The sequence below is a fragment of the Streptomyces dryopteridis genome, assembly GCF_049606955.1.
In the GTDB taxonomy this organism is placed as follows: domain Bacteria; phylum Actinomycetota; class Actinomycetes; order Streptomycetales; family Streptomycetaceae; genus Streptomyces.
On sequence record NZ_CP187113.1, the window covers coordinates 4,019,153 to 4,076,823 of the forward strand.

At 74.5% G+C, this 57,671-nt stretch carries 43 protein-coding genes and 1 tRNA gene (2 of these 44 running past the window's edge); 17 read left to right on the plus strand and 27 right to left on the minus strand.

Annotation, left to right across the window (positions count from 1 at the left end; translation table 11 throughout):
• A protein-coding gene (locus tag ACN20G_RS17235; RefSeq protein ID WP_424213677.1) for an AAA domain-containing protein crosses the window boundary here: on the plus strand, positions 1-76 show its 3' portion. Its footprint begins 1,268 nt before the window's first position; 76 of the gene's 1,344 nt are visible here — the last part of the coding sequence; its start codon lies off the left edge, out of view; the stop codon is at positions 74-76.
• On the opposite strand, the gene ACN20G_RS17240 is transcribed toward ACN20G_RS17235, so the two are convergent.
• The 8 genes from ACN20G_RS17240 to ACN20G_RS17275 form a co-directional block, all read right to left on the minus strand.
• Complete coding sequence (locus tag ACN20G_RS17240) at positions 73-1,359, minus strand: MFS transporter (RefSeq protein ID WP_424213678.1); 1,287 nt, start codon at positions 1,357-1,359, stop codon at positions 73-75. The genes ACN20G_RS17235 and ACN20G_RS17240 overlap by 4 nt on opposite strands.
• Positions 1,360-1,518: 159 nt before the next feature.
• Positions 1,519-2,352, minus strand: a complete 834-nt coding sequence (locus tag ACN20G_RS17245; RefSeq protein WP_424213679.1) for a carbohydrate ABC transporter permease — start codon at positions 2,350-2,352, stop codon at positions 1,519-1,521.
• Entirely contained in the window at positions 2,349-3,323 is a 975-nt protein-coding gene (locus ACN20G_RS17250) for a carbohydrate ABC transporter permease (RefSeq protein ID WP_424215552.1), read from the minus strand. The genes ACN20G_RS17245 and ACN20G_RS17250 overlap by 4 nt, the downstream gene beginning before the upstream one ends.
• Before the next feature lie 5 nt (positions 3,324-3,328).
• On the minus strand, positions 3,329-4,630 hold the full coding sequence (locus ACN20G_RS17255) for an ABC transporter substrate-binding protein (RefSeq protein WP_424213680.1): 1,302 nt from the start codon (positions 4,628-4,630) through the stop codon (positions 3,329-3,331).
• A 144-nt stretch (positions 4,631-4,774) separates the two neighbouring features.
• A tRNA-His gene (locus ACN20G_RS17260) sits at positions 4,775-4,847 on the minus strand.
• A 107-nt stretch (positions 4,848-4,954) separates the two neighbouring features.
• Positions 4,955-5,557, minus strand: a complete 603-nt coding sequence (orn, locus tag ACN20G_RS17265) for an oligoribonuclease (protein WP_424213681.1) — start codon at positions 5,555-5,557, stop codon at positions 4,955-4,957.
• A 97-nt stretch (positions 5,558-5,654) separates the two neighbouring features.
• Positions 5,655-6,821 (minus strand): helix-turn-helix domain-containing protein, encoded by a 1,167-nt coding sequence (locus ACN20G_RS17270; protein WP_424213682.1) that lies wholly within the window; start codon positions 6,819-6,821, stop codon positions 5,655-5,657.
• A gap of 375 nt (positions 6,822-7,196) precedes the next feature.
• Positions 7,197-7,355 (minus strand): hypothetical protein, encoded by a 159-nt coding sequence (locus ACN20G_RS17275; protein WP_424213683.1) that lies wholly within the window; start codon positions 7,353-7,355, stop codon positions 7,197-7,199.
• 589 nt (positions 7,356-7,944) lie between these two features.
• On the opposite strand from ACN20G_RS17275, the gene ACN20G_RS17280 reads away from it, so the two are divergent.
• Entirely contained in the window at positions 7,945-8,478 is a 534-nt protein-coding gene (locus tag ACN20G_RS17280) for a universal stress protein (RefSeq protein ID WP_424213684.1), read from the plus strand.
• A gap of 97 nt (positions 8,479-8,575) precedes the next feature.
• Positions 8,576-9,148: a GPR1/FUN34/YaaH family transporter gene (locus ACN20G_RS17285; protein ID WP_424213685.1), complete on the plus strand. Its 573-nt coding sequence runs from the start codon at positions 8,576-8,578 to the stop codon at positions 9,146-9,148.
• A 99-nt stretch (positions 9,149-9,247) separates the two neighbouring features.
• Here the strand turns inward: ACN20G_RS17285 and glmS are convergent, their stop codons facing one another.
• Positions 9,248-11,065: a glutamine--fructose-6-phosphate transaminase (isomerizing) gene (gene glmS, locus ACN20G_RS17290; protein ID WP_424213686.1), complete on the minus strand. Its 1,818-nt coding sequence runs from the start codon at positions 11,063-11,065 to the stop codon at positions 9,248-9,250.
• Positions 11,066-11,126: 61 nt separating this feature from the next.
• Positions 11,127-11,402 carry a hypothetical protein gene (locus ACN20G_RS17295; RefSeq protein ID WP_424213687.1) on the minus strand — a complete coding sequence of 92 codons (276 nt, stop codon included), beginning with the start codon at positions 11,400-11,402 and terminating at the stop codon, positions 11,127-11,129.
• Between the two features lie 186 nt (positions 11,403-11,588).
• Here ACN20G_RS17295 and ACN20G_RS17300 point away from each other — a divergent pair, with 186 nt between their 5' ends.
• Complete coding sequence (locus ACN20G_RS17300) at positions 11,589-13,193, plus strand: family 20 glycosylhydrolase (protein WP_424213688.1); 1,605 nt, start codon at positions 11,589-11,591, stop codon at positions 13,191-13,193.
• A 278-nt stretch (positions 13,194-13,471) separates the two neighbouring features.
• On the opposite strand, the gene ACN20G_RS17305 is transcribed toward ACN20G_RS17300, so the two are convergent.
• The 6 genes from ACN20G_RS17305 to ACN20G_RS17330 form a co-directional block, all read right to left on the minus strand.
• Positions 13,472-14,410 carry a siderophore-interacting protein gene (locus tag ACN20G_RS17305; RefSeq protein WP_424213689.1) on the minus strand — a complete coding sequence of 313 codons (939 nt, stop codon included), beginning with the start codon at positions 14,408-14,410 and terminating at the stop codon, positions 13,472-13,474.
• A 164-nt stretch (positions 14,411-14,574) separates the two neighbouring features.
• Positions 14,575-15,615: an ABC transporter substrate-binding protein gene (locus ACN20G_RS17310; protein WP_424213690.1), complete on the minus strand. Its 1,041-nt coding sequence runs from the start codon at positions 15,613-15,615 to the stop codon at positions 14,575-14,577.
• Between the two features lie 132 nt (positions 15,616-15,747).
• Positions 15,748-16,908, minus strand: a complete 1,161-nt coding sequence (locus ACN20G_RS17315) for an acyl-CoA dehydrogenase family protein (RefSeq protein WP_424213691.1) — start codon at positions 16,906-16,908, stop codon at positions 15,748-15,750.
• A gap of 8 nt (positions 16,909-16,916) precedes the next feature.
• Complete coding sequence (locus tag ACN20G_RS17320) at positions 16,917-17,921, minus strand: hydroxymethylglutaryl-CoA lyase (RefSeq protein WP_424213692.1); 1,005 nt, start codon at positions 17,919-17,921, stop codon at positions 16,917-16,919.
• Positions 17,918-20,029, minus strand: coding sequence for a biotin carboxylase N-terminal domain-containing protein (locus ACN20G_RS17325; RefSeq protein ID WP_424213693.1), 2,112 nt, complete (start codon positions 20,027-20,029; stop codon positions 17,918-17,920). Before ACN20G_RS17325 ends, ACN20G_RS17320 begins: the two co-directional genes overlap by 4 nt.
• A 65-nt stretch (positions 20,030-20,094) precedes the next feature.
• Positions 20,095-21,711 carry a carboxyl transferase domain-containing protein gene (locus ACN20G_RS17330; RefSeq protein WP_424213694.1) on the minus strand — a complete coding sequence of 539 codons (1,617 nt, stop codon included), beginning with the start codon at positions 21,709-21,711 and terminating at the stop codon, positions 20,095-20,097.
• A 92-nt stretch (positions 21,712-21,803) separates the two neighbouring features.
• Here ACN20G_RS17330 and ACN20G_RS17335 point away from each other — a divergent pair, with 92 nt between their 5' ends.
• Both ACN20G_RS17335 and ACN20G_RS17340 read left to right on the plus strand, forming a co-directional pair.
• Complete coding sequence (locus tag ACN20G_RS17335) at positions 21,804-22,439, plus strand: TetR/AcrR family transcriptional regulator (RefSeq protein WP_424213695.1); 636 nt, start codon at positions 21,804-21,806, stop codon at positions 22,437-22,439.
• 200 nt (positions 22,440-22,639) lie between these two features.
• The gene (locus ACN20G_RS17340; protein WP_424213696.1) at positions 22,640-23,488 is read left to right on the plus strand and encodes a phosphatase; all 849 of its coding nucleotides are present in this window, start codon (positions 22,640-22,642) and stop codon (positions 23,486-23,488) included.
• Positions 23,489-23,492: 4 nt separating this feature from the next.
• Here ACN20G_RS17340 and ACN20G_RS17345 read toward each other — a convergent pair whose 3' ends face one another.
• The 3 genes from ACN20G_RS17345 to ACN20G_RS17355 all read right to left on the minus strand — a co-directional run bounded on the left by ACN20G_RS17345 (position 23,493) and on the right by ACN20G_RS17355 (position 27,633).
• A complete protein-coding gene (locus tag ACN20G_RS17345; protein ID WP_424215553.1) occupies positions 23,493-24,356 on the minus strand; it encodes an acyl-CoA thioesterase in 864 nt (287 codons plus the stop codon).
• A 164-nt stretch (positions 24,357-24,520) separates the two neighbouring features.
• A complete protein-coding gene (locus tag ACN20G_RS17350) occupies positions 24,521-25,678 on the minus strand; it encodes an acyl-CoA dehydrogenase family protein (RefSeq protein WP_424213697.1) in 1,158 nt (385 codons plus the stop codon).
• 137 nt (positions 25,679-25,815) lie between these two features.
• Positions 25,816-27,633: a PucR family transcriptional regulator ligand-binding domain-containing protein gene (locus tag ACN20G_RS17355; protein ID WP_424215554.1), complete on the minus strand. Its 1,818-nt coding sequence runs from the start codon at positions 27,631-27,633 to the stop codon at positions 25,816-25,818.
• Between the two features lie 140 nt (positions 27,634-27,773).
• Between ACN20G_RS17355 and speB the strand changes: the two genes are divergently transcribed.
• The 6 genes from speB to ACN20G_RS17385 all read left to right on the plus strand — a co-directional run bounded on the left by speB (position 27,774) and on the right by ACN20G_RS17385 (position 38,488).
• Positions 27,774-28,739 carry an agmatinase gene (gene speB / locus ACN20G_RS17360; protein ID WP_424213698.1) on the plus strand — a complete coding sequence of 322 codons (966 nt, stop codon included), beginning with the start codon at positions 27,774-27,776 and terminating at the stop codon, positions 28,737-28,739.
• A 51-nt stretch (positions 28,740-28,790) separates the two neighbouring features.
• Positions 28,791-30,578, plus strand: coding sequence for a thiamine pyrophosphate-dependent enzyme (locus tag ACN20G_RS17365; protein ID WP_424213699.1), 1,788 nt, complete (start codon positions 28,791-28,793; stop codon positions 30,576-30,578).
• Between the two features lie 1,398 nt (positions 30,579-31,976).
• Positions 31,977-32,432, plus strand: a complete 456-nt coding sequence (locus ACN20G_RS17370) for a GntR family transcriptional regulator (protein ID WP_424213700.1) — start codon at positions 31,977-31,979, stop codon at positions 32,430-32,432.
• Between the two features lie 211 nt (positions 32,433-32,643).
• A complete protein-coding gene (locus tag ACN20G_RS17375; protein ID WP_424213701.1) occupies positions 32,644-36,465 on the plus strand; it encodes an ABC transporter ATP-binding protein in 3,822 nt (1,273 codons plus the stop codon).
• A gap of 135 nt (positions 36,466-36,600) precedes the next feature.
• Positions 36,601-36,966 (plus strand): hypothetical protein, encoded by a 366-nt coding sequence (locus tag ACN20G_RS17380; protein ID WP_424213702.1) that lies wholly within the window; start codon positions 36,601-36,603, stop codon positions 36,964-36,966.
• Between the two features lie 85 nt (positions 36,967-37,051).
• The gene (locus ACN20G_RS17385) at positions 37,052-38,488 is read left to right on the plus strand and encodes a S28 family serine protease (protein WP_424213703.1); all 1,437 of its coding nucleotides are present in this window, start codon (positions 37,052-37,054) and stop codon (positions 38,486-38,488) included.
• Positions 38,489-38,570: 82 nt separating this feature from the next.
• On the opposite strand, the gene ACN20G_RS17390 is transcribed toward ACN20G_RS17385, so the two are convergent.
• Positions 38,571-40,451, minus strand: coding sequence for a glycoside hydrolase family 3 protein (locus ACN20G_RS17390; protein ID WP_424213704.1), 1,881 nt, complete (start codon positions 40,449-40,451; stop codon positions 38,571-38,573).
• Between the two features lie 62 nt (positions 40,452-40,513).
• Positions 40,514-41,428, minus strand: coding sequence for a LysR substrate-binding domain-containing protein (locus ACN20G_RS17395; RefSeq protein WP_424213705.1), 915 nt, complete (start codon positions 41,426-41,428; stop codon positions 40,514-40,516).
• 96 nt (positions 41,429-41,524) lie between these two features.
• Between ACN20G_RS17395 and ACN20G_RS17400 the strand changes: the two genes are divergently transcribed.
• On the plus strand, positions 41,525-42,502 hold the full coding sequence (locus ACN20G_RS17400) for an EamA family transporter (protein WP_424213706.1): 978 nt from the start codon (positions 41,525-41,527) through the stop codon (positions 42,500-42,502).
• 37 nt (positions 42,503-42,539) lie between these two features.
• Here ACN20G_RS17400 and ACN20G_RS17405 read toward each other — a convergent pair whose 3' ends face one another.
• Entirely contained in the window at positions 42,540-43,070 is a 531-nt protein-coding gene (locus ACN20G_RS17405; protein WP_424213707.1) for a DUF937 domain-containing protein, read from the minus strand.
• Between the two features lie 356 nt (positions 43,071-43,426).
• On the opposite strand from ACN20G_RS17405, the gene ACN20G_RS17410 reads away from it, so the two are divergent.
• Together ACN20G_RS17410 and ACN20G_RS17415 are read left to right on the plus strand one after the other, a co-directional pair.
• Positions 43,427-45,655 (plus strand): ATP-dependent RecD-like DNA helicase, encoded by a 2,229-nt coding sequence (locus ACN20G_RS17410; protein WP_424213708.1) that lies wholly within the window; start codon positions 43,427-43,429, stop codon positions 45,653-45,655.
• A 167-nt stretch (positions 45,656-45,822) separates the two neighbouring features.
• On the plus strand, positions 45,823-47,112 hold the full coding sequence (locus tag ACN20G_RS17415) for a citrate synthase (protein ID WP_424213709.1): 1,290 nt from the start codon (positions 45,823-45,825) through the stop codon (positions 47,110-47,112).
• Positions 47,113-47,532: 420 nt separating this feature from the next.
• On the opposite strand, the gene ACN20G_RS17420 is transcribed toward ACN20G_RS17415, so the two are convergent.
• Positions 47,533-49,938, minus strand: a complete 2,406-nt coding sequence (locus ACN20G_RS17420) for a heavy metal translocating P-type ATPase (protein ID WP_424213710.1) — start codon at positions 49,936-49,938, stop codon at positions 47,533-47,535.
• 160 nt (positions 49,939-50,098) lie between these two features.
• Positions 50,099-50,332, minus strand: coding sequence for a heavy-metal-associated domain-containing protein (locus ACN20G_RS17425; protein WP_424213711.1), 234 nt, complete (start codon positions 50,330-50,332; stop codon positions 50,099-50,101).
• A gap of 248 nt (positions 50,333-50,580) precedes the next feature.
• Between ACN20G_RS17425 and ACN20G_RS17430 the strand changes: the two genes are divergently transcribed.
• Positions 50,581-51,801 carry a cation:proton antiporter gene (locus tag ACN20G_RS17430; RefSeq protein ID WP_424213712.1) on the plus strand — a complete coding sequence of 407 codons (1,221 nt, stop codon included), beginning with the start codon at positions 50,581-50,583 and terminating at the stop codon, positions 51,799-51,801.
• A gap of 48 nt (positions 51,802-51,849) precedes the next feature.
• Here ACN20G_RS17430 and ACN20G_RS17435 read toward each other — a convergent pair whose 3' ends face one another.
• Positions 51,850-52,044 (minus strand): helix-turn-helix transcriptional regulator, encoded by a 195-nt coding sequence (locus ACN20G_RS17435; protein ID WP_424213713.1) that lies wholly within the window; start codon positions 52,042-52,044, stop codon positions 51,850-51,852.
• A 595-nt stretch (positions 52,045-52,639) separates the two neighbouring features.
• Here ACN20G_RS17435 and ACN20G_RS17440 point away from each other — a divergent pair.
• Complete coding sequence (locus ACN20G_RS17440; RefSeq protein ID WP_424213714.1) at positions 52,640-54,139, plus strand: CoA-acylating methylmalonate-semialdehyde dehydrogenase; 1,500 nt, start codon at positions 52,640-52,642, stop codon at positions 54,137-54,139.
• A 217-nt stretch (positions 54,140-54,356) separates the two neighbouring features.
• Here ACN20G_RS17440 and ACN20G_RS17445 read toward each other — a convergent pair whose 3' ends face one another.
• Together ACN20G_RS17445 and ACN20G_RS17450 are read right to left on the minus strand one after the other, a co-directional pair.
• Complete coding sequence (locus ACN20G_RS17445; protein WP_424213715.1) at positions 54,357-55,466, minus strand: WxL protein peptidoglycan domain-containing protein; 1,110 nt, start codon at positions 55,464-55,466, stop codon at positions 54,357-54,359.
• 1,443 nt (positions 55,467-56,909) lie between these two features.
• Positions 56,910-57,671, minus strand: partial view of a S8 family serine peptidase gene (locus tag ACN20G_RS17450; protein ID WP_424213716.1) — the final stretch only. It continues 1,287 nt past the right edge of the window; only the last 762 of its 2,049 coding nucleotides appear in the window; its start codon lies off the right edge, out of view; it ends in the stop codon at positions 56,910-56,912.

The following is a 57,671-nucleotide window of genomic DNA, read 5'->3' on the forward strand; positions in this document are numbered from 1 at the left end:
CGTCGCGTTCCCCGACGGCTGGGAGGCCAACCACGAGGTCCTGGCCACCCTCACCGCCCACCGGGTGACCGTCTAAGCCGAGGCCGGCTCCGGGGCGTCCCGGTCGACGTGCGCGGGCGCGTCGGCCGGGCGCGGGGCGAGACGGGGGCCCCGGGCCAGGGCCACGGCCAGCACCGCCGAGGCCACCACCGCCGAACACGAGACCACGAACGCCGCCCGGGGCCCGAACGCCGCCGCCAACGGCCCCGACAACGCCGCCGCGCCCGCCTGCCCCAGGATCAACCCGCTGCCGATCATCGTCATCGCCTCACCCATCCGAGGACCCGGACCCACCCGCTCCACCAACCCGAACAGGGTGATCAGGTGCGGGGCCACGGCGATCCCGAGACCGGCCACCGCCCACGCCGCCCCCACCAGCCCCGACACCCACAACAACGGCAGCGTCAACACCGCCTGCGCCACGATCGACACCCGCAGCCGCACCGCCAGATCCGCGCGCCCCGGCCGGGCCACCGTCACGAACCCGGCGATCGAACTCGTCACCGCCATCGCCGCCCACACCAGCCCCGCCGCACCCGGCTCGCCCAGCGAGTCCGCCAGCGCGTTCACCCCCGTGTTCGCGCTGCTCCACGCCGCACCCTGGAGCGCGGCCATCACGCACAACAACACCAGCGCCCCCGACCACAACCGCGGCCGCGCCCCGACCCCGGCCCCCGCGACGGGCACGGCCGGCAGGGTCGGGCCCGGAGCCGTCGGATGCAGGGCGAACAACGTCCCGAAGACCAGGATCAGCCCCGCCGCCAACACCAAGGCCCCCGCCGGATGCACGAACAGCGCCAACACCCCCGCCAGCGCCGGCCCCACCATGAAACTGACCTCGTCCAAGGTGGTGTCGAAGGACATCGCCGCCCCCAACGCCCGCCGGCCCCCCGGCCGCCGCTCCGCCAGGACCACCCACCGGGCCCGCGCCAACGGACCCACCTGCGGCACCGTCAACCCCGCCACCACCGCGAGCAGCACCCGCGCCCAGGCCGGCAGCCCGCCCAGCACCGAGGCCACCAGCGCGACCAGCACCAGCCCGTTCGCCGCGCACGCCGCCAACAACACCGGCCGGTGCCCGCGCCGGTCCGCGAACCGGCCGATCACCGGACCGCCCATCGCCTGACCGAGCCAGAGCGCCGCGGCGATCGCCCCGGCCTCCCCGATCCCGTCCCGCGAGTTCACCAACATCAACGTGCCGATCGGACACAACGCGGCGGGCAACCGCGCCATGAAACCGATCACCGGCAGCGCGGGCCCACCGAGCGCGAACACCCCGCGAAAGCCCCCGGGCAGGACGCCGGACACGGATCCGGACATGAGGCAGCCTCCATCCGCACGCCGACCCACCCGTTTCTCCGGCGCGCTCGAAAGCCCGTTGCCGGGGACCGTAACCCCCCGAACCCCACCCCGTACACCCCCTTTCCCCACCTTTCCGGCAGGTCACGGGGGCGCGCGGGGGCACGGGACCCCGCCGGCTCACCCCTTCACCGCGCCCTGCATCACCCCGCCCACGATCCGCCGCCCGAACACCGCGAACACCACCAACAGCGGCGCCGTCCCCAGCAGGGAACCGGCCATGATCACCCCTTGGTCCGGCACGTACCCCCGCCCCAGACCCGTCAACGCCACCTGCACCGTCGGCGACCCGATCTGCGTCAGCGCCAGCATCGGCCACAGGAAGTCGTTCCACGTGGCCACGAACGTCAACAACCCCAGCACCGTCATCGCCGGCCGCGCCACCGGGAACACCACGTGCCACACCAGCCGCCACGTCCCGCACCCGTCCACCCGGGCCGCCTCCACCAACTCGTCCGGCAACGCCCGCACCAGGTACTGCCGCACGAAGAACACCCCGAACGCCGACACCAGCCCCGGCAACACCACCGCCCACAACCGATCCGTCCACGACAACCGCGCCACCGCCAGGTACAGCGGCACCACGCACGCCTGCTGCGGGATCAACATCGTCCCCACCAACACCGCGAACAGGGCCCGCGAACCCCGGAACCGCAGCTTGGCGAACGCGAACCCCGCCAACGTCGAGAACAGCACCGTCCCCGCCGCCACCGAACCCGCCACCACCACCGAGTTCCCCAGCGCCGCCCCCAGCCGCGCCTCCCCCCACGCCGTCCGCAGGTTCGCCGACAGGTGCCCGCCCGGCAACAACGGCGGCGCCGCCGCCAACCGCCCGCCCGTGTGCGAGGCCGCCACCACCGTCCACAGCAACGGGAACAGCGCCACCACCGAGGCCACCGTCAACGCCGCGTACGTCCCCCACCCCGCCCGCACCACCCGCGCCGACCCGCTCACGCCGCCACCCCGACCCGCCCACGCGCCCGCGCCCGGGCACGCGCCCGCTCGCGCGCCCGCACCACCCGACCCACCAGCGCCACCGACCCCGCCGCACCCGCCGCCACCGCCACCATCGCCCACGCGATCGCCGCCGCCCGCCCCAGGTGCAGGTTCACCCACCCCTGCTCGTACAGGTACAGACCCAGGGTCTGCACCTGGTGCTCCGCCCCACCCGAGGCCCCCGACCCGCCCGCGAACAACAAGGGCTCACCGAACACCTGCGTCGCCCCGATCGCCGACACCACGCACGTGAACAGGATCGTCGGCCGCAACGCCGGCAGCGTCACGTGCGCGAACTGACGCCACGCCCCCGCCCCGTCCAACGCCGCCGCCTCGTACCGCTCCGCCGGCACCGCCTGCGCCGCCGCCAGGTACAGCAGCGCGTTGTACCCCGTCCACCGCCACACGATGATCGAGGACACCGCCACCCGCGCCGCCAACGGCTGGTTCTGCCAGTCCGGCCCCGTCACCCCCACCCACCCCAGCGCCGCGTTCACCGGCCCCCGGTCCGCCCCGAACAACAACGCGAACACCAGCGTCGCCGCCGCCACGCTCGTCGCGTACGGCGCCAACAACGCCACCCGGAACAACCCGCCCGCCCCGCCCCGCACCCCCCGCCGCAGCAACTCCGCCAACCACAAAGCCAACGCCAACTGCGGCACCGTCGACAGCACCCCGATCACCACCGTCGTCCACAGCGCGCCGAGGAAGAACTCGTCCGTCGCCAACCGCCGCAGGTTCCGCGCCCCCACCCACTCCATCACCGCCGGATCCGTCAGCTCCACCCGGTGCAGGGCCGTCACCCCCGTCCACACCAGCGGCCCCAACCCGAACAACAGGAACACCACCAGGAACGGCGCCAACAACAGGTACGCCGACCGATCCGGCCGCGCCGGCGCCGGCGGCTCCACCGGGCGGGCCGGCCTCACCGCGCTCACCGGTCCAACGCGTTGTCGATGGCCCGCACGGCCGCCCGCCAGCCCGTCTCCGCCGTCGCCCCGCGCCGCTCCACCCGCAGCATCCCCACGTCCGCCAGACTCTTCGCGATCAACAGGTCCTTCGCCCCCACCGGCTGCACCGGCACCCCCTCCGCCGCCGCCCCGAAGATCCGCCCGATCGGCGCGTCGGAGAACCACGGGTGCCGCGCCCCCGCCACCTCCGGCCGCCGCAACGCCGGCCGCGAGCTCGGGAAGCTGCCCCGCGCCGCGAACAACCGGGCCTGCTGCGCCGGCGCCGTCAACCACACCGCCAACCGCGCGGCCTCCGCCCGGTGCGCCCCCGCCCTCGGCACCACCAGGAAGGACCCGCCCCAGTTCCCCGGCCGGGGCGCCGCCGCCACGTCCCACCGGCCCTTCCCGGCCGGCCCCGTCTTGTCCGCGATGTAGCCGAGCATCCACGCCGGACAGGACACCGTCGCGAACCGCGCCCGCGCGAACCCCCGGTCCCAGGCCGGCGTGAACTGCTGCAAGCGCGCCGTCAGCCCCTCCCGCGAGAACCGCGCCGCCAGGTCGAAGGCCGCCCGCACCCGGGGATCACTGGCGTGCACCGGCCGCCCCGCCCCGTCGTGGAACCGGATCGGAGCGCTCCCGTGCACCGCCGCCATCACCCCCGCCGCCGAATCCGTGAACGCCGTGCCCGCCCGCCGCCCCGCCGCGTCCCGGTACCGCCGCCCCACCGCCAGGTACGCCTCCCAGCCGCCCGCCCACAGCGCCCCCACCGCCTCCCGGTCCGTCGGCAGCCCGGCCGCCGCGAACAGGTCCCGCCGGTAGCAGACCGCCTGCGGCCCGGTGTCCGTGCCCAGCGCCACCAGCGCCCCCGTCGCCGTCCGCCCCTGCGCCGCCTTCCACGGCAGCCAGTGCCCCGGGTCCACCCCCGGCACCCGCCCCAGGTCCACCAGCCGGTCCGCCTGCGTCGCGGTCACCTCCGCGATGTTGCTGACCTCCACCGCCTGCACGTCCGCGAGCCCGCCGCCGGTCGACAGCCGGGTCAGCAGCTGCGGGTAGTAGTTCTCGTTGCGCTCCACGGAGCTCTGCCGGATCCGCACCCCCGGCCGCAGCCGCTCGTACTCCGCGTACAGCCCGGCCTCCTTCATCCCGAAGGCCCCGAACACCCCCACCGTCAACACCACCGGCCCGTCCCCGGACCGGGCGTCACGGGCGCACCCGGCGGCCGGCGCGAGCAGCGCCGCGCACAGCAGGGCGCCGAGCACGAGGGAGGAGCGGGGGCGACGGCGCACGCGCTCCACCCTGCGGGTGCCCCGGCCCCGGCCCGGCGGGACGCGCCCGGCCCGCGCCGCACGTGCCCCGGAGGGCCTAACGGGGGTCCGGGCACACGAAGAAGGCCCGGTCCGCGTGAAGCGGAACGGGCCTTCTCGAATCAGGGTGAGTGACGGGACTTGAACCCGCGGCCCCCTGGACCACAACCAGGTGCTCTGCCAGCTGAGCTACACCCACCATGTGCGCGACCCGTCGGAATTCCTTCCGACCGGCCGAGGAAAAGGGTACAGGGTCCGGGAGGGTGCTCGCACACCACCCGGACCCCGCGTGCGGACGGGTCGCGGTCAGGCCCCCGGGACCACGTGCTTGGCGGCGATGCTCTTCGCCGTGTCGGAGTCCGGGCCCGGTTGCGGCACGAACACGGCCTCGCGGTAGTAGCGCAGCTCCGCGATGGACTCGCGGATGTCGGCGAGGGCCCGGTGGTTGCCGTTCTTGGGCGGGCTGTTGAAGTAGGCGCGCGGGTACCAGCGGCGGGCCAGCTCCTTCACGGAGGACACGTCCACGATCCGGTAGTGCAGGTGTCCCTCCAGTGCCGGCATGTCCCGCAGCAGGAAGCCGCGGTCGGTGCCGACGGTGTTCCCGCACAGCGGGGCCTTGCGCGGCTCGGCCACGTGCTCGCGCACGTAGGCCAGGACCTGCGCCTCGGCGTCGGCGAGGGTGGTCCCGCCGGCCAGTTCGTCGAGGAGCCCTGAGGAGGTGTGCATCTGACGCACCACCTCGGGCATGGTCTCCAGGGCGCGGTCGGGCGGGCGGATCACGATGTCCACGCCGTCGCCGAGCACGTTGAGCTCCGAGTCGGTGACCAGTGCGGCCACCTCGATGAGTGCGTCGTCCGTCAGCGAGAGCCCGGTCATCTCGCAGTCGATCCACACCATGCGATCGTTCATGTGTCCCACCTTATGCGCAGGTCCCCCCGGATCGGTCGGGACCGATCCGGGGGGACCCGGAGCACGGGCGCCCGCGCGGGGCGCGCGCCCGGTGGGCTCACGCGTGTTCGCGCAGAACCCGCCCGCTGGTGTACAGCTCCGGCACGACGGGCCCGGAGGCCGCCAGGGCCGCCGCCGCCCGCTGCGGCTGGCCGATCCGCTGGTGCGGGACGGGCACCTCGGAGCCCGGCACGTCGCCGCCCTGGGGCCGGCGGGCCCGGTAGGCGGAGCGGTAGGCGGCCGGGGAGGACCCGAGCTGCCGGCGGAAGTGGCCGCGCAGGGCGACCGGGGAGCGGAACCCGCAGCGACCGGCGACCTCGTCCACCGAGTAGTCCGAGGTCTCCAGCAGGCGCTGGGCCTGGAGCACCCGCTGGGTGATGAGCCACTGGAGCGGCGCGCTGCCGGTCAGGGACCGGAAGCGGCGGTCGAAGGTGCGGCGGCTCATGTAGGCGCGGGCGGCCAGGGTCTCCACGTCGAACTGCTCGTGGAGGTGTTCCAGGGCCCAGGCGACGACCTCGGCGAGCGGGTCGGCGCCGATCTCCTCGGGCAGCGACCGGTCGAGGTACCGCTCCTGGCCGCCGGTGCGGCGGGGCGGGACGACGAGTCGGCGGGCCAGGGCCCCGGCCGCCTCGCTGCCGTGGTCGGTGCGGACGATGTGGAGGCACAGGTCGATGCCGGCCGCGGTGCCCGCGGAGGTCAGCACGTCGCCGTCGTCCACGAACAGTTCGCGCGGGTCCACGTGGACGGACGGGTAGCGCTTGGCGAGCGTCGGCGCGTACATCCAGTGGGTGGTGGCGGGCCGGCCGTCGAGCAGTCCGGCGGCGGCGAGCACGAAGGCGCCGGTGCACAACCCGACGATCCGCGCGCCCTCCTCGTGCGCCAGGCGGAGGGCGTCGAGCGCCTCCGGCGGCGGCGGGGAGGTGATGGAACGCCATGCGGGCACGACGACCGTGCCCGCGCGGGCGATGGCCTCCAGCCCGTACGGCGCGGTCAGTTCGAGTCCGCCGGTGGTCCGCAGCGGACCGTCCTCCCCGGCGCACACGAGCAGTCGATAGCGTGGCACCCCCGCGTCCTGGCGGTCGATGCCGAAGACGGAGAGTGGAATGGAACTCTCGAAGATCGGTCCACCGCTGAAGAGCAGCACCGCCACGATTTCGCGGCGGCGTCGCCCCGCGAGTTTCCGGCCGGCGTCCGCTGTGACGACGGTGGTGGCATCCTGACTCATGGCGCTAAGCCCCCCTTGGGTGTCGCGACTCCTTGGTCTGGTCGCACCTGCACGTTTCCCCTCGGCCTTGCACGTGATCCCCCGCCGTAAATACATGATCGAATCTACTGCGTCGCGTGGTGTCGGCGTGACAAGTTCAGCACGCAGCGCTATGTCGACTTGGAAACTTGGCGAAAAGCATTCGATCAGGAAGCGTTCCATTCCGCGACGGCGGGGGGAAGCGCGTCGCCGGCCCGTGGCCGGTACCCGTTGGGTCCCGAGGGTTCCGGCCGGCCGTCTCCGCTGATGGTGGCGGGGTGGAGAAGGGCTCTCGGCGAAGGTTGAGCGCATTCGCGAACTTGGCTGAAAACATGCGGGCGCGGGTGTGCGAACCGGTCAGTCCTGCGGGTGCGGTCCCCTTCCGGCCGCCCGCGCCGGGGTCCGCCGGCCCCGTTCCGACCGCCGCAGCGACACCCGACAGGCGAGGGTGACGGCGAGCAGCCCGAGCGCCGACCACCCCGTGGCCCCCATGGCGCTCCCGTGCACCATCAGCACCAGTGGCACCGTCAGACAGCCGAACACCGCCCACCGCACCACGTCGCCGACCGGCCCCCCGGTTCCCTCGGCGTCCCACGGCCGCCCGCCCCGCACCGCCGCCGGCGCGGGCCGCGCCCGCGGGACCGTCCCCGGGCGTGTCGCGGGCGACGCGGACGGGTGAATCGAGGGGCTCGCGCGCCGGGGCGCCGGGGGGCGTTCGGAGGGCGGCGCGACGGGGAGGGGACGGGTGGGCACGGCGGCTCCTCGCGTGCGATTTCCAGGGTCGTCGGACTCTTGTCCAACGGTGTTCGAGGGGACTCGGTCACGTCGCACACGGGTGGCTCGTCACTGCCTGTAGGGGACAGCGGACATTGCCAACGGACCGTCTCTCCGGCACACTCCCTGGGACACTCTCCAGCGGCCACAAGCCCTGTGCAGGACAGGAGTGTCGCCGTACCCTGGAGGGTAAAGGGTTGGGAAGATGCTTCCCGGGCAGAGTTCCGTCACCCTCCGTCGCCGATGTCGTCGAATCCTACGAATCCTCCGTTCGTCAGTTCGTTCGCTCTCCCGTACCGCTCCCACAGAGGACCTCTTCGTCGAGACACCCATGGCCGGTCACGAATTTCCCGAACCAGCGGACCGCAAGCGCAAGCGCGTCGCCGACACCACCTCGGTCGACCCCCGCGCGGCGGCACAGCCCCGCCCGAATCCCTGCGATCCGGCCTTCCGGCACGGCGTCGTGGTGGGCTTCGACGGCTCAACCTCCAGTGAGCGGGCCCTGGCCTACGCGATCGGCATGGCCCGACGCTCCGGCTCCGGCCTGATCATCGTCCACGTGGCCAACCGGCTGCCCACCACCGTGTGGGCCGGCTGCGAACCCCCCGTGTTCGTGGACGTCCCGGACCACCGCACCGAGCTCCTGGGCCTCGAACTCGCCTGCGCCGACTACCTGTCGGAGATCCCCTGGATCCTGGTCGAACGCGGCGGGGACATCTGCCACGAACTGGAGGAGGTCGGCCGCGAGTACTCGGCCGACGCCATCGTGGTCGGTTCCACCCACGGCATCGTGGGCCGCATCTTCGGCTCGGTGGCCGGAAGACTCGCCAAACGCGCCCAGCGACCGGTCGTTGTCATTCCGTGACCGCTGTTGCTCCCTTCGTGCGGTTGTGAACCCCTGTAAGGGGTACATAAAAGTCGCTGGTAGACCAGCTACAACCGCAGATCGAAGGGAGCCCGCCGTGGACAGTGCCGTCGCCGCGGGAAGGTCGGCCTCCACCTCCACCCTGGGGCGTATCGCTCTGGGTCTGACCCTGCTGGCATTCGGAATCGGCCACACCGGGATCCTCTCGGGCGTGACCGCCGGCAGTTCCGTTTCGCTCGCCACCTACGTCGGTGGCGTCACCCTGTTCGTGCTCGGTGTGCTCGCGTTCCGGGCCGGTGACGGGTTCGACGGGACCGCGTTCGTCGGGCTCGGCGCGTTCTGGTTCACCTGGGCCGCGGGGGCCGACGCGAAGGTCTCCGAGAACGCCGCCGGAACGTTTCTGGTGCTCTTCGCCCTGCTCGCCCTGACTCTCACGGCCGGTGCCGCGAGCGGGCTCTTCGACCAGGGCGTGTACGGGCTGCTGTTCCTGTCCCTGCTGCTGCTCGCCGTCGCGGCGCTGGCGGACCTCGGTTCGCTCGCGAAGGTCGCCGGCTGGGTGGCCGCCGTCACCGGCCTGTTGGCCTGGTACGGGGCCACGGCGGCGCTCGCGTCCTGGCCGACCGCCTTCGGGCGCAAGGCCGCCGGCGGCGGGGCCGTGGCCGCTTCCTGACGCGCGGTCCGGGGCTCCGTCGTCCGGCGGTGCGCACGGCGAACGCCCCCACCCGTGACGGGTGGGGGCGTTCGCCGTGTCGGGGTCCGGCGGCGCGGACTACTCGACGGTGACGGACTTCGCCAGGTTGCGCGGCTTGTCGATGTCCCGGCCCAAGGCCAGGGCCGTGTGGTAGGCGAGGAGCTGGAGCGGGATGCCCATCAGGATCGGGTCCAGCTCGTCCTCGTTCTTCGGGACCAGGATGGTGTGGTCGGCCTTCTCCTGTTCGCGGTGGGCCACCGCGAGGATGCGGCCGGAGCGCGCCTTGATCTCCTCCAGCGCGGCCCGGTTCTTCTCCAGCAGGTCGTCGTCCGGGACGATCGCGACGGTCGGCATGGCCGGCTCGATCAGGGCCAGCGGGCCGTGCTTGAGCTCGGAGGCCGGGTACGCCTCGGCGTGGATGTAGGAGATCTCCTTGAGCTTCAGGGACGCCTCCAGGGCCACGGGGTAGCCCCGCACGCGGCCGATGAACATCATCGACTTGGCGTCGGCGTACTCGGCGGCCAGGCGCTTGATCTCGTCCTCCTGCTCCAGGATCTCGGTGATCTGGGCGGGCAGGCGGCGCAGGCCCTCGATGATGCGCTTGCCGTCGGTGACGGACAGGTCGCGGATCCGGCCGAGGTGCACGGCGAGCAGCGCGAAGGCCACGACCGTGTTGGTGAAGCACTTGGTGGAGACCACGCAGACCTCGGGGCCGGCGTGCACGTACACGCCGCCGTCGGCCTCGCGGGCGATGGCCGAGCCGACCACGTTGACGACGCCCAGCACGCGGGCGCCCTTGCGCTTGAGCTCCTGCACCGCCGCCAGCACGTCGTAGGTCTCGCCCGACTGGGAGACCGCGATGTAGAGGGTGTCGGGGTCCACGACCGGGTTGCGGTAGCGGAACTCGGAGGCGGGTTCGGCGTCGGCCGGAATGCGTGCCATGCCCTCGATGAGACCCGCGCCGATCAGGCCGGCGTGGTACGAGGTGCCGCAGCCGAGGATCTTCACGCGGCGGATCGCGCGGGCCTCGCGGGGGTCCAGGTTCAGGCCACCGAGGTGCACGGTGGAGAAGCGGTCGTCGATCCGGCCGCGCAGCACGCGGTCGACGGCGTCGGCCTGCTCGGAGATCTCCTTGTGCATGTAGGTGTCGTGGCCGCCCATGTCGTACGAGGCGGCCTCCCACTCCACGGTCTCCGGGGTGGCGTTCGTGGTGGTGCCGCTCGTGGTGTACGTGCGGAAGTCGTCGGCCTTGATGGTGGCCATCTCGCCGTCGTCGAGGGTGACGACCTGACGGGTGTGGGCGATCAGGGCGGCCACGTCGGAGGCGACGAACATCTCCTTGTCGCCGATGCCGAGGACCACGGGCGAGCCGTTGCGGGCCACGACGATGCGGTCGGCGAAGTCGGCGTGCATCACGGCGATGCCGTAGGTGCCCTCGATGACCTTCAGGGCCTCGCGGACCCGCTCCTCCAGGGTCGCGGCGGCGGAGCGCGCGATCAGGTGGGTGATCACCTCGGTGTCGGTCTCGGACGCGAAGACCACGCCCTCGGCCTCCAGCTTGGCGCGGAGCTCGGCGGCGTTGTCCACGATGCCGTTGTGGACGACGGCGACCTTGTTCTCCGGGTCCAGGTGCGGGTGCGAGTTCACGTCGCTGGGCGCGCCGTGGGTGGCCCAACGGGTGTGCGCGATGCCGGTGGTGCCCGCGAAGCGCTTGGGGACGCGGGATTCCAGCTCCCGGACCCGACCCTTGGCCTTGACCATCTTCAGGGCCGCGGCCTTCGGGCTGTTGACGACGATGCCGGCGGAGTCGTACCCCCGGTACTCCAGTCGCGCCAGACCCTCCAGCAACAGTGGTGCAACGTCGCGCTTCCCGATGTAACCGACGATTCCGCACATGTGGTGACGACCCTCCTGATGATTCGGTGACGTGCTCGGTGCCCCTGCCGGTGGGGCCGGCTCAGCCGTAGACGATGCGGCGGAGCTGGCGCAGGGACAGCTCCGGCGGCGCGACCGCCCGGTGCGGCAGTTCGCCGGAGATCCGTTCGAAGATCTCCGCGTTCACGGCCCCGCCGGACTGCAGTTCGCGGTGCCGGCGGCGGACGTACTCCTCGGTGGTCTCGTCGAAGTACGCCAGCACGTCGAGCACCACCCGGGCGGCCTCGCCGCGCTGGAGCGCGGTGCTGCGCACCAGGTGGTCGACGAGGTCCTCGTGAGAGGGGCGGCGTTCGAGCACTCGTAGATATTGGGGTCCCTCAGGGGGGTGACGCAAGAATCCTGCCCGAAATCGGGCAGGATCGGGAAGGTCTGGACCAGGTGTCGAAAGGGCGTCAGAGGGCCGGCACCCCTCCATCGGCTGATCTTCCGACCGGCCCGCGCGTGGGGGGTCGACCCGTCGGCCGTCCCCTTCTATACGGGAAGGATGAGAGTCCCCCGCCTTCTCGGCGCCCTGCTGCTCCTCGTGGCCCTGCCGGTGGCCGCCGCGCCCGTGCCGGCCCTCGCCGACGCGCCCGCCGTCCCCCTCTCCCCGTACGACCGGCTGCTGCCGGCCCCGCTCAGCGCCGAGCCGGGCGGGCCCGGGTACCGGATCGGGGCGGGCACGGTGGTGCGGGCGCCCGTGGCCCCCGAGGCGCCGGCCGCCGCCGAGGTGCGGGCGATCGCGGAGCGGATCGCGGCCGAGCTGGGCGGGGCCCTGGGCGGGCCGCCGGTGCCCGTGACCCCCGAGGTGCGGGCCGCGCCGGCCGTGCCCCGGGGACAGGAGGGGGTGGTGCTGCGGCTGGATCCGGCCGACACGGAGGTGGGGGAGGAGGGGTACAGGCTCGCGGTGGAGTCGGACCGGGTGTTGCTGACGGCCCGCACCCCGGCCGGGCTGTTCCACGCGGGGCGGACCCTGAACCGGCTGCGGGAGGGGACGGAGGTGCCGGGCGGGCAGGTGCTGGACCGGCCCCGGTTCGCGTACCGGGGCGCGATGGTGGACATCGCCCGGCACTACTTCTCGCCGGCCGACGTGCGCGCGTACGTGGACCGGATCGCCGAGTTCAAGGTGAACACGCTGCACCTGCACCTCACCGACGACCAGGGCTGGCGGCTGGACATCGCGTCCTGGCCCCGGCTCGCGGCGTACGGCGGCGGCAGCGAGGTCGGGGGCGGGCCGGGCGGGTTCTGGACCCGGGAGCAGTACCGGGAGCTGGTGGCGTACGCGGCCGAGCGGTACGTGCGGATCGTGCCGGAGATCGACATGCCGGGGCACGTGAACGCGGCCCTGGCCTCGTACCCCGAGCTGAACTGCGACGACAAGGCGCCGCCCCGGTACACGGGGATCAAGGTGGGCTTCAGCTCGCTGTGCGTGGAGCGGGAGCGGACGTACGCGTTCGTGGACGACGTGCTGCGGGAGGTGGCCGAGCTGACCCCGGGCCCGTACCTGCACATCGGCGGGGACGAGGCGCACGCGACCCCGCCGGCGGCGTACGCGGCGTTCATGGCGCGGGCGCAGGCGGTGGTGGCCCGGTACGGGAAGACGGTGGTGGGCTGGCACCAGCTCGCGTCGGCGGAGCCGGGCTCGGGCGCGGTGCTCCAGTGGTGGGGGCACGAGAGGACCTCGGTCGCGGACCGGGAGCGGGTGGCGGCGGCGGTGAGGGCCGGGCACCAGGTGGTGCTGTCGCCGGCGGACCGGCTGTACCTGGACATGAAGTACGAGAAGGCGACGAAGCCGGGTCTGGCCTGGGCCGGGTATGTGCCGGTGAAGCGGTCCTACGACTGGGACCCGGGGCGGTACCTGGCGGCGCAGGGGGTGCCGGAGTCCTCGGTGGCGGGGGTGGAGGCGCCGTTGTGGACGGAGAACGTGGCGACGCGGGCCGAGTGGGACCTGATGGCGTGGCCGCGGGTGATGGTGGCGGCCGAGCTGGGCTGGGCGCCGGCGTCCGCGCACGGCTGGGAGGGGTTCCGGCAGCGGTTGGGGGCGCAGGGGCCGTGGCTGCGGGAGCGGGGGATCGGGTGGTTCCGGGCCCCGGAGGTGCCGTGGGTCTGAGGGGGAGGGCGTCTCGGCGCGGGTGTCGGCGCGTGGGGGCGTGGCCGTGCGCGCCGCGCGGAGGACCCGGTCGGGCAGGGCCTGGGAGCCCGCCGGATCGACCGCGCGGCGCGCACGGACGGCCGCCGGGGCGGGCGGCTTCCCGAGGGACCGTTTCGGGGAAGGCCGCCCGCCCTTCGGCTCGCCGGCGCCCGCGAGGGGCGACGGCGCATCAGGGCGTGATGCTTAGGTTAGCCTAACCTAAGTGATGATGTGAAGGGAAGGGCCGGCCGGCGCGGCTAGAGGGCGGACTCGGGTTCCTCGTTCGGGGCCTGCCCCGCGTACGCCTCGGCCAGCAGCTGGTCCTCGCTCGCGCCCAGCCGCCAGTAGCCCGTGAACCGCACGGCGCGCCGGTCGATCCGCAGCTCGTTCACGAGGTGCCGGCGCACGGCGCGGACCGTGCCCGCCTCGCCCGCCAGCCACGCGTAGGGGCGGGTCGCGGCCGGCGGGTCCAGGGCGCGCACGCCGGCGAGGACGGCCGCGCGCCGGGCCTCCGGGGCGGCGGCCGTCGCGGGGCGGTCGGCGTCGGGGTTCGCGTCGGCGCGGACCACCCAGGTGATCGCCGCGCCGGGCGGGGTGGCGAGGTCGAGCCGGTCCTCGGGGTGCGGGACCTCGAACACGGCGTGTACCGGCAGGTGGGCCGGCAGTCGCGCCAGGATCGCGGCGGCGGCCGGCAGGGCCGTCTCGTCGGCGTACATCAGGAGCAGGTCCGTGCCCTCGGCGGGGGTGAACCGCACGGACTTGTTGACGGGGTGGGTCGGGCCGATGGCCGTGATCCGGCGTCCGGGCATGGCGCGCGCGGCCCAGGCGGAGGCGGGGGAGGAGTCCCCGTGGGTCACGAAGTCCACGTCCACCTCGACCCCGCCGCCGGTCGCGGTCTCGCGCCGGTCGCGGACCGTGTAGGAGCGCATCGCGGGTCGTTCGGCGTCCGGCATGCCCCGCCAGGCCGCGAACCAGGTGTCGGCGCCGGTGTCGGGCAGGACGGCGTCCGCCTCCGGGTCGACGGGCAGGAACAGCGACAGGCTCTGGTCGAAGCCGCCGGAGCGGAACTCCGTGAGCTTCGGGCCGCCGAAGGTGACGCGGCGGAAGGAGCGGCCGAGGGTGCGGACGGCGAGCACGTCGAGGGTGAAGAAGCGGAAGGGCACGGCCGGTTCGGCGGCCGGGGCGTCGGTGGTCATGCGCGGGATCCCCCTGGGGTGTGCGGGACGGTACGGGAAGACCCCGGCGCGCGGGGCGCGCCGGGGTCTGCGCCGGCCGGGTCGACGGGTGGTCGGACCGGCCGGGTGGTGCGGGGCGTTCGGGTGATGCGGGTGGTTCGGGTGGGTGCGCGGTGCGCGGTGCGTCAGGAGACCTTCTTGGCGGACGCGAGGGACTTCGCCAGGTCCTCCAGGAGCTGCGCGCACCGGTCGTAGGAGTAGATCGGCTCGCTGGTGCGCGGCACGACCTGGTTCGCCTTGACGGCCGGCAGGTCGGCCCAGGTGGGCTTGGCCTTGAGGGCCTCGGGCTGCAGGGTGCCGGTGCGGTTGTCGAGGAAGATCACGTCGGCCTTGTACTTGCCCGCGTTCTCCCAGCTCAGCGACTCGAAGAAGCCGGACGCGTCCGTCTTGTCGGGCTTGACGAACTCGACGCCGAGGGACTGGAAGTACTTGAGGTCGGCGGCGGTCTCGGGGGTGGAGACGTAGAACATGTCGGCGGAGCCGGAGCCGACGAGCACCTTCACGCCCGGGTTGGCCTTGACGGCCTCGCGGACCTTGGCGGAGGCGGCCTCGAAGCGGGCCTTCGCGTCGGTGACCTTCTTGGCGTCCATGTCGGCGCCGAGGGACTTGGCCAGCTCCGCGGTGCGGGCCAGAGCCTTGTCCATGGTCACCTCGCCGCCGACGCCGATGGCGGCCATCGGGGCGAGCTTGGAGATCTTGTCCTTGGACGCCTCGGGCACGTACCAGTAGGTGCCGTCCCAGGTGTTGGTGACGAGCAGGTCGGGACGGAGGGAGGCGTACTTCTCGACGTTGAACTGGTCGTAGACGTTGCCCAGGATCTCGACCTTGTTCACGTCGAGGGAGCCGGCCTGGACGTCGGCCTTGCCGTCGGCGGTCTTCGTCGGGCCGAACACGCCCTTCACCTCGACGCCGTAGTCGTGCAGGGCGGCGGCGGTGCCGGTGAAGGCCACGATGTTCTTCGGCGTGGACTTCGCGGTGACCGTCTTCTTCAGGTCGTCCGTGAAGGACCAGGCGCCGGAGGCCGCGCTCTTGTCGGCGCCGCCGTCCTTCTCGCCCTTGCCGGCGTCCTCGCCTCCGCACGCGGCGAGGGTGAGGACGAGGCCGAGGGCCCCGCCGGCCGCGACCAGGCCGCGACGGGTGAGGAGGGGGGTGCGGGACTTGCTCATGGGGGGTTCGTTCTCCTGGCCGGCCGGACGCTCGTCGATCTTGGGTCAGGTAAGCCTACCCTAAGGAGCTTTTCGGCCGGGGGGCGGGGCCCGTGCCCCGGTACCGCGCCCCACCCCCCTGCGCGGCGCGGATCAGGCGGCGAAGCCCAGTTCCCGGGCGATCAGCATCCGCTGCACCTCGCTCGTGCCCTCCCCGATCTCCAGGATCTTGGAGTCCCGCCACATCCGGGCCACCGGGTACTCGTTCATGAACCCGTACCCGCCGTGGATCTGCGTCGCGTCCCGCGCGTTGTCCACCGCCACCGTCGACGAGTACAGCTTCGCGATCGCCGCCTCCTTCTTGAACGCCTCCCCGCGCACCATCCGCGAGGCCGCGTCCCGCCACGCCACCCGTGCCAGGTGCGCCCGCACCTCCATGTCCGCGAGCTTGAACTGGATGGCCTGGTTGTCGCCGATCGGCCGGCCGAACGCCCGCCGCTCCTTGGCGTACTTCACCGACTCGTCCACGCACCCCTGCGCCAGACCCGTGGCCAGCGCCGAGATCGCCACCCGGCCCTCGTCCAGGATCCGCAGGAACTGCGCGTACCCGCGGCCCTCCTCGCCCACCAGGTTCCCCACCGGCACCCGCACGTCGGAGAACGACAGCTCACGCGTGTCCGACGCGTTCCACCCCACCTTCGAGTACGGGGCCGCGACCGTGAACCCGGCCGTTCCCGACGGCACCAGGATCGCCGAGATCAGCGGCCGGCCGTCCGCCTTCCGCCCGGTCACCGCCGTCACCGTCACCAGGCCCGTGATGTCCGTGCCCGAGTTCGTGATGAAGCACTTCGAGCCGTTGATCACCCACTCGTCGCCGTCGCGGACCGCCGTCGTGCGCGTGCCGCCCGCGTCCGAACCGCCGTCCGGCTCCGTCAGACCGAACGCGCCCAGCACCTCGCCCGAGCACAGCTTCGGCAGCCACTCCCGCTTCTGCTCCTCCGTGCCGAACAGGTACAGCGGCATCGCGCCCAGCGACACCCCGGCCTCCAACGTGATCGCCACCGAGGAATCCACCCGCGCCAACTCCTCCAGCGCGATCCCCAGCGCCAGGTAGTCGCCGCCCATGCCGCCGTACTCCTCCGGGAACGGCAGCCCGAACAGGCCCATCCGGCCCATCTCGCGGACGATCTCGTACGGGAACTCGTGCCGCTCGTAGAGGTCGCCGATCTTCGGGGCGACGACGTCGTGCGCGAATGCCTCGACGGTGCGCCGCAGCTCCTCGTGTTCGGGGGTCAGCCGGTGATCGAGGGACATGACAGGTCTCATTCCTTGTGGGAGAGGGCACGGACGGTGCGGGACGGGCTCGGGCGCCCCAGGCGGTCGGCCATCCAGACGCTCGTGGCGGTCAGGGCGGCCAGGTCGACGCCGGTCTCGATCCCGAGACCGGTCAGCATCCACACGAGGTCCTCGGTCGCGAGGTTCCCGGTGGCGCTCTTGGCGTACGGGCACCCGCCCAGCCCGCCCGCCGACGAATCCACGGTGCTCACCCCCAGCCGCAACGCGGCCAGGGTGTTCGACAGGGCCTGCCCATAGGTGTCGTGGAAGTGCACGCCGATCCGCTCGACGCCCACCCCCCGCTCGACCAGGGCCGCGACCAGGGCCGTCACGTGACCGGGCGTCGCCACCCCGATCGTGTCGCCCAGGCTCAACTCGTCGCAGCCCAGGTCCAGCAGGGCCCGCGCCACCGACACCACCCGCTCGACCGGCACCGGACCCTCCCAGGGGTCCCCGAAGCACATCGACAGGTAGCCGCGCACGTGCGCCCCGGCCTCCTTCGCCCGCGCCACCACCGGCGCGAACATCTCCAGCGACTCGGCCACCGTGCGGTTCAGGTTCCGCGCGGCGAAGGTCTCGGTCGCCGAACCGAAGACCGCGATCCGGTCCGCGCCCAGCGCCAGCGCCCGGTCCAGGCCGCGCTCGTTCGGCACCAGGACGGGCAGGTGGACACCGGCCGCGCGGACCTCGTCGAGCAGCGGGAACAGATCCTCGGCGTCGGCGAGTTGGGGCACCCACTTGGGGTGCACGAAACTCGTGGCCTCCACCGTGCCCAGCCCGGCCGCCGCGAGTCGGCGCACGAACTCGGCCTTCACGGCCGTGGGCACCACGTTCCGCTCGTTCTGGAGGCCGTCCCGGGCGCCCACCTCGTGGATCCGCACCCGGGCGGGCAGCGCGGGGTCCCGGACCACCGCGGGCAGGCCCAGATCGAGGGGCGTGGGGTCGGGGGTGGGGTCGGGGGTGATGTCGGGGGTGGGGTCGGGGTGCGTCATCGGGCGTTCGCCTCCTCGGCGGCGGCGCCGGCCTCGGGCTCCCGTGCCGGGTCCGGGTCCGGGGCGACGACGGCCAGGACCTGGTCCATCGCGACCGTGCCGCCCGGCTTCGCGTCCAGCTCCGTGACCGTGCCCGCGTGCGTGGCCGTGATCACGTGCTCCATCTTCATCGCCTCCACCACCAGCAGGCTCTGCCCGGCCGCGACCCGGTCGCCGACCGCCACCTTCACCACCGTCACGGTGCCCGGCATCGGCGCGACCAGCGCGTCCGCCCCGGACAGGCCCGCGCCCGTCAACAGCGCCGCCACCGGGTCGTGCCGCAGCAGGTGCCACGCGTCCCCGTCCAGCCCCAGCCACAGGCCCTCGGGCGACCGCGCCCACGCCAACCGGTGCGTCACCCCGGCCACCTCCACGGTGACCGTGTCCGCCGTGCGCGCCACCTCCCGCACCGGCACGACGGCGTCCTCGGCCGCGCCCGGCGCCAGCAGCTCGTGCCCCTCGCCGTGCGCCCGGCGCCGCACCCGCACGGTCACCGGCTCGCCGCCGGCCGGCCGCAGGTGCCGCACCGTCCACGCCGGCCGGCCGCCCAGCCGCCACCCGCTCGGCACCCCGAACGGATCCGTCCACCCGGGCGCCGAGCCCGTCGGACCGGCCGGTTGCGCCGCGTCCGGGAGCAGCGCGGCCGCCGCCCACACCGCCTCCGGGACCCCCTCGCCGAGCAGCCCGGCGAACTCCCGCTCCACCAGCCCCGTGTCCAGCTCCCCGGAGACCACGTCCGGGTGGGCCAGCAGCCGGCGCAGGAATCCCACGTTCGTCTGCACGCCCAGGATCACGGTGTCGGCGAGGGCCGCCCGCAGGGTCCGCAGGGCGCTCGCCCGGTCCGGGCCGTACGCGATCACCTTCGACAGCATCGGGTCGTACGCGGACCCCACCGGCACCCCGGCCCGCAGCCCGGAGTCCGTGCGCGTGAACGTCGTCCCCGCGCCCGCCCCGGCGCCGCCGGCCCCGGCCTCGACGCCGGGCTCGGTCAGGGCCAGCACCGTGCCGCCCGAGGGCAGGAACCCGCGCGCCGGGTCCTCCGCGCACACCCGCGCCTCCACGGCGTGCCCGCGCAGGGTCACGTCCTCCTGCGCGAACGGCAGCCGCTCCCCGGCGGCGACCCGCACCTGCCAGGCCACCAGGTCCAGGCCGGTGACGAGTTCGGTGACCGGGTGCTCCACCTGGAGGCGGGTGTTCATCTCCATGAAGAAGTGCGAGGCCGGGTCCGCGCCCGGCACGATGAACTCGACGGTGCCCGCGCCCACGTACCCGCAGGACCGGGCCGCGTCCACGGCCGCCGCGCCCATCGCCGCCCGCAGTTCGGGGGTGAGGAGGACGGAGGGGGCCTCCTCGATCACCTTCTGGTGCCGGCGCTGGAGGGAGCACTCGCGTTCGCCGAGGTGCAGCACGGTGCCGTGCGCGTCGGCGAGGACCTGGATCTCGATGTGCCGGGGCCGGTCGATCCAGCGTTCCACCAGGAGGGTGTCGTCACCGAAGGAGGAGCGGGCCTCGCGGCGGGCGGCGGCGATCTCCTCGGGCAGGTCGGCGGCGTCGCGCACCAGCCGCATCCCCTTGCCGCCGCCGCCCGCCGAGGGCTTCAGCAGCACCGGCACGCCGATCGCGTGCGCGGCGTCGAGGAGTTCGGCGTCGGTCAGGCCGCTGCCCGAGGAGCCGGGCACGACGGGCACGCCGGCGGCGCGGACGGTCTCCTTGGCGCGGATCTTGTCGCCCATGAGGGCGATGGCGTCGGCGGTCGGGCCGATGAAGACGAGACCGGCGTCGGTGACGGCGCGGGCGAAGGCGGCGTTCTCGGCGAGGAACCCGTAGCCGGGGTGGACGGCCTGAGCGCCGGTGCGGCGGGCGGCGTCCAGCAGCCGTTCGACGGAGAGGTAGCTGTCGGCGGCGGGCGCGGGGCCGATCCGGACCGCCGTGTCGGCCTCCGCGACGTGCCGGGCGTCGGCGTCGGCGTCGCTGAACACGGCGACGGAACGAATGCCGAGGGCGCGCAGCGAGCGGATCACGCGGACGGCGATCTCGCCCCGGTTGGCGACCAGGACCGTGTCGAACATGGTGGTGTCCGTCCTCACGGGAGGGGGAGGGGTGGCGGGGAGGGAGGGGGCGTGCGACATGCCGGTCACATCCGGAAGACGCCGAAGCCGGGCTCGCCCAGCGGCGCGTTCGCGCAGGCCGTCAGGGCCAGGCCGAGGACCTGCCGGGTCTCCATGGGGTCGATGACCCCGTCGTCCCACAGGCGGGCGGTGGCGTAGTAGGCGCTGCCCTGCTCCTCGTAGCGGGCGCGGACCGGGGCCTTGAACTCCTCCTCGGCCTGCGCCGACCACTCCTGCCCGGCGCCCTCGATCTGGTCCCGCTTGACGGTGGCCAGCACGGACGCGGCCTGCTCGCCGCCCATCACGGAGATCTTCGCGCCCGGCCACATCCACAGGAACCGGGGCGAATAGGCCCGGCCGCACATGGAGTAGTTGCCGGCGCCGTAGCTGCCGCCGACGACGACGGTGAGCTTGGGGACCCGGGCGCAGGCCACGGCCGTGACCATCTTCGCGCCGTGTTTGGCGATGCCGCCGGCCTCGTAGTCGCGCCCGACCATGAAGCCGGAGATGTTCTGGAGGAAGAGCAGGGGGATGCCGCGCTGGTCGCACAGCTCGATGAAGTGGGCGCCCTTCTGCGCGGACTCGGAGAAGAGGATGCCGTTGTTGGCGACGATGCCGACCGGGTGGCCGTGGATGTGCGCGAAGCCGGTGACGAGGGTCTGGCCGAACTCGGACTTGAACTCCTGGAAGCGGGAGCCGTCCACGATCCGGGCGATGATCTCGCGGGCGTCGTAGGGGGTGCGGGAGTCCACGGGCACCGCCCCGTACAGCCCGGCCGGGTCCACGGCGGGCTCCTCGACGGGGCGCACCGTCCAGGGCAGCGGGCCCCGGTCGGGCAGGCCGGCGACGATGTCGCGGACGATGCGCAGGGCGTGCGCGTCGTCCTCGGCGAGGTGGTCGGCGACGCCGGAGACCCGGGCGTGCACCTCGCCGCCGCCGAGCTCCTCGGCCGTGACGACCTCGCCGGTCGCGGCCTTCACCAGCGGCGGGCCGCCGAGGAAGATCGTGCCCTGGCCGCGCACGATGACGGCCTCGTCGCTCATGGCGGGCACGTAGGCGCCGCCGGCGGTGCACGAGCCGAGGACGGCGGCGATCTGCGGGATGCCGGCGCCGGACATGCGGGCCTGGTTGTAGAAGATCCGGCCGAAGTGCTCGCGGTCGGGGAAGACCTCGTCCTGGAGGGGGAGGAAGGCGCCGCCGGAGTCCACGAGGTACAGGCAGGGGAGCCGGTTCTCCAGCGCCACCTCCTGGGCGCGCAGGTGCTTCTTGACGGTCATCGGGTAGTAGGTGCCGCCCTTGACGGTGGCGTCGTTGGCGACGATCACGCACTCGCGGCCCGAGACCCGGCCGATGCCCGCGATGACCCCGGCGGCGGGCGCGGCCCCGTCGTACATGCCGTCGGCGGCGAGGGGGGCGAGTTCGAGGAAGGGGGAGCCGGGGTCGAGGAGGGTGTCGACGCGCTCGCGGGGCAGCAGCTTGCCGCGCGCGGTGTGCCGGGCCCGGGCCCGTTCCCCGCCGCCGGCGCGGGCCGCGTCGAGCCGTTCGCGCAGGCCCTCGGCGAGGGCGTGGTGGGCCTTCTCGTTCGCGTGCCAGGCGTCGGACGTCGGATCGGCCGCCGTCGAAAGCGCCGGTGCCTGCTGCATCCCGTGAGCCCCCTTGCCCTTCGGTTAATGAGCGTTAACGCCCTGGGGGCACAGGTTAACGAGCGTTAATGAGGATGTCTAGAATGGACGTCATGACCAGCAGAACGACCGGCCCCACCCGGCGCGAACAGATCCTTCGGGAGGCGGCCCGCCTCTTCGCCGAACGCGGGTTCCACGGCGTCGGCGTCGACGAGATAGGCGCGGCGGTGGGCATCAGCGGCCCCGGCCTGTACCGGCACTTCGCGGGCAAGGACGCGATGCTGGCGGAACTGCTGGTGGGCATCAGCGAACGCCTGCTCACGGGCGGCCGGCACCGGGTGAGCGAGGCCGGGGAGAACGCGTCGGCGGTGCTGTCCTCGCTGATCGACGGGCACATCGACTTCGCGCTGGACGACCGCGCGCTGATCACCCTGCACGACCGCGAGCTGGACCGGCTGCGCGACGAGGACCGCAAGCTCGTGCGGCGGCTCCAGCGGCGCTACGTGGAACTGTGGGTGGAGGTCGTGCGCGCCCTGCACCCGACGGCGGGCGAGGCGGAGGTCCGGATGGCCGTGCACGCGGTCTTCGGCCTGCTGAACTCCACCCCCCACCTGGGCGCCGGCACGGCCCCGGACCGCTTCGCGACGGAGCAACTGCTGCGACGCCTCGCGCACGGCGCGTTCGAGGCCCTGACCCCGATCGGGACGCCGGACACGCCGGAGGACGCGCAGGCCCGGGCGGCGGCGTAACGGGCGGGGGCGCTCCGGGAGGGCCGGGCGGGGTGGGACGTGACGGATCGGGGCCGGGCGCGCCGCCCCGATCGCGGGTCGGTCCGCGCGCAGGCCCGGGCGCCGATGCGGGCGCCGGCGCGGATGCCGGTACGGATGCCGGTCGCCCGGACGGTGGGACGGGGCCCGCGTGCGTCGGAGGGCGGCGGCACAATGGCCGCATGCCGATATCCGAGGTACCGCCCGCCGAGACGTCCGAAGAGTCGCCCGCCGCACCGCCCGCCGGAGCGTCGTCCGCACCCGCCGTGCCCACCCGCGCCGAGCTGATCGAGCACCTGACGCGCACCCGGATCGCCGGGGACGTGGCCACCCCGCGTGAGAACAATCTCGACCACTATCGGCGGCTCGCCAACGGCGACCGGCACTACTGGCTCGGGCTGGAGCTCGGGGACCGCTGGAGCGACGAGCAGGACGTGCTCGCCGTGATGGCCGAGCGCTGCGGGGTCGTCGACGACCCGGCGCACCGCCACGGCCAGGACCGCATCGACCCCGTGCTGACCGTCTCCGCCCTGGAACGCGCCGCGAACCGGCTCGCGAAGGCCGCCGAGGACCGGCAGCGGGTCCTCTTCGCCACCGGCCACCCCGGCGCCCTGCTCGACGTGCACCGCGCCACCGCCGCCGCGTTGCGGGCCGCCGGCTGCGAGATCGTCGTCATCCCGGCCGGCCTGACCGCCGACGAGGGCATGGTCTGGCAGTTCGCCGACGTGGCGGTGCTGGAACGCGGCGCGACCCTGTGGCACACCCACTCGCCCGCGCCCATGGCCGCGATCCTCGACGCCCTGGACACCCCGCCGGACCTGGTCTTCGCCGACCACGGCTGGGCCGGCTGCGCCGCGCAGTACGGCGTGGACGCGATCGGCTACGCGGACTGCAACGACCCGGCCCTGTTCGTCGCCGAACACGAGGGCACCCTGGGCGTGGTCATCCCCCTGGACGACCACGTCCGCGACCCCCGCTACTACGACCCGATGGTCGCCTACCTCCTCCACGAGGCCGGCCTCGACGGCTGAGCGGTCAGGCGCGGGCACGGGGGACGCGGATGACGCCCTCCTGGACGACCGTGACGGCCAGGCGGCCGTCGTGGGTCCAGATGTGGGCCTGGCCCAGGCCGCGGCCGCCCGAGGCGGTCGGGGACTCCTGCTCGTACAGCAGCCACTCGTCGGCGCGGGCCGGGCGGTGGAACCACATCGCGTGGTCCAGCGAGGCCCCCACCACGTCCCCGACCGCCCACCCGCCCCGGCCGTGCGCGAGCAGCACCGGGTCCAGGAGGGTCATGTCCGAGACGTACGCGATCAGGCAGGCGTGCGTGAGGGCGTCGTCCCGCGCGAGCTTGCTCGCCGTGCGGAACCAGACCAGGGACCGCGCCTCGGTGGGGCGGTCCACGCTGCCCCAGGGCGGGGTGGACGCGTAGCGCAGGTCCACCGCCCCGCGCGCCTCCAGCAGCCGCTCGACCACGCCCGGATCGCGGAACGCGTCCCGGTACCGGGGCAGGGACTCGGCGGCCGTGGGCAGGGTGTCGGGGTCGGGGGCGGCGGGCATCGCGTCCTGGTGGTCCAGGCCCTCCTCGAAGAGCTGGAACGACGCGGTGAGGTGGAAGATCGGCCGGCCGTGCTGCACGGCGACCACGCGGCGGGTGGTGAACGACCGCCCGTCCCGGATCCGGTCCACGGTGTACACGATCGGCGCGGCCGGGTCCCCGGTGCGCAGGAAGTACGCGTGCAGGGAGTGCGGCGGACGGTCGGCGGGCACGGTGCGGCCGGCGGCCACGAGGGCCTGCGCGGCGACCTGCCCGCCGAACACCCGGGGCACGAGCGCGGACCGGCTCGCGCCCCGGAACAGGTCCTCGTCGATGCGCTCCAGGTCCAGCAGGAGCAGCAGTTCGGCGAGGGCGCGCTCCCCGAGACCCGAGTCGGGGGCGGCCGGGGTGTCCGGCGTGCCGGGCGTGCCCGGGGTGTCCGGCGTGCCCGCGTCGTCCGGTGCCGGTTGCCCCGGGGTGTGCGCCACGCCCGCCGTCCGCGCCGTTCCGTCCGGGGCCAAGGCCCCTACAGGCCCATCGACTTGGCGATGATGGACTTCATGACCTCGCTGGTGCCGCCGTAGATGCGGTTGACGCGGTTGTCGGCGTACAGGCGGGCGATCGGGTACTCGTTCATGTAGCCGTAGCCGCCGTGCAACTGGAGGCAGCGGTCGATCACGCGGTGCGCGACCTCCGTGCAGAACAGCTTCGCCGACGCGGCCTCGGCCGCCGTCAACTCGCCCGCGTCGTGCGCTTCGAGGGCGCGGTCCGCGACCGCCTGCGCGGCGTCGACCTCGGCCTGGCAGGCGGCGAGCTCGAACTTGGTGTTCTGGAACGCGGCGACGGGCTGACCGAACACGGTCCGCTCGCGCACGTACTGCGTCGCGAAGCGCACGGCCGCGGCGGCCTGCGCGTACGCGCCGAAGGCGATGCCCAGGCGCTCCTGCGGCAGGTTCTGGCCCAGGTAGGAGAAGCCCTTGTTCTCCTCGCCCAGCAGGTCCTCGACCGGCACCTTCACGTCGCTGAACGACAGCTCGGCGGTGTCGGAGGTCTTCAGGCCCAGCTTGTCGAGCTTGCGGCCCACCGCGTAGCCCGGCAGGGAGGTGTCGACGACGAAGAGGGAGATGCCGTGCCGGCGGTCCTCGGGGGTCGGGGCGGCGGTGCGGGCGCAGACGATGACGCGGTCGGCGTGGACGCCGCCGGTGATGAAGGTCTTCGCGCCGTTGAGGACGTAGTGGGTGCCGTCCTCGGACAGCTTCGCGTTCGTCTTCATGCCCGCGAGGTCGGAGCCGGTGCCCGGCTCGGTCATCGCGATGGCGTACATGGAACGGCCCGAGACGAAGTCCGGCAGCCAGCGCTTCTTCTGCTCCTCCGAGCCGTAGGCCAGGAGGTAGGGCAGACAGAGCGCGACGTGCACGCCGGACCCGCCGAAGGACACGCCCGCGCGGGCGGTCTCCTCGTAGATCACGGCCTGGAACTTGAACGAGTCCTCGCCGGCGCCGCCGAACTCCTCGGGCACCTCGATGCCGAACACGCCCAGCTCGCCGAGCTTGTCGTAGAACTCGCGCGGGACGATGCCGGCGTTCAGCCACTCGTCGTACACGGGGACGACCTCGGCCTCGATGAAGGCGCGGATGGTCTCGCGGAACGCCTCGTGGTCCTCGTTGAAAACGGTACGGCGCACAGCCGCCTCCCTCGCCCTGTCCTCGACCTGCCCTGACGGATCCGGCAGGCGGGGCGGCGGGGCGGCGCCGGCCCGGTGGGGCGGCGCTGCCTGGCCAAGCGCTTGCTCAGACCTCCGCCGGCCAAGTTACCCGGCGGTCACTCGGGCTGTCCAGGGGTGCGGCGGGGGTCGCCGGGCGGGGTGGAGGGTGGGGCCGGGCGCGGGGTGGAGGGCGGGGTCGGCGCGGCTGCGGGCGCGGTGTGGCGCAGGGCGAACCAGAGCTCCATGCGGGTGTCGGCGTCCTCCAGGTCCCGGCCGAGCAGGCTCGCGCAGCGGGCCACGCGCTGGCGCACCGTGTTGCGGTGCACCCCGAGGTCCGCCGCCGTGCGGTCCCAGCCGCCGTGCCGGGCCAGCCACACCCGCAGGGTCTCCCGCAGCGGCTCGGACAGTGGCGCGAGCAGGGTCCGGGCGTGGGCCCGCGCGAGCTCGGGCGCGACGAGCGAGCCCCAGCCCGTGGCGGCGGCACCGGCCGCGACGAGTGCCCGCGCGGCCTCCGCGTTCGCGACGGCGAGGGCGGACGGGGGCACGGGCGCGCTCACGCCCAGCGTCCACCCGGCGGGGGCGGGCCCTGTGGCGGCGGGTCCGGTGGCGGGGGCGGTGGTGGCGGGCGGGCGGTCGGTGAGCAGGCGGAGGGTGGGCGGGGGAGAGGTGGGGGTTGGGGTGGGGGCGGCGCGGGTGTCGGTGGGGTGGTCCGGGGCCGGGCGGTCCGGGATCGTCGGCGGGAGTTCGTACAGGGCGGTGCCCCAGTACGCGGCCAGCGCGTGCGGATCGGCGTCGCCGCGCGCGTGCACCACCGTCCACGGACCCGGACCGAGGACCGCGCTCGCGTCGCCGTCCAGGAGCAGCCGGGTCAGGGCGGCGGCCTCCGGGCCGACCGGGCGGGGCGCGGCCGGGGCCGGGGCCGTGAGGAGCGTGAGCAGGGCGGCGGCCACGGCGGCGATTGTGTGGTCGCCGGCGCTGCGGCCCGGGGCGGCCGTGACGAGGGCGGCCCGGCCCCGGCCGAGGGCGTAGGCGGCGAGGTGCCGCCCGGCCACCTCGTCGGTGGCGGACGCGGGCGCGGGTCGGGTGGAGGCGGGCGGGGTGGCGGGTGCGGGTGAGGCGGCGGCGGGTCGTACGGATGCGGGCCGGACGGTGGTGGGCGGGGCGGCGGGTGCGGGTGAGGTCGTAGGCGCGGTGGTGACGGATCCGGGTGTGGGCGAGGTCGGGGCGGTGGGTGGGGTGGTGACCAGGGTCGCCAGGCGGGCCAGAGCCCGTTCCGCCTCCGCCGGCGGGGCCTGACCGGCGTGCGCCCCGCCCGGGTCCGGCCACAGGGCCGCGTACCCCTGGAGCGCCCCGGCCAGCCGGGCCAGCACGGCCGACACCGGCTCGGGCCGGGTGGTGGCGGCGGCCAGCGTCCGCTGGGCCTCGCCGACCCGGCGCAGCTCCCGCGTGCGCGCCTGCTCCATCAGGCGCCACACCGCCCGCGCGACCGCCGTGAACGGGGTGCGCGGCGGCACCTCCACCAGCGGCAGCCCGTGCCGCGCGCACGCCACGAGCAGCCCGGCCGGGACCTCCGCGTGCACCGGCGTCACCCCGAACCCGAGCGCCGCCGCGCCCGCCGCCACCAGCCGGGCCACGTACGCCTCGTGCCCGGCCGGGTCCTCGGACAGGCCGGAGCCGGCGGTGAGGAGCAGTTCCCCGCCGAGCAGCCACGGGCTCGGGTCCGTGAGGTCGGAGGCGTGCACGGCGTGCACCGCCGCGTCCGCCGGTCCCGCGAGCCGGCGCAAGCCCAGCGCGGCGGCCTCGCCGGAGCCGAGGAGCGCGGTGAGGGGCAGCGGATCCCCGGCGGGCAGGGGCGGCGTCGTCGGCGCGGGCGTGGGTGTGGGTGTGACGGATGGGGGCGGGTCGGGGATCACGGGTGGACGCTCCGTACACATCGTGGGGCCGAAGTGTCGGAACTGCACACTTCGCTCCCCATCCTCGCGCACCTACGCTCGAAAGGAAGGACGGCCCGGACCCCAGCGCAAGCGACCGGGCCGGCCGGCCCACCCCAGCCGACCCGAAGAAGAGGCACGCCATGAGCACGCAGCCGCGCGGACCCGTCGACTCCTCCCGCATCCCGCGCTACGCCGGCCCCGCCACCTTCGCCCGGCTGCCGCGCCTCGACGAGGTCGGCACCGCCGACGTCGCCGTCGTCGGCGTCCCCTTCGACTCCGGCGTCTCCTACCGCCCCGGCGCCCGCTTCGGCGGCAACGCCATCCGCGAGGCCAGCCGCCTCCTGCGCCCCTACAACCCGGCCCAGGACGCGTCCCCGTTCGCCCTCGCGCAGGTCGCCGACGCCGGTGACATCGCCGTCAACCCCTTCAACATCAACGAGGCCGTCGACACCGTCGAGGCCGCCGCCGACGAACTGCTGTCCGCCGGCTCCCGCCTCATGACCCTCGGCGGCGACCACACCATCGCCCTGCCGCTGCTGCGCTCCGTCGCCAAGAAGCACGGCCCCGTCGCCCTGCTGCACTTCGACGCGCACCTCGACACCTGGGACACCTACTTCGGCGCCGAGTACACCCACGGCACCCCGTTCCGGCGCGCCGTCGAAGAGGGCATCCTCGACACCGAGGCCCTCTCCCACGTCGGCACCCGCGGCCCCCTCTACGGCAAGCAGGACCTCGACGACGACGCCAAGATGGGCTTCGGCATCGTCACCTCCGCCGACGTGTACCGGCGCGGCGCCGACGAGGTCGCCGACCAGCTCCGCCAGCGCATCGGCGACCGCCCGCTGTACATCTCCATCGACATCGACGTGCTCGACCCGGCCCACGCCCCCGGCACCGGCACCCCCGAGGCCGGCGGCATGACCTCCCGCGAACTGCTGGAGATCATCCGGGGCCTGTCCTCGTGCAACCTGGTCTCCGCGGACGTGGTCGAGGTCGCCCCGGCGTACGATCACGCCGAGATCACCTCGGTCGCGGCCTCGCACACCGCGTACGAGCTGACCACCATCATGAGCCGGCAGATCGCCGCCTCGAAGGCCGCGCGGTAACAGCGAGCGCGACCGCAGCGGGGCGCGTTTCGCAGTGAGGAACCCCCGCACGTGACGCACGACCACGACCTGGTACTCCGCCCCACCGAGGCGCAGATCGCCGCCGCCCTCGCGGCCCCGCCCGGCCGCACCGGCGCGGACCTCGTCGTGGAGACCCTGCGCGGCCTCGGCGCCGGAACCGTCTTCACGACGCCCCCGACCGCCGGCGCCGCGCACCCGTCCGACGGGGGCGGGGCCGCGGGCGGGGGCGCGGGCGCCGACGCGGGTGCACGCGCCGACGAGGGGGCACGCGCCGACGCGGGTGCACGCGGCGACGAGGGGGCACGCGCCGACGCGGGTGCACGCGGCGACGAGGGGGCACGCGCCGACGCGGGTGCACGCGCCGACGAGGGGGCACGCGCCGACACGGGGGCCCGTGCCGACGAGGGGGCCGCGCGCGGTGACGCGCTCGCCGCGGCCCTGCGCCGCTCCGACCTGCGCCCCGTCACCCTCGCGGGCGCGCCCGCCGCCGGACACGCCGCCGACGCGCACGGCCGCCTCACCGGCGAGGCCGCGCCCCTCTTCCTCGCCGACCCGGACACCGCCCTCGCCGCCCTGCCCGCCCTGCGCGCCGGCGCCGGCTCGCCGCTGCTGCTCGTCGTCGCCGGGGAACTCCCGGCCGCGCACCCCCTCGTCGGCTCCGTGCACCGCGCCGGCGCGGCCTCCCGCATCCCGAGCGCCGTCGCCGAGGCGTGGGAGGCGGCCCTGACCCTGCCGCACGGGCCCGTGCTCGTGGAGATCCCGGCCGGGGTGCTCGCCGAGGAGACCCTCGTGCCGCCCGTGACCGGCGTGGACGCGAGCCCGCACGAGGCCGCGCCCCGGCCCGAACTGACCGCCGTCGCCGCGCACCTGCTGGCCGGGGCGGTACGGCCGGTGCTCGTGGCGGGCGGCGGCGTGATCCGCGCGGACGCGGCGGGCAAGCTGCGCGCGCTCGCCGAGCGGCTTCAGGTGCCCGTCGTGTGCACCCTCGCCGGCCGGGGCGCGTTCCCGCCCGCGCACCCCCTGTCGCTCGGCGTGTGGACCGGGCCCGCAGCCGGCGGCGCGGCCAGCCTGCTGACGGACTTCCTGGAGGACGCGGACCTGCTCGTCGCCCTCGGCACCACCTTGGGGGAAGGCGAGGTCCCGGACCCGGAGCGCCCCTTCCTGCCGGACGGCACGATCGTCCAGATCGACGCCGACCCCGACGCCCTCGAAGCCGCGCGCCCCGCCCTCGGCATCCCCGCCGACGCCCGCCTCGCCCTCCAGGCCCTCGCGGAGACCGTGACCGAACGCACCGACCCCTTCGCCTCACAGCGGGTCGCCATGCTCCGCATGGACATGGCCGTGGCGGACGCGTCCGAAGGCGCCGGCGAAGCGCCGGGCGCGGCCCTGGCGGCCGCCGTCCGCGCGGCGCTCCCGGACCGCGTCCCCGCCTTCTGGGACCTCACCCCGGCCACCGCACCGGCGTGGACCCGCTTCGAGGTGCGACGCCCCAACACCGCCCACGCCGCCCCGGCCGCCCCCGGCGGCGCCGGCTTCGCCCTCCCGGCGGCGATCGGCGCGGCGGCGGCCGAACCCGGCGAACCCGTCCTGGCCGTCTCGGACGCCCGCGTGGCCCTGGGTGCCCTCGCGGAGGTCCCGGCGCTCGTCGCGTCGGGCGCGGACGTCACGTGGCTGATCCTCGACGCGGGCCCGGAACTCCCCGGCCTGCTGGAAACCCTGGGCCTGCCGACCCGCATCGCGGGCGAGGGCCCGGACGCCCTGGGCGAAGCCCTGAAGTCCACCCTCCCCAAACCGGGCCCCACGGCGGTGCTCGCGTAACGCGAGTGCGGGTGGGTTGGTGGCTTGGTCGGTGGCTGGGGTGGTGTCGGGTCGCTCCCGTCAGCCCGATCGTCTCGCCCCGGTGGGGACGGCTTCAAGGGCGCTCCCTTCGGTCGCGTCGCTGCGCGATGGCGCTGCGCGCCACCCTTGACCCCGTCCCCACCGGCGCAAGCCAACCGCTCTGCCGGCACCGCCCCCAATCCGAAAGAAACGTGCCGGGCGGAGGGGCCATGGGCAAAGGCCGCCCCCTATCTGCACCCCGCCCCGTGGAAACGCACCAGGCCCGGCCGTGCCCAAGACGCCCACGCGCCAGACGGCTAGGGCTGTGGTGACGCACCAGGCCCGGCCGTGTCCGGGACGCCCACGCGCCAGACGGCAGGGGTACGTGGCAGCGCACCAGGCCCGGTCGCGCCCGGGACGCCCATGCGCCAGACGGCCGCTCGACGCGGCGACACGCCGGGCGGGACGCAGCCGAGCCCGCCAGGTGCCAGACGGCCGCACGACGTGGCGACACGCCGGGCCGGTCGCAGTCGGGCCCGCCTGGTGTCAGGCGGCCGGGGCTTGTGGCGCACGACGGGCCCGCACGCGCCCGAGACCGCCCGGTGAGCGCGGCGGATGGCGGGGCGCACGGTCGCAGTTCATGGAGCGGACCACCCCAGCCGCCCCCGGGCCTCTCGCCTGCCGTGGACCAACCCCCACCCCGAGCGAACCGGCGAACGGCCACGGACCCCAGCCCGCTGCCCCCTCCGCCGCCCCTGGGAAAAGCTTTTGACCTACCCGCCGCCGGCAGGCGGCCACCCCAGCCCCACCCAACCGAACCCCGCCCGACAGCCCAGCCCCATCCCGCCGTACGCGCCCCCACCCGCCCAAAAATCCGCGACGATGGCACCAAACCCGCTCGCCCCGAGACGTCCCGCCACCCAAAGGAGCGCAATGCCCGCAATGTCGGACTCTGCAATCCTTGTTCAAATCCCTACTTGGCCGCCACAAACCTGCAGGTGAAAGACTCTGCTCCCCGCGCACGCGGGGATGACCCGGGGGCGCGCACCGAGGTCCCGTCCCAGCTCTCCTGCTCCCCGCGCACGCGGGGACGCCCCCCGGGGTGCCGGGCGAGGACCCCCACGATCGCTGCCCCCCGCGCCCGAGGGGATGACCCCAGGCGCCGGAACGCGCCGACCCCGTGGCGATACTGCCCCCCCGCATACGCGGGGGTCGGCCGTTGTGTGTCGGTTGGTGGGTTGTGGTGGAGGGCGGCGGGGGAAGACGGGTGCCGGGCTGGTTTTGGGTTGTTGGAAGGGTGTGGGTGGGTTGGGTGAGGGTGGGGTTGTGCCCATTCGGCGGCGGGGGATTGAGCGGGTGGCTGCTTCTGTTTGGGGGGAGGGGCGGGCTGTTTGGGAGGTGGATACCGAGGGGCGGCGTGCTGTCGTGGGGCGGGTGGTCGTGGGGCGGGAGGTTGCGCCCGAGGCCGTGGGGGCCGTGTTGGGGCTGGGTGAGGGGGTGCTCGCGCTCGTTCGACGGCGGGTGTTCGCGTTGGAGGGGAAGGTCGTCGCCCTGGCCGTTTCGTGGCTTGATGCCGAGCTCGTCGCCGGGACGGCCGTGGAGCGGGTGGATTCCGGGCCCGGTGGGATCTACGCGCGGCTCGGGGAGCTCGGGCGGGGGCCCGTGCGGTTTCGGGAGGAGGTGCGGGCGCGGATGCCTTCGGGGGCGGAGGGGGAGGCGCTCGGGTTGGCGGTGGGGACGCCCGTCGTGCTCGTGTGTCGGACCGCGTACGACGCGGAGGGGCGGGTGGTCGAGGTCAACGAGATGACGCTCGATGCCTCCGCCTATGTGTTGGAGTACGCCTTCGACGCGTGATCGGCGGCGCGTGGGGGCTTGGGTGGGGGCCGGGGGGCTTCCGTGCGCCCCTGGGGGCGGGCGTTGGGGGGTGTTCGGGGTGGGGAGGGTGGGGTGGGAGGGACGGGCGCGCGGGGGTCGGATGTGCGTGCGATTGTTGCGGCGGGATGAAATCCGAGGCCGGAGGCGTTGCGGCTGGCGCACGGACAGGTCGTACGGGGAGGCAGCAGTGGTGTCGGCGGAACGCGGGACGAAGGGCGCCGGGTGGGTCCGCAGGCTCTGGGGCTTCACCTGGCGGTACAAGCTGAACGTGTGGCTCGCGCTGGGCTCCTCGCTCGGTGGCATGGCCGTCATGGCGGTGGTGCCGTTGATCACCAAGGTGATCATCGACGACGTGATCGGTGACGAGACCCGGTCGATCGTGCCGTGGGCGGTCGCGCTCGTGGTGGCGGCGGTGCTCGTCTACGGGATGACGTACCTGCGGCGGTTCTACGGCGGGCGGCTCGCGCTCGACGTGCAGCACGACATGCGCACCGGCATGTACGAGGCGATATCCCGGCTCGACGGGCGCCGGCAGGACCGGCTGTCCACCGGGCAGGTGATCGGGCGGGCCACCAGCGATCTCCAGTTGATCCAGTCGCTGCTGTTCATGCTGCCGATGACCATCGGGAACTTCCTGCTGTTCGCGATATCCCTGGGCGTGATGTTGTGGCTGTCGCCGCTGCTGACGCTCGTCGCGGTGCTGATGGCGCCCGCGCTGTGGTTCATCGCCCAGCGCAGCCGGAAGCGGTTGTTCCCGGCGACCTGGTGGGCGCAGAGCCAGGCCGCCGCCGTCGCGACCGTCGTGGACGGGGCCGTGAGCGGTGTGCGGGTGGTCAAGGGCTTCGGGCAGGAGGAGCAGGAGACCGGGAAGATCCGCGAGGCGGGGCGGCGACTGTACGCCGGGCGGCTGCGGACGATCCGGTTGAACTCCCGGTACAACCCGGCGTTGCAGGCCGTGCCCGGGCTGGGGCAGGTCGCGGTGCTCGCGATCGGCGGCTGGTTGGCGACCCGGGGCGAGGTCACCCTCGGCACGTTCGTCGCGTTCTCCACGTACGTGGCCCAGCTGGTGGGGCCGGTGCGGTTGCTGGCCATGGTGTTGACCGTCGCGCAGCAGGCGCGGGCGGGTGTCGAGCGGGTCGTGGAGCTGATCGACCTGGAGCCGTCCATCGAGGACGGCGCGCGGGAGCTGCCCGCCGACGCGCCGGCGGGGGTGGAGTTCGAGGACGTGACCTTCGGGTACGACGAGGACCGGCCCGTGCTCGCGGGGCTGGACCTGAGCATCGCGCCGGGGGAGACCCTGGCCGTGGTGGGGGCGTCGGGGAGCGGGAAGTCGACGTTGTCGCTGTTGTTGCCCCGGTTCTACGACCCGTCCGGGGGTGTGGTGCGCGTCGGCGGGCACGACGTGCGGGAGCTGACCCTGGAGTCCTTGCGGGCGGCGATCGGGCTGGTGCCCGAGGACAGCTTCCTGTTCTCCGCGTCCGTGCGGGAGAACATCGCCTACGGGCGGCCCGACGCGACCGAGGAGCAGGTGCGGGCCGCGGCGCGGGCCGCGCAGGCCGACGGGTTCATATCCGCCCTGCCCGAGGGGTACGACACGCGGGTCGGGGAGCACGGGCTGACCCTGTCGGGCGGGCAGCGGCAGCGGGTGGCGCTGGCGCGGGCCGTGCTGGCCGATCCCCGGCTGCTGCTGTTGGACGACGCGACCTCCGCGATCGACGCGCGGGTGGAGCACGAGATCCACGAGGCGCTGCGGTCGGTGATGGCCGGGCGCACGACGCTGCTCATCGCGCACCGGCGGTCCACGCTGGCGCTGGCCGACCGGATCGCGGTGCTCGACGGCGGCCGGCTGGCCGCGATCGGCACGCACGAGGAACTGGAGCGGACCTCGCCGCTGTACCGGCGGCTGCTGACCGACCCCGACGTGCTCGCCGCCGGGTCCCCCAAGGCCACTGAGGCGCCGGCGGGCGCCACGGCCGAGGGGCGGGACCTGGAGCGGGAGCTGGAGATCGAGGCCGAGCTCGACTCGGAGCCGGTGAACGCCCGGCGTCGGGCCGTGGACGGGGTCACCCCAGAGCTGTGGCGGCGGCGCGAGGAGGCCCGTCCGGCGCCCGGCGCCGAGGGCCTGCCGTCGGGGGCCGTGGCCGGGGCCTCGCCGGAGTTGTTGGCGCAGGTCGCGGCGCTGCCGCCGGCCGACGACCGGCCGGACGTGGACGAGGAGCGGGCCGCGGCGCCCGAGGACGGGTACGGGCTGCGGCGGCTGCTGCACGGGTTCTGGGCCCCGCTGGTCGTGAGCCTGGGGCTGGTCGCGGTGGACGCCGGGGCCGGGCTGCTGCTGCCGGTGCTGATCCGGCACGGCATCGACGAGGGCGTGCAGCGGCTCGCCCTGGGCGCGGTGTGGGCGGCGGCCGGGGTGGCGCTGCTGGTGGTGCTGGCGCAGTGGGCCGCGCAGTTCGCCGAGACCCGGATGACGGGGCGGACCGGCGAGCGGGTGCTGTACGCGCTGCGGGTGAAGATCTTCGCGCAGTTGCAGCGGCTGGGGCTCGACTACTACGAGCGCGAGCTGACCGGCAAGATCATGACGCGGATGACCACGGACGTGGACTCGCTGTCCACGTTCCTCCAGACCGGTCTGGTGACCGCCGTCGTGTCGGTGTTCACGTTCTTCGGGATCCTCGTCGCCCTGCTGGTGCTGGACGTGGAGCTGGCGCTGATCGTGTTCGTGACCCTGCCGCCGCTGGTGCTCGCGACGATCGTGTTCCGCCGCAAGTCGGTGCGCGCCTACGAGCTGGCCCGGGACCGGGTCGGCGGCGTGAACTCCGACCTCCAGGAGGTCGTCTCCGGCCTGCGGATCGTGCAGGCGTTCGGCCGGCAGGGGGACGGGGCGGCCCGGTTCGCGGCCCGCAGCGACTCCTACCGGCAGGCCCGGGTGCGCGGCCAGTGGCTGATATCCGTCTACTTCCCGTTCGTGCAGCTGCTGTCCTCGGGCGCGGCCGTGGCCGTGCTCGCGGTCGGCGCGGGCCGGGTGGAGGCGGGCACGCTGACCACGGGCGCGCTGGTGGCCTACCTGCTGTACATCGACCTGTTCTTCGCGCCCGTGCAGCAGCTCTCCCAGGTCTTCGACGGCTACCAGCAGGCCACCGTGTCGCTGGGCCGGATCCAGGAACTGCTGCGGGAGCGGCCGAGCACCCCGCCGGCCGAGCGGCCCCGGCCGGTCGCCGGACTGCGCGGCGAGGTCGTCTTCGAAGGGGTGCGGTTCGCGTACGCGGGCAGCGAGCCCGGCGGCGGCGCGCCGGAGGCCGGGGTCAAGGGCGACGCCCTGTCCGGGATAGACCTGCGCATACCCGCCGGGCAGACCGTCGCGTTCGTCGGCGAGACCGGCGCCGGCAAGTCCACGCTGGTGAAGATGGTCGCCCGCTACTACGACCCGACGGCCGGCCGGGTCACGGTGGACGGGACGGACCTGCGCGAGCTGGACCTCACGGCGTACCGGCACCGGCTGGGCGTCGTGCCGCAGGAGTCGTACCTGTTCCCCGGGACCGTGCGCGACGCCATCGCCTACGGGCGGCCGCGGGCCGACGACGCCGAGGTCGAGGCCGCGGCCCGGGCCGTCGGGGCGCACGAGATGATCGCCGGGCTCAGCGACGGCTACCTGCACCCCGTGGGCGAGCGTGGCCGGAACCTGTCGGCCGGGCAGCGGCAGCTGATCGCCCTGGCCCGGGCCGAGCTGGTCGCCCCCGATCTGCTGCTCCTCGACGAGGCCACCGCCGCCCTCGACCTGGCCACGGAGGCCGCCGTCAACGCGGCCACCGACCGGCTCGCGGTCCGGCGCACCACCCTCGTGGTCGCGCACCGACTCACCACCGCGGCCCGCGCCGACCGGATCGTGGTCATGGACCGCGGCCGGGTCGCGGAGGACGGCACCCACGCCGAACTCCTCGCCCGGGGCGGCCGGTACGCGAAGCTGTGGCACACCTTCGTCGGCGACGACGACAAGGAGGCGGCCGTCGCCTGACCCGGCCATGCCCCGAGGCCGCCCGCGGGTGCAACCTTTCCGGGGGTGCGCGCGTCGTACGGTCGTACGTATGACGTGCGACGGACGGGGAGTGCGGTGGCGCGGCACGGATGGGTTCCGGTGCGGGGACGGGGGGTGCTCGCCGTCCTGTGCGCGGTGCTGGGCGGGCTGTTGGGCGGGATGCTGGCCGTCGCGCCGGGAGCGAGCGCCGCGAGCGGGGGCTGCCCCGGGCGGCTCGTGCGCACCGTCGGGTTCACCGGCGGCGAGGTCCGCGTGTACAAGACCCGCACCCACGCCTGCGCGCTGACCGTCCCGCACCGGCACGCCGGCCGGCAGTGGATGTCGGTGACCCTCCAACCCCGGGGCGGGGCGCCGGTCACGGACAGCGGACGCTTCGAGCGTTTCGCCGGCCCGGTGTCCGCGTACGCCCTCAACCGATGTGTGCTGGTCAAGGGGGCCGTCGGCACCCGTTCGGGCGCGTCCGGCTGGATCCTGTGCTGACACGTCGCCCGAACTGCCTCTGTTCACGAGCGTGTTCGAACCCGTAGGTTCGCCGCGACCACAGTGAACCCCAAGGGGAGGGTGCATGCGCAAGGCACTCCGATGGCTGGTGTCGTTCGCGGTGCTGATCGGCACCATGGGCGCGGCCGGCGCGACGGCAGGGGCGGCCACCGCCGCCGGCCCGACGGCCGAACCGGACATCAAGGACCGGATCCTGGCGATACCGGGCGTGAGCCTGATCGAGGAGAAGCCGTACCCCGGCTACCGCTTCTTCGTCCTGAACTTCGAGCAGCCGGTCGACCACCGGCAGCCGTACAAGGGCACGTTCAAGCAGCGGATCACCCTGCTGCACAAGGACGTGAACCGGCCGACCGTGTTCTTCACCTCCGGCTACAACGTCAACACCGCGCCCCGGCGCAGCGAGCCCACCACCATCGTGGACGGCAACCAGGTGTCGATGGAGTACCGGTTCTTCACCCCCTCGCGGCCCGCCGAGCCCGCCGACTGGTCCAAGCTGACGATCTGGCAGGCCGCCAGTGACCAGCACCGGATCTTCACCGCCCTCAAGGCCGTGTACGGCAAGAAGTGGCTCGCCACCGGCGGCAGCAAGGGCGGCATGACCGCCACCTACTACGAGCGGTTCTACCCGCGCGACATGGACGGCGTCGTCGCCTACGTGGCCCCCAACGACGTGGTCAACCGCGAGGACTCCGCCTACGACCGGTTCCTCGCCAAGGTCGGCACCAAGGAGTGCCGCGACAAGCTGAACAACGTGCAGCGCGAGGCCCTCAAGCGGCGCGCCCCGCTGGAGGCCAAGTACGCGGCCGAGGCCACCGCCAACGGCTGGACCTTCGACACCGTGGGCACCCTCGACAAGGGCTTCGAGGCCGTGGTCCTCGACTACACCTGGGCGTTCTGGCAGTACAGCCTGCTCGCCGACTGCGCCGTGATCCCGACCGCCGCGACCGCCACGGACCAGGAGATCTGGGACACGGTCGACGCGATCTCCGGCTTCTCCGCCTACACCGACCAGGGCCTGGAGACGTACACGCCGTACTACTACCAGGCCGGCACCCAGCTCGGCTCGCCCGACATCGAGCAGCCGCACCTGAAGGGCCTGACCCGGTACGGCTACCAGCCGCCGCGCAACTTCGTGCCGCGCGCCATCCCCATGTCCTTCCAGCCCGGCGTGATGGCCGACGTGGACTCCTGGGTGCGGAACAACGCCGAGCGGATGCTGTTCGTGTACGGGCAGAACGACCCGTGGGGCGCCGAGCCCTTCCACCTCGGGTACAAGGCCAAGGACAGCTACGTGATGACCGCCCCCGGCGCGAACCACGGCGCGAACGTGGCCAAGCTCCAGGACGGCGAGAAGGCCCTGGCCACCGCCCGGATCCTGGAATGGGCCGGTGTGGCCCCGGCCGCCGTGAAGGCCGACGCGCGACAGGCCGCCCCGCTCGCCGCGCCCGACCCGCGCCTGGACGTGCGCGACATCGAGCGCGAACCGCAACTGCGACCGTAACGACAGCGGTACGCGCGGACGCGCGGAGGGACGGACGAACGGCCGGTCCCGGGTCACCCCGGGGCCGGCCGTTCCCGCGTCCTCAGTACGTCAGCCCGTGCCCCAGCGGCCAGCGGCCCGGGACCGGAACGGGCAGCCGGCCCGTCGGCCGCCGCGCCCCCGCCAACACCCCCGCCGCCGCCCCCATCTCCACGTCCCCCCACCCGTACGAGGCCAACTCCGCCGCGCACTCCGGCAGCCGCGCCCCGTCGTACGGATTGCGCAGCGCCAACTGCACCACCGGGACCCCCGTCGCCAGCAGCGCCGTCACCAGCTCCCGCTGCGGGTCCCCGGCCGCCGCCGCCGGCCCGCCCGCCGCGTCCGGCCCCTGCTCCGCCGCGCTCGGCCCGCTCGCCGCCCCGCCCGGCGCCGGCACGTTCACCGTGCACACCACCACCGCCGCGCACCCGCGCGCCGCCTCCACCGCCGAGGCCGCCGGCGCCGCCGAGGCCACGAGCCCCGCCGCCGTCAGCTCCCGGGCCAGCACGGCCGTCGGCGGACCCGTGGTGCCGGTCGGCGAGGCCGGCTCCACCGCCGCCGTCACCAAGACCCGCGCCCCGCGCGCCAACGGCAGCACCCCCCGCGGATTGGCCAGCAGAGTGGTGCCGCCCGCCGCGACCTCCCGCGCCGCCGCAAGGTTCCGGGCCGTGCCCAGCCGGTCCCCGACCCGCTCCTCGTCCACGAACGGGTCCGCGAACAGGCCCCGGCGCAGCTTCAGCAGCAGGATCCGCAGCACGGACGCGTCGACCCGTTCCTCCGTCAGCTCCCCCGAGCGCACGGCCGCCAGCACCGAACGCACCGCGAGCCCGAGGTCCGGCGCGTTCAACAACTGGTCGCAGCCCGCGCGCAGCGCCAGCACCGGCACCCGGTCGTCCCCGTACTTCTGCCGCACCCCCGCCATGTCCAAGGCGTCCGTCACCACCACCCCGTCGAACCCGAGCCGCTCGCGCAGCAGGCCCGTCACGATCGGCCGCGACAGGGTCGCCGGGTCCCCCGACGGATCCAGGGCCGGCACGACGATGTGCGCCGTCATCACGGCCTCCGCGCCCGCCTCGATCGCGGCCCGGAACGGCGGCTCGTCCCACCGCTCCCATTCGGCCCGGGTGTGGGTGACGACGGGCAGGCCCACGTGGCTGTCGGTGGCGGTGTCCCCGTGCCCGGGGAAGTGCTTGGCCGCCGCCGCGACCCCGCCCTCGGCGTACCCGCGCACCTGCGCCGCCACCAGCGCCGCCACCGCCTCCGGGTCGGAGCCGAAGGAACGCACGCCGATCACCGGGTTCGCCGGGTTCACGTTCACGTCCGCGACGGGCGCCCAGTTCTGCCGCACCCCCAGCGCCGCGAGTTCCGCGCCCGCGATCCGGGCCGCGCGCCGCGCCCCGGCCAGGGCCCGCTCCCCGGTGCCGGCCGCGCCGAGCGCCATCGCGCCCGGGAACAGGGTGGCCGGACGCCCGATCCGGGCCACCGCCCCGTGCTCCTGGTCCACCGAGAGCAGCAGCGGCAGGGAGGCGGCGCGCTGGAGCCCGTTGGACAGCCCGGCGACGGCGCGCGGGCTGCGCGTGTTGTTCGCCCACGCGAAGTAGATGACCCCGCCGAGCCGGTACCGGGCCACCACCTCGGCCGGGGTGCGGACCCCGAACGCGGCCAGGTTCTTCGCCGCGTCCGCCTCCTCCGGCTCCGTCGCGTGGTGCCCGTACACCCGGGACACGAAGAGCTGGCCCACCTTCTCCTCCAGGCTCAGCCCGGCCAGCAGCCCGCGCGCCCGGTGCGCGAGGGCCCGGGAGCCGCCGGGCCAGTGCGGGGGCGGGACGGGGGCCGGGGAGGGGATGGGGGAGGCGGCGGCGGGGCCGGCGGCCGACGCCGTGGCGGTCAGCGCGGCGAGGGTGACCGCCGTCAACACGGTGCGGCGGGAGGCGTCGTACGACATTCGCGCACGCTACTGCGGCCGGCCCCGACCCGACCCCGCACGCGTCAACGATTGGCCGGGTTTCACCCGTTGGGGGCGGCGGGTGGGGGCCAGTGCGCCCGCAGGGTCCGCACCGCCTCCGTGATCGCCGGACGCCGGGCCGCGCCCGTCCGCCACAGCGCGTACAGCCGCCGGGTCGGCCCCGGCTCCAGCGGCACCGCCACCGCCCCCGGCGGCAGCGGACCGGTGCCCAGGCGCGGCACGACGGCGATCCCCAGACCGGCCGCCACCAGCGCCACGATCGTGTGGTTCTCCTCCGCGAGGTGCGCGAAATCCGGGCGCAGCCCCACCCCGCGCAGGGTCCGCACCAGCCAGTCGTGACAGACCCGGCCCGGCGGCTGGCAGATCCACCGCTGCCCGCCCAGCTCGGCCCGGGTGACCCGGGCGCGGCCGGTGAACGGGTGACCGGCGGGCACGACCAGATCGCAGTGGTCGTCGCCGATCACGGCCTGTTCCACCCCCTCGGGGGCGGGCAGGCGGGCGATGTCCCAGTCGTGGGCGACCGCGAGGTCCACCACCCCGCGCGCCACCAGGTCCACCGACAGGTGCGGGTCCACCTCGGTCAGCCGCACCTCCAGCGCCGGGTGTCGGACCGCGAGTTCGGCCAGCACCCCCGGCAGCAGTCCGCGCGCGGCGGAGGCGAACGCGGCGACCGTCAACAGGCCCGTGGGCAGGCCGCGGCGCTCCTCCAGCTCCGTCTCGGCCCGCTCCAGCACCCGCAGCAGTTCGGCCGCCGTGTCGGCCAGGTGCGCGCCCTCCTCGGTGAGGGCCACCGAACGGCCCCGGCGTTCCAACAGGGTGGCGCGGGTCTCCCGTTCCAGCTTGTTGATCTGCTGGGAGACGGCCGAAGGGGTGTAGCCGAGGGCGGCGGCGGCCCCGGCCACGGAACCGTGGACGGCGACGGCGTGCAGCGCGCGCAGGCGCGGGAGGTCGAGCACGCGGTCAGCGTACGACCGGACCCGGTAGCACCGCTACATCCCGGCAGGTGCCGATCGGTGCTGGTGCTGCACGGTCGGCGGTTCGATGCTGGGCACATGCGTCCTGTGCACTCGGCCCTCGCGGTGCTCGTCACCGCCGTGTGGGGGGTCAACTTCGTCGTCATCGAGATCGGTCTCGGGCACTTCCCGCCCCTGTTGTTGTCGTGCCTGCGGTTCCTGGCCGCCGCCCTGCCCGCCGTGTTCTTCGTGGGCCGGCCGCGCGTGCCGTGGAAGTGGATCGTCGGGGTGGGCCTGGCCCTGGGCGTCGCCAAGTTCGGGCTGCTGTTCACGGGCATGGCCGCCGGCAGCCCGGCCGGACTGTCCTCGCTGGTGCTCCAGGGGCAGGCGGTGTTCACGGCCCTGTTCGCGGCGCTCGCGCTGGGGGAGCGGCCCGGCCGGCTGCGACTGGTGGGCATGGGCGTGGCGGTGGTCGGGATCGCGGTCGCGGCCGGGGACACCGGGGGCGGCAGCGCCGTCGGGGTCGCGCTGGTGGTCGCCGCGGCCGCGTGCTGGGGCGTGTCGAACGTGCTGACCCGCAAGGCCGCGCCGGCGGACGCGCTGAACTTCATGGTGTGGGTGTGCGTGGTGCCGATCCTGCCGCTGGCCGGGCTGTCGCTGTGGCTGGAGGGACCGGAGCGGGACCTCGCGGCGCTGCGCGGGCTGGACTGGTCGGGGCTCGGGGTGATCGGCTACGTGGCCTGGGTGTCCACCGTGTTCGGTTTCGCGGCCTGGGGGTGGCTGCTGAAGCGGTACCCGGCCTCGTCGGTGGCCCCGTACACCCTGCTGGTGCCGGTGTTCGGGATGTCCTCGGCCGCGCTGGTGCTGGGGGAGCAGGTGTCGACGGCGCGGTGGGTGGCGGCGGCGCTGCTGGTCGGCGGGGTGGCGCTCACCTCGTTCGCGCCGGGCCGGGCGGCCGGTCCGGTCACGGCGGTCGCGCCGGTCGCGCCGGTCGAGGGCGACGCGGCGGGGCGGGGGGCGGCGGGGCAGGGGGCGGTGCGGGCCGGTTCGGGGTCGGCCCCGGCGTCCGGCGCCTGATCGCGCCGTCCGGGGCCGGCCCGCGTGCCCCGTCCCGTTACTTCTTGCCGCCGCCCAGGATCTTGCCGAGCAGGTCGGCGAGCCCGCCGCCCGCGCCGGGGGTGGACGCCGCGCCGCCCGGCACGGGGCCGGCGCCCGGCACCCCGCCCTTGCCGGCGGCGGCGCGCTTGGCGAACACGGCGAGGATCACCGGGATCAGCACCTCGATCACCCGGGTGACGGTGGCCGCCGGGATGCCGGTCCGCTTGGCGACGGCGGCCGCGACGGGCTTGGCGGCCTTGGCCAGGACCCCGGCCATCAGCCCGCCGGAGAGCATCCCGCCGCCCAGCGTCGCGGCCCCCTGCAACGGGGGGTCGGAGACCTCGGCGAACGCGGCCCGCACCTCCTGGCCCTCGTCGTCGTCGGTGTCGGCCTTCGCGGCGAGGCCGCCGGTGAGGGAGCCGACGGTGGTGCGCACGGTCTCGCGGGCGCCGTCGGGGTCGGTGCCGAGCAGTCCGGCGATCTCGCCGAGCCGGTCGCCGTCCTCCAGTTCGCGCAGCACGTCGTTCTCGAAGGAGTCGTCGCTCATGCTCGAAACGCTACGTCCGGGGCGGCGGGCGCGCGCGTCGTGCGGGGCCGCGCGCGGGGCCCCGTCCGGCCCGGGTAAAGAAAGGGCAATGTCACGCTGCTCGTGCAACCGTGCACGGCGCGTGCGTGTCTCAGGGGGTGTCGGTGCTTCCGGGGGAGGATCCGGGGGGATCGGGGAGGGCCGACGCAGGGAGGGGCAACCCGTGAGGGGGTCCGGCCGAGAGGCCGGGCCCCCTTCGGGGTTTCGGGGGCCGGCCGTGCGCGGAGGAGGGTCGGCCTGTGGACGAACAGCGGGCGGGCGCCCGGGGTTTTCCACAGGCCCGACGGGGTGTCGGGCGGCCGGGGTAACGTCTGGGCATGTCCCATCTGGCAGTGGTGGAAGGGGTCCTGGAGCGGATCACCTACGCCAACGAGGAGAGCGGTTACACCGTGGCCCGGGTCGACACCGGGCGCGGTGCGGGCGACCTGTTGACCGTGGTCGGCGCGCTGCTCGGCGCGCAACCGGGTGAGTCCCTGCGGCTGGAGGGCCGGTGGGGCTCGCATCCGCAGTACGGCAGACAGTTCACGGTGGAGAACTACCGCACGGTGCTGCCCGCGACCGTGCAGGGCATCCGTCGCTACCTGGGCTCGGGGCTGATCAAGGGGATCGGGCCGAGGATCGCGGACCGGATCGTGGAGCACTTCGGGGTCGAGACCCTGGAGGTCATCGAGACCGAGCCGAAGCGGCTGATCGAGGTGCCGGGGCTGGGGCCCAAGCGCACGAAGTCCATCGGGGTGGCGTGGGAGGAGCAGAAGGCCATCAAGGAGGTGATGGTCTTCCTCCAGGGGGTGCAGGTGTCCACGTCGCTGGCGGTGCGGATCTACAAGAAGTACGGGGACGCCTCGATCGGGGTGGTCAAGAACCAGCCGTACCGGCTCGCGGCGGACGTGTGGGGCATCGGGTTCCTGACGGCGGACCGGATCGCGCAGGCGGTGGGGATCCCGCACGACAGTCCCGAGCGGGTCCGGGCGGGCCTGCAGTACGCCCTGTCCCAGTCCGCCGACCAGGGGCACTGCTTCCTGCCGGAGGAACGGCTGATCTCGGACGGGGTGAAGCTGCTCGGGGTGGACACGGGTCTGGTCATCGAGTGCCTGGGGGAGTTGGCGCAGGACCCCGAGGGGGTGGTGCGCGAGTTCGTGCCCGATCCGGAGGGGGGTCCGGACCTGGCGGCGATCTGGCTGGTTCCGTTCCATCGCGCGGAGTTGTCGCTGACCGGGCAGGTGCGGCGGCTGCTGTCGGCGCGGGAGGACCGGCTGTCGGCGTTCGGGTCGGTGGACTGGGAGCGGGCGCTGGGCTGGCTCGCCGGGCGCACGGGCACGGAGCTGGCCGAGGAGCAGCGGGAGGCGGTGCGGCTCGCGCTGACCCGGAAGGTCGCGGTGCTGACGGGCGGGCCGGGCTGCGGCAAGTCGTTCACCGTGCGCTCGATCGTGGAGCTGGCGCGGGCCAAGAAGGCGAAGGTGGTGCTGGCCGCGCCGACCGGGCGGGCCGCGAAACGGCTGGCGGAGCTGACCGGGGCGGAGGCGTCGACCGTGCACCGGCTGCTGGAGCTGCGGCCGGGCGGGGACGCGGCCTACGACCGGGACCGGCCGTTGGACGCGGACCTGGTGGTGGTGGACGAGGCGTCCATGCTGGACCTGCTGCTGGCGAACAAGCTGGTCAAGGCGGTGGCGCCGGGGGCGCACCTGCTGTTCGTGGGGGATGTGGACCAGTTGCCCTCGGTGGGGGCGGGGGAGGTGCTGCGGGATCTGCTGACGGAGGGCTCGCCGGTGCCGGCCGTGCGCCTGACCCGGATCTTCCGGCAGGCGCAGCGTTCGGGGGTGGTGGTGAACGCGCACCGGATCAACACGGGCGAGGCGCCGATCACCGAGGGCATGGCCGATTTCTTCCTGTTCCCGGTGGAGGACAAGGAGGAGGCGGCGCGGCTCACGGTGGACGTGGTGGCGCGCCGGATCCCGGCCCGGTTCGGCCTCGACCCGCGTCGGGACGTGCAGGTGCTCACCCCCATGCACAAGGGGGCCTCGGGCGCGGGCAGTCTGAACGGGCTGCTCCAGCAGGCCGTCAGCCCGGCCCGACCGGAGGTGCCGGAGAAGAGGTTCGGCGGGCGGGTGTTCCGGGTCGGCGACAAGGTCATGCAGATCCGCAACAACTACGAGAAGGGGGAGAACGGGGTCTTCAACGGGACCGTGGGGGTGGTCACGGCCCTCGATCCGGTCGAGCAGCGCTTGAGCGTGCGTACGGACGAGGACGAGGCGGTGGACTACGAGTTCGCCGAACTCGACGAGCTGACCCACGCCTACGCCGTCACCATCCACCGCTCCCAGGGGAGTGAATACCCGGCGGTGGTGATCCCGATCACCACCGAGTCCTGGAGGATGCTCCAACGGAACCTGCTGTACACGGCGGTGACCAGGGCGAAGAAGCTCGTCGTCCTGGTGGGCTCGCGGAAGGCCCTGGCGCAGGCCGTACGGACCGTTTCCGCAGGCCGGAGGTACACCGCGGTGGGTCCTAGGCTGTCCGGCCGTATACCGGTGGGAAACATCACCTAGGGTTTCCGCAACCGGGCCGGAGGGGGCAGGATGTGCGCGGCGACGGCACTCAGTGCCGTCAAAAGGACCAAAGACCGACCCCGAGTGCAGTCAGCTGTGCCAAATGGGGGAAGGTAGAGGCAGTCAGGGCACCTCGAAGAAGAGGCACTACGTCGGTGAGGGATGACGTGAGCGACAACGCTGTAGTACTCCGGTACGCGGACGGTGAATACACCTACCCGGTGGTCGAAAGCACCGTCGGTGACCAGGGCTTCGACATCTCGAAGCTGCGGGCCCAGACCGGGCTCGTCACCTTGGACAGTGGCTACGGGAACACCGCCGCCTACAAGTCCGCGATCACCTATCTCGACGGTGAGCAGGGCATCCTGCGCTACCGGGGTTACCCGATCGAGCAGCTCGCCGAGCGCTCCACCTTCATCGAGGTCGCCTACCTGCTGATCAACGGCGAGCTGCCGACCGTGGACCAGCTCGCGACCTTCCGCAACGAGATCACTCAGCACACCCTGCTGCACGAGGACGTCAAGCGGTTCTACGACGGCTTCCCCCGTGACGCGCACCCGATGGCGATGCTGTCGTCCGTGGTCAGCGCGCTGTCCACGTTCTACCAGGACAGCCACAACCCGTTCGACGAGAAACAGCGCCACCTCTCGACGATCCGCCTGCTCGCCAAGCTGCCCACCATCGCGGCCTACGCGTACAAGAAGTCCGTCGGCCACCCGGTGGTCTACCCGCGCAACGACCTCGGCTACGTCGAGAACTTCCTGCGCATGACCTTCTCGGTGCCGGCGCAGGAGTACGACCTCGACCCGGTGGTCGTGGCGGCCCTGGACAAGCTGCTCATCCTGCACGCGGACCACGAGCAGAACTGCTCCACCTCCACCGTGCGCCTCGTCGGTTCCTCGCAGGCGAACATGTTCGCCTCGATCTCCGCCGGCATCAGCGCCCTGTGGGGCCCCCTGCACGGCGGCGCCAACCAGTCGGTGCTGGAGATGCTGGAGGGCATCCAGGCCGCCGGCGGCGACGTGGACACCTTCATCCGCAAGGTGAAGAACAAGGAAGACGGCGTGAAGCTCATGGGCTTCGGGCACCGCGTCTACAAGAACTTCGACCCCCGGGCGAAGATCATCAAGGCGGCGGCGCACGACGTCCTGTCCGCGCTCGGCAAGTCCGACGAGCTGCTGGACATCGCGCTCAAGCTGGAGGAGCACGCGCTGGCCGACGACTACTTCGTCGAGCGCAAGCTCTACCCGAACGTGGACTTCTACACCGGTCTGATCTACCGGGCGATGGGCTTCCCCACCGAGATGTTCACCGTGCTCTTCGCGCTCGGCCGGCTGCCCGGCTGGATCGCCCAGTGGCACGAGATGATCAAGGAGCCGGGGTCCCGCATCGGCCGCCCGCGCCAGATCTACACCGGCGAGGTCCTGCGCGACTTCGTCCCCGTCGAGGCCCGCTGACCCAGGTCTCCCGGACCCGCTCCCGCTCGCCCCGGCCCTGCCGCCGGGACGCGCGGCACCGGGTGCCACCACCCTCGCGCACGGCCCGTCGGGCCGGCCCCCACCCGGGCCGGCCGGGCGGGCCGTCCGCGTTCCCGGCGCCGTCCCCGTCGCTTCGCGGATCGGCCCGGTCCGGAAAAGCGAGAAGCGCCCCGGCGTCGATCCCCCCACGGGTCGACGAACGAAGCGCTTCTCTGTCCTCGGAGCGGATTCCCCCCACGGGACCCGAACCGAGGCGTTCGGTCGGCGGGTCGGAAGAACCTCCCCGCTTTCACCCCATCAGACTCGCGTACCCCCCAAAGGGTTACGTTGTACATGGTGTGATCTACGTCTCGTCATCTGACGAGACGCCAGAAGGCCCTCCGGCCCGCCGGGGCCCGCTCAGCGGAACCGGCGCAGGCGCAGGCTGTTCGTCACCACGAACACCGAGGAGCAGGCCATCGCCGCCCCCGCGATCATCGGGTTCAGCAGCCCCGCCGCCGCCAGCGGCAGCGCCGCCACGTTGTAGCCGAAGGCCCAGAACAGGTTCCCCTTGATCGTGCCCAGGGTGCGGCGGGAGAGCCGGATCGCGTCGGCCGCGGTCCGCAGGTCGCCCCGCACCAGGGTCAGGTCCCCGGCCTCGATCGCGGCGTCCGTGCCCGTGCCCATCGACAGGCCCAGGTCGGCCCCGGCCAGCGCGGCCGCGTCGTTCACGCCGTCCCCGACCATCGCCACCGTGCGGCCCTCGGCCCGCAGCCGCGCGATCACCTCCGCCTTCTCCCGCGGCAGCACCTCGGCGATCACCTCGTCGATGCCGACGCGTTCGGCCACCGCCCGCGCGACCGCCTCGTTGTCCCCGGTCAGCAGGATCGGCCGCAGGCCCAGGGCCCGCAGCGAGGCCACGGCCTCCGCGCTCGTCTCCTTGACCGCGTCGGCCACCGCGAGCACCCCGCGCGAGCGCCCGCCCCAGGCCACCGTCACGGCCGTGGCCCCGCCGGTCGCGGCGGCCTCGGCGGCGGCCCGGGAGGCGGCCGTCAGCTCGATCCCGTGCTCCGCGAGCAGCCCGGCCCGGCCGACCAGCACCTCGCGGCCCTCGACCGTGCCGCGCACGCCCAGCCCCGGCAGGTTCGCGAACCCGGTCACGGCGGGCAGCGCGCCCCCGCCCGGGGCCTCGGCCGCCGCGCGGGCCACCGCGCGCGCGATCGGGTGCTCCGAACCGTGCTCCACGGCCCCCGCGAGCCGCAGCAGCTCCTTCTCGTCGGTGTCCGGGTCGGCGTGGGCCCCGGCGAGCTCCATCCGGCCGGTGGTGACGGTGCCGGTCTTGTCCAGCACCACCGTGTCCACGGTCCGGGTGGACTCCAGCACCTCCGGCCCCTTGATCAGGATGCCGAGCTGCGCGCCCCGCCCCGTGCCCACCAGCAGCGCCGTCGGCGTCGCCAGACCCAGGGCGCACGGGCACGCGATGATCAGCACCGCCACGGCGGCCGTGAACGCGGCGCCCACGTCGTCCGTCGCGAGCAGCCACCCCACCAGCGTGCCCAGCGCGATCACCAGCACCACCGGCACGAACACCGCCGCGACCCGGTCCGCGAGCCGCTGCACGGCAGCCTTGCCGCTCTGCGCCTCCTCCACCATCCGCGCCATCCGCGCGAGCTGGGTGTCGGACCCGACCCGGGTCGCGTCCACGACCAGCAGGCCCGAGACGTTCACGCAGGCCCCGACCACCGGGTCGCCCGCGGCCACGTCCACCGGCACCGATTCGCCGGTCAGCGAGGAGGCGTCCACGGCCGAGGAGCCCTCGACCACCACCCCGTCCGCCGCGATCTTCTCCCCGGGCCGCACCACGAACCGGTCCCCGACCGCCAGCCGCGAGATCGGCAGCCGGGTCTCGACCCCGTCGCGCAGCACGGCCACGTCCTTCGCGCCCAGGTGCAGCAGGGCCCGCAAGGCCGCGCCCGCCTTCCGCTTGGCCCGCGCCTCCAGGTACCGGCCGAGCAGGATGAAGGTGACGACGCCGGCCGCGACCTCCAGGTAGATCGTGCCGCCCGGGTCGGTGCGGGTGACCGTCAGGTCGAAGCCGTGCCGCATCCCGGGCATGCCCGCGTGGCCGAGGAACAGGGCCCACAGTGACCACAGGAAGGCCGCCAGGGTGCCCAGGGACACCAGGGTGTCCATGGTGGCCGCGCCGTGCCGGGCGTTGGTCCACGCGGCCCGGTGGAAGGGCAGGCCGCCCCAGACCACGACGGGCGCGGCGAGGGTCAGCGAGAGCCACTGCCAGTGGTCGAACTGGAGGGCCGGGACCATCGCGAGCAGGATCACGGGGGCGGAGAGGACGGCGCTCACCAGCAGCCGCTGCCGGGCGGCGAGGAGCACCGGATCGGGCGCGGGGGCGCCGGGGGCGTCAGTGGTGTCGGGGGTGTCGGCGGTGTGGGGGGCCGGGTCCGCTCCGGCCGCGTCGGCCCCGACCGGTATCGCTCTCGCGGCTCTCCCGGGCGCGGGCGCGGGCTCCGGCTCCGGCTCGGGGGGCGGGGTGGCGGTGTACCCGGTGCGCACGACGGTGGCCACGAGGTCGGCGACCTCGATGCCCGGGGCGTAGCTGACCCGGGCCTTCTCGGTGGCGTAGTTGACCGTGGCGCTGACCCCGTCCATCCGGTTCAGCTTCTTCTCGATCCGCGCGGCGCAGGCCGCGCAGGTCATCCCGCCGATGCCGAGTTCGACCACGGCCGGGGGCGGGCCCGGATCGGTGGGCGGGGGCGCGGTCGCCGTCGCGCCCGCGGTGGTGCCGGTGTGCTGTTCCGGCGTGTTCATGTCCGGCTCCCGGGGGATGGGCCGGGCCGGGCCGCGGCCGGGACGGATCCCGGCCGGGCCGCGGTCCGGCGGGCGGTGCGCGTCACGCGCGTCAGACGGCGTGCGCGACGCGGGTGGTGCGAGTGATACGGGTGGTGCGGTCGGCCTGGGCCGGGGTGGGTCAGGCCACGCCGGCCAGTTCGAAGCCGGCCTCGTCCACGGCCTCGCGCACGGCGGCCTCGTCCAGCGGGACCTCCGAGATCACGGTGACCTCGCCGGCGGCGGCGACGGCGGTCACCGAGGTGACCCCGTCCAGGGCCGACAGCTCCTTGGACACGGCGCCCTCGCAGTGGCCGCAGCTCATGCCCGTCACCTTGTAGACGGTGGTGACGGCGGTGTCCGTCTCGGCGCTCATGTCGTTCTCCTCTTCGGAAGTGCTGGATCGATCGGTGGGCGGGGTCGCGTGGGCGACGCCCGAGCCTCCCTGCGGTCAGACTATACCCCTAGGGGGTATGAAAGCGAGCACCGCCCGACCTCGCCGCGCCCCTCGACCCCACCTTCGAGCGTCCCACGCGCCCCATTCGTCCCGCCCGGCCCCGATGGTGGCCCGACGGCGACCCCGTCGAATGGACAAGGCCCCCGAACCGTACGTAAATGACCTTTATGGCGCATGTGGGAACCCTGATTCTGATCATGGCCATCGCGGTCCTGGCCCCGCTGCTCGTCCACGCGCTGGGCCGCTGGTGCGCGATCCCGCTGGTCGTCGTGGAGATCCTGCTCGGCGTCCTGATCGGCCCCGACGTGCTCGGATGGGCGCACGGCGGCGAGGTGCTCGACGTGCTGAGCCACCTCGGGCTCGCCATGCTGATCTTCCTCGCCGGCCACGAGATCGAATTCGACCGGATCCGCGGCGACACCCTCAACCGCTCCCTGCTCGCCTGGCTCGTCACCCTCGCCCTCGGCCTGGGCGTCGGCACCCTCGTCGCGGGCGGCGACTTCGGCAAGGGCGTCTTCCTCGGCACCGCCCTCACCAGCACCGCACTCGGCGCGATCCTCCCCATGCTCAGCGACGCCGGGGAACTGCGCGGACGCTTCGGCTCCGTGGTCATGGCCATGGGATCGGTCGGCGAGTTCGGCCCCATCGTCGCCATGGCCCTGCTGCTGGGCACCCGGGCCCCCGGCCGCTCGGCCCTCGTGCTCATCGCGTTCGGCCTGATCACCGCCGGCGCCGTGTGGTGGGCGCTGCGCCCCAAACCGGCCTGGCTCGGCGGCCTCATCACGCGGACCCTGGACACCAGCTCCCAGTTCGCGGTCCGCCTGATCATGCTGCTGCTGGTGGCCATGCTGGGCCTGGCCGGCGCCCTCGGCATCGACACCCTGCTCGGCGCCTTCGCGGCCGGGGTCCTGACCCGGCTCGTGCTGCGCGCCGCCGCCCCCGACAGCGGGCACGCCGTGCTCGCCCGCGTCGAGGCCCTCGGCTTCGGCTTCCTCGTCCCGATCTTCTTCGTGGTCACCGGCATCGAGTTCGACCTGCGGTCCCTGCTCTCCGGCGGCCGGCCGCTGCTCCTCGTGCCGGTGTTCCTCCTCCTCTTCCTGCTGCTGCGCGGCGGGCCGGTGCGGCTGCTCGCGCCCCGGGACCTCGGCGGCCGGGACCGGACCGCGCTCGCCCTGTTCTCCTCCACCGCCCTGCCCCTCGTGGTCGCCATCACCACGCTGGGCGTCGAGGACGGGGCGGTGCGACCGGGCGAGGCGGCGGCCCTGGTCGCGGCCGGCATGGTCTCCGTGCTGCTCTTCCCCCTCCTCGCCCGCCGGGCCCGGGCCGGCGGCGGCGCCGGGGCGGGGACGGCGGCAGGGCGGGGGAAGGAGGCGGAGGAGGCGTGGTGACGGCGGCGCGGTCGGCGGGGGCGCGGCCGGCGCGTTCGGCCGGGGCGCTCAGCGGCCGGCGCGGGTGCCCGGGCGGCGGCTGACCCAGTCCCGGACGGTGTCCGCGTACCAGTACGGCTTGCCGACCTCCACGTGGTCCGGCGGCGGCAGCAGCCCGTGCTTGCGGTACGAGCGGACCGTGTCCGTGCGGACGCCGATGTGCGCGGCGATCTCCTTGTAGGACCAGAGGGTGCGGTCGGTCATCCGGGAACCTCCCAGGTTGCCCGCGGTCCGGTCGTCGGCCGGGGGGAGGCCGCCGGGGGGTTCCGGAGTCGCGGTCGTTCGCTGTACGTCCGAGTTCTGCCCGCGGAACGATCTTCACGGACCGGATCGGAGACGGTCGGCCCCGGCCCGTGACGGAAGACCCGCGTAGTGCGGACACTCGTGACACGGCCCCGACACTCGTGACGTTCCCGGCACCGGACGCCGCCCGCCCCGGGGCGCCCGCGACGGCGCGCGAAGACTCGTACGCGCCCCCTGTGACCTGCGTGAACCCCCGCTCGCACCGGCTCCTCCCAGATGTCCACTCGCGCCCCCGAACGCCCGACACTGTGTCGGGCCCGGCCCCGGGCGCGGGCGTGGTGGGATGGGTGCAGCGGCCGGGGGCAGAGATGCGAAGGTCGAGCACCGGACGTCCCACCGCGACCCGCGTCGCCCGGGACGGACGCCCGGCGCCGATCGACGCGCGCGCCCCGCCCGCGTCCTCGCCGTGCCGGGCACGACGAGGGACGGCAACGACCCGGGCAGGCCACGCGGCAATCGGCATCCGCGAGAGCCGCAAGGCTGTGAGGAGCAGGACATGAAGACGGTCAACCACTGGATCGGCGGTCGCGACACCGAGGGCACGTCGGGCGCGTACGGCGAGGTCACCGACCCGGCCACCGGCGAGGTCACCACCCGGGTCGCGCTCGCGTCCGCCGACGAGGTCGACGCGGCGGTACGCGTGGCCAAGGAGGCGTTCACGACCTGGGGCCAGTCCTCCCTGGCCGCCCGCACCAAGGTGCTGTTCGCCTACCGCGCCCTCCTCGACGCCAACCGCGACGCGATCGCCGAGCTGATCGTCGCCGAGCACGGCAAGGTGCACTCCGACGCCCTCGGCGAGGTCGCGCGCGGTCTGGAGATCGTCGAACTGGCCTGCGGGATCACCACGCAGCTCAAGGGCGAACTGTCGACCTCCGTGTCGAACCGGGTGGACGTGGCCGCGATCCGCCAGCCGCTCGGCGTCGTCGCCGGCATCACCCCGTTCAACTTCCCGGCCATGGTGCCGATGTGGATGTTCCCGCTGGCCGTGGCCTGCGGCAACACCTTCGTCCTCAAGCCCAGCGAGAAGGACCCCTCGGCCGCCAACAAGCTGGCCGAGCTCGCCACGCAGGCCGGCCTGCCGGACGGCGTCCTCAACGTGCTGCACGGCGACAAGGTCGCGGTCGACGCGCTCCTCGCCCACCCCGACGTGGCCGCCGTCTCCTTCGTCGGCTCCACCCCCATCGCCCGCCACATCCACACCACCGCCTCCGCCAACGGCAAGCGCGTGCAGGCCCTGGGCGGCGCCAAGAACCACATGCTGGTGCTGCCCGACGCCGACCTCGACGCAGCCGCCGACGCCGCCGTCTCCGCCGCCTACGGCTCGGCCGGCGAACGCTGCATGGCCATCTCGGCCGTCGTGGCCGTCGGCGCCATCGGCGACACCCTCGTGGAGAAGATCCGCGAGCGCGCCGAGAAGATCAAGATCGGCCCCGGCGACGACGAGACCTCCGAGATGGGCCCCCTGATCACCGCCGCCCACCGCGACAAGGTCGCCTCCTACGTGCACGGGGCCGCCGCCCAGGGCGCCGAGGTCGTCCTCGACGGCACCGGGTACACCGTCGAGGGCTTCGAGAACGGCCACTGGATCGGCCTGTCGCTGCTCGACAAGGTCTCCACCGACGCCGACGCCTACCGCGACGAGATCTTCGGCCCGGTGCTGTGCGTGCTGCGCGCCGACACCTACGAGGAGGGCGTGGCCCTGATCAACGCCTCCCCGTTCGGCAACGGCACGGCCATCTTCACCCGCGACGGCGGCGCGGCCCGCCGCTTCCAGCTGGAGGTCCAGGCGGGCATGGTCGGCGTCAACGTGCCGATCCCGGTCCCCGTCGGTTACCACTCCTTCGGCGGCTGGAAGGACTCCCTCTTCGGCGACCACCACATCTACGGCACCGACGGCATCCACTTCTACACCCGCGGCAAGGTCGTCACGACCCGCTGGCCCGACCCCTCCGAGGCCCCCTCGGGCGTGGACCTCGGGTTCCCCCGCAACCACTGACCGGCCGCCCGCGCGGCCGGCCGCCCGCTGGGACCCCACCCGCGCGGCACCCCCCGTGACCGACCCCCGGCCGGCCCTCACCGACCGGGGGTTCCGCGCGCTCGACGGGGGTCGGTGCCGGGTCGGGGTCGGGGGTCGGGTCCGGTTCGGGTTCGGTCCGGGTCGGGTCCGGGGCCGTGTCCCGGGTCCGCGCCCCGGGGCCGCGTCTCGGGGCGGGTCAGCCGCCGGTGGGCGTCAGGTTCGGGGAGCGGTCGGCGGTCGGCGCGCCGCCGCCCCCGTCCGGGCCCGCCGTCGGACCCTGCGCCCGGCGCGCCCGACGCCGCCGCAGCGCCCACCACGTGAGCCCGCCGCCCGCCAGGACCGCGAGGACGCTCACCAACAGCCAGGGCACGGCGAAGAACGACACCTTCCCGTCCGAGCTCAGGTCCGGGTGCTCGGCCCCGCCCGTCGCCGTCACCGTCAGCTCCGCCCGGTCGGCCTGCGGGGCGTCCGCCCAGACCTCCGTGCGCGTCACCCGCTGACCCGGCAGCAACGACAGGTCCTTCAACCGGGCCGCCGGCCGCTCCCACACCGTCCGCCCGAACAGGCCCTCCGCGCGGAACGCCACGTTCGGGTTCACCACCACATTGCCCCGGTTGACCAGCGTGTACGTCACGACGGCCCGGGCGCCCGAGGACCACGGCACGGTCGGCGCCGACCGCCGCACCGTCACGTCCTCCACGCTCACCCCCGGCGTCAACGGCCCCGGCACCCGGAAGTACAACCGGGCACCCACCGAACGCCGCACCCCGACACTGAGCCCGGCCCCCTGCCGCACCCCCTCCACCGCCGTGTTCAGGGCCACGATCCCGCCGATGTGATCCCCCGGCAGCGCGTCCGCGGGCACCCTCACCGTGAACGGCAGGTCCTTGCGGCCCTTGGGCGGCACGGTGATCGGCGACTTCGCCTCGGCCGGCAACGACACCCACGAGCCCACCCCCGTCGGCCTGTTCTCCACCGGCAACAGGGCGAAGGCCCCGCCCGCAGGGGTGTTCACGGCGTCCGTCGCGAACACGGTGAAGGTGAGCGGGGCATTCGAGGAGTTGACGATCGTCACGCTGTCGGAGACCGAGGCGCCCGCCGCGCCCTGGTGGAAGTAGTAGGCGCGGTCGGGGGAGGAGGCGCCGGAGCGCGGGGTGGGGAAGACGCCCCAGGTGCCGTTGTCGGCGGCGCGGGCGGCGGGGGCCGCCACGAACCCGGACCCGAGCAGCACACCGACGAGCAGCGGCAGGAGGAGGACGAGCGGGAGGGCGCGCGGCCCGGCGGCGGGGGTGGTTCCGGTCGGCATGGGACGGCTCTCCAGACGGGGCGTGGGGCACTGCGACGCCCAAAGGCCGCCGCACGACCCCGGGGGTCGGGTCGGTCGGTCCGTGCGGGTGGTGCGGTGTGCGGGGTGCGGTGGCGCGTGCGCTCGTGCGGGTGCGGGTGCGGGTGCGGGTGCGGTGGCGCGCGGTGCGGTGTGCGTGCGGGGCGGTGGCGCGCGTGCGGTCGTGCGGGGCGGTGCGGTGACGCGCGTGCGGCGCTGGGCGGTCGTGCGGTGCGGTGGTGCGGCGGGCTCGTGCGGTGCGGGTGTGCGTACGCGTGTGGTGTGGCGATGGGTCGTGCGCGTGCGGGGGCGTGCCGTGGTGCGTCGCGCTTCACGTGCCGGGCGGTGCCGGGCGCGGTGGGTCGGGTCGTTCGGGCATGCGGGGTCGGCCGCGACGCGACTCGGCCGGACGCCGAGCGCGGCAACAAGGGTGGGCCCCGAGCCCTCATTGAGGAAGGGGGATGCGCGTAGCCATCCGCTCCCGTCCCGGAGATCCGCCCCAGAAGCCCGGCACCGCGACCGCGCGGAACAGACTCACGACCCCCGCCGAGGGCCACTCGGAGCGCGGGCGCGGCCGGGGGCGGGCGCGTGCCGCCGCCTGGTGTGGGCCGCTCAGCGCAAGCGCGGGGCGGGCGGGAGCACGGGGCGCAGGCCGCCGGGGAACAATCCGCCGGGGAACACCGGGCCCGCGAACGGCCCGCCGAGGGATGCACCGACCGACGCAGGCCGACCGGGCACCCCGCGCGGGACGAAGCCACGGCCCCGCCGAGGGCCACTCAGCGCGCGGGCGCGGGCGCGGCCGGGGGCGGGGGCGGGGCGCCCTCCCCTGGTGTGGGCCGCTCAGCGCAGGGGCGCGGTGGGCGGGAGCACGGAGCGCAGGCCGCCGGGGAACAGCGGGCCCGCGAACGGCCCGTCGGGGAACGCGCCGACCCACGCGGGCCGACCGGGCACCCCGCGCGGAACGAACCCACGGCCCCCGTCGAGGGCCACTCGGAGCGCGGCCGGGGACGGGTGCGTGCCGCCGCCTGGTGTGGGCCGCTCAGCGCAGGGGCGTGGTGGGCGGGGAGCATGGGGCGCAGGCTGCCCGTGAACAATCCGCCGGGGAACGTGCCGACCGGCGCGGGCCGACCGGGCATCCCGCGCGGAACGACCCCACGGCCCCCCGCCGAGGGCGACTCGGAGCGCGGGCGCGGCCGGGGACGGGCTCCGAGTCGCCTCTCTGGTGTGGGCCGCTCAGCGCAGGGGCGTGGTGGGCGGGAGCATGGGGCGCAGGCTGCCCGTGAACAATCTGCCGGGGAACGCTCCGACCGGCGCGGGCCGACCGGGCATCCCGCGCGGAACGAACCCACGGCCCCCCGCCGACGGCCACTCGGAGCGCGGGCGCGGCCGGGGACGGGTGCGTGCCGCCCCCCGGGTGTGGGCCGCTCAGCGCAGGGGCGGGGCGGGCGGGAGTACGGGGCGCAGGCCGCCCGGGAACAATCCGCCAGGGAACAGCGGGCCCGCGAACGGCCCGCCGGGGAACACGCCGACCGACGCGGGCCGACCAGGCGCCCCGCGCGGAATCGCCGTACCGGCCGAATCACGAGCCGAGTCCGGGCCCGCGCTGCCGGCAGCCGCGCCCCTGCCCCCGTCCGACGCGATGTCCTCCGTCGCCGCACCCCCGGCCTCGTCCGGCGCGATGCGCTCCGTCGCCACGCCCCCGGCCCCGTCATGCGCAGTGCCCTGCGGCTCCGCGCCTTGGGCCTCGCCCTCGGCCGCCGTGCCCTCCGATGCCGCTTCCCGGACCGCGCCGCCGGGCGTCGTGCCCTTCGGTGTCGCGTCCCGGGGCTCGCCCTCGGTCGCCCTGCTCTCCGCAGTGGCGCCCTCGGCCTCGTCCGGCGCCGTGTGCCCCGGCGTCGCGCCCTGGGCCTCGGCCTCGGCCGTCGTGGCCTCTGGTGTCGCGTCCCGGGCCTCGGTTCCGGCTGTCGTGCTCTCCGCAGGCGCGCTCTCGGCCCCGTCCGGCGTCGTGCCTTCCGCCACCGTCCCCTTCGGCGCCGCCTCCCCGGTCTCGCCCCCGGCCGCCGTGCCCTTCGGCGTCGCGTCCCGGGGCTTGTTCTTCGGTGCGGTGGGCCCCGGAGAGGCGTCTTTCCCCGCCGCCGTGTTCTTCGCGGCCGGTCCCGGCTTCGTCTCCGGGGTCCCGCTCGTGTG

Coding starts and splice junctions, on each gene's coding strand:
- ACN20G_RS17240 (WP_424213678.1), bottom strand. CDS start 1,359: ATGTCCGGATCCGTGTCCGGCGTCCTGCCCGGGGGCTTTCGCGGGGTG.
- orn (WP_424213681.1), bottom strand. CDS start 5,557: ATGAACGATCGCATGGTGTGGATCGACTGCGAGATGACCGGGCTCTCG.
- ACN20G_RS17270 (WP_424213682.1), bottom strand. CDS start 6,821: ATGAGTCAGGATGCCACCACCGTCGTCACAGCGGACGCCGGCCGGAAA.
- ACN20G_RS17280 (WP_424213684.1), top strand. CDS start 7,945: ATGGCCGGTCACGAATTTCCCGAACCAGCGGACCGCAAGCGCAAGCGC.
- glmS (WP_424213686.1), bottom strand. CDS start 11,065: ATGTGCGGAATCGTCGGTTACATCGGGAAGCGCGACGTTGCACCACTG.
- ACN20G_RS17300 (WP_424213688.1), top strand. CDS start 11,589: ATGAGAGTCCCCCGCCTTCTCGGCGCCCTGCTGCTCCTCGTGGCCCTG.
- ACN20G_RS17305 (WP_424213689.1), bottom strand. CDS start 14,410: ATGACCACCGACGCCCCGGCCGCCGAACCGGCCGTGCCCTTCCGCTTC.
- ACN20G_RS17310 (WP_424213690.1), bottom strand. CDS start 15,615: ATGAGCAAGTCCCGCACCCCCCTCCTCACCCGTCGCGGCCTGGTCGCG.
- ACN20G_RS17315 (WP_424213691.1), bottom strand. CDS start 16,908: ATGTCCCTCGATCACCGGCTGACCCCCGAACACGAGGAGCTGCGGCGC.
- ACN20G_RS17320 (WP_424213692.1), bottom strand. CDS start 17,921: ATGACGCACCCCGACCCCACCCCCGACATCACCCCCGACCCCACCCCC.
- ACN20G_RS17325 (WP_424213693.1), bottom strand. CDS start 20,029: ATGTTCGACACGGTCCTGGTCGCCAACCGGGGCGAGATCGCCGTCCGC.
- ACN20G_RS17330 (WP_424213694.1), bottom strand. CDS start 21,711: ATGCAGCAGGCACCGGCGCTTTCGACGGCGGCCGATCCGACGTCCGAC.
- ACN20G_RS17335 (WP_424213695.1), top strand. CDS start 21,804: ATGACCAGCAGAACGACCGGCCCCACCCGGCGCGAACAGATCCTTCGG.
- ACN20G_RS17340 (WP_424213696.1), top strand. CDS start 22,640: ATGCCGATATCCGAGGTACCGCCCGCCGAGACGTCCGAAGAGTCGCCC.
- ACN20G_RS17355 (WP_424215554.1), bottom strand. CDS start 27,633: ATGTGTACGGAGCGTCCACCCGTGATCCCCGACCCGCCCCCATCCGTC.
- speB (WP_424213698.1), top strand. CDS start 27,774: ATGAGCACGCAGCCGCGCGGACCCGTCGACTCCTCCCGCATCCCGCGC.
- ACN20G_RS17385 (WP_424213703.1), top strand. CDS start 37,052: ATGCGCAAGGCACTCCGATGGCTGGTGTCGTTCGCGGTGCTGATCGGC.
- ACN20G_RS17390 (WP_424213704.1), bottom strand. CDS start 40,451: ATGTCGTACGACGCCTCCCGCCGCACCGTGTTGACGGCGGTCACCCTC.
- ACN20G_RS17400 (WP_424213706.1), top strand. CDS start 41,525: ATGCGTCCTGTGCACTCGGCCCTCGCGGTGCTCGTCACCGCCGTGTGG.
- ACN20G_RS17405 (WP_424213707.1), bottom strand. CDS start 43,070: ATGAGCGACGACTCCTTCGAGAACGACGTGCTGCGCGAACTGGAGGAC.
- ACN20G_RS17410 (WP_424213708.1), top strand. CDS start 43,427: ATGTCCCATCTGGCAGTGGTGGAAGGGGTCCTGGAGCGGATCACCTAC.
- ACN20G_RS17420 (WP_424213710.1), bottom strand. CDS start 49,938: ATGAACACGCCGGAACAGCACACCGGCACCACCGCGGGCGCGACGGCG.
- ACN20G_RS17425 (WP_424213711.1), bottom strand. CDS start 50,332: ATGAGCGCCGAGACGGACACCGCCGTCACCACCGTCTACAAGGTGACG.
- ACN20G_RS17430 (WP_424213712.1), top strand. CDS start 50,581: ATGGCGCATGTGGGAACCCTGATTCTGATCATGGCCATCGCGGTCCTG.
- ACN20G_RS17435 (WP_424213713.1), bottom strand. CDS start 52,044: ATGACCGACCGCACCCTCTGGTCCTACAAGGAGATCGCCGCGCACATC.
- ACN20G_RS17440 (WP_424213714.1), top strand. CDS start 52,640: ATGAAGACGGTCAACCACTGGATCGGCGGTCGCGACACCGAGGGCACG.
- ACN20G_RS17445 (WP_424213715.1), bottom strand. CDS start 55,466: ATGCCGACCGGAACCACCCCCGCCGCCGGGCCGCGCGCCCTCCCGCTC.